The 57,115-nt window shown below is 68.4% G+C and carries 51 protein-coding genes, 2 tRNA genes and 2 pseudogenes (2 of these 55 cut by a window edge); 32 read left to right on the top strand and 23 right to left on the bottom strand.

Annotation, left to right across the window (positions count from 1 at the left end; translation table 11 throughout):
* Window positions 1-926, bottom strand: partial view of an FhaA domain-containing protein gene (locus ACWDKQ_RS00930; protein WP_450136694.1) — the 5' portion only. Its footprint begins 487 nt before the window's first position; 926 of the gene's 1,413 nt are visible here — the first part of the coding sequence; it begins with the start codon at window positions 924-926; its stop codon lies beyond the left edge, outside the window.
* Between the two features lie 210 nt (window positions 927-1,136).
* Here ACWDKQ_RS00930 and ACWDKQ_RS00925 point away from each other — a divergent pair.
* The 7 genes from ACWDKQ_RS00925 to ACWDKQ_RS00895 all read left to right on the top strand — a co-directional run bounded on the left by ACWDKQ_RS00925 (window position 1,137) and on the right by ACWDKQ_RS00895 (window position 6,310).
* A tRNA-Leu gene (locus ACWDKQ_RS00925) sits at window positions 1,137-1,219 on the top strand.
* Between the two features lie 658 nt (window positions 1,220-1,877).
* Complete coding sequence (locus ACWDKQ_RS00920) at window positions 1,878-2,219, top strand: anthrone oxygenase family protein (protein ID WP_450136693.1); 342 nt, start codon at window positions 1,878-1,880, stop codon at window positions 2,217-2,219.
* A 40-nt stretch (window positions 2,220-2,259) separates the two neighbouring features.
* Window positions 2,260-2,706, top strand: a complete 447-nt coding sequence (locus tag ACWDKQ_RS00915) for an HD domain-containing protein (protein WP_450136692.1) — start codon at window positions 2,260-2,262, stop codon at window positions 2,704-2,706.
* Between the two features lie 31 nt (window positions 2,707-2,737).
* Window positions 2,738-3,505 carry a 3-oxoadipate enol-lactonase gene (gene pcaD / locus ACWDKQ_RS00910; protein ID WP_450136691.1) on the top strand — a complete coding sequence of 256 codons (768 nt, stop codon included), beginning with the start codon at window positions 2,738-2,740 and terminating at the stop codon, window positions 3,503-3,505.
* A 228-nt stretch (window positions 3,506-3,733) separates the two neighbouring features.
* Window positions 3,734-4,522 carry an IclR family transcriptional regulator gene (locus ACWDKQ_RS00905; RefSeq protein ID WP_450136690.1) on the top strand — a complete coding sequence of 263 codons (789 nt, stop codon included), beginning with the start codon at window positions 3,734-3,736 and terminating at the stop codon, window positions 4,520-4,522.
* Between the two features lie 297 nt (window positions 4,523-4,819).
* Window positions 4,820-5,452, top strand: a complete 633-nt coding sequence (locus ACWDKQ_RS00900) for a hypothetical protein (RefSeq protein WP_450136777.1) — start codon at window positions 4,820-4,822, stop codon at window positions 5,450-5,452.
* A 201-nt stretch (window positions 5,453-5,653) separates the two neighbouring features.
* Entirely contained in the window at window positions 5,654-6,310 is a 657-nt protein-coding gene (locus tag ACWDKQ_RS00895; RefSeq protein ID WP_450136689.1) for an SDR family oxidoreductase, read from the top strand.
* A gap of 52 nt (window positions 6,311-6,362) precedes the next feature.
* Here ACWDKQ_RS00895 and ACWDKQ_RS00890 read toward each other — a convergent pair whose 3' ends face one another.
* A complete protein-coding gene (locus ACWDKQ_RS00890; RefSeq protein WP_450136688.1) occupies window positions 6,363-7,673 on the bottom strand; it encodes a D-arabinono-1,4-lactone oxidase in 1,311 nt (436 codons plus the stop codon).
* An 85-nt stretch (window positions 7,674-7,758) separates the two neighbouring features.
* Here ACWDKQ_RS00890 and ACWDKQ_RS00885 point away from each other — a divergent pair, with 85 nt between their 5' ends.
* Window positions 7,759-8,937, top strand: a complete 1,179-nt coding sequence (locus ACWDKQ_RS00885; RefSeq protein ID WP_450136687.1) for an amino acid deaminase/aldolase — start codon at window positions 7,759-7,761, stop codon at window positions 8,935-8,937.
* Here the strand turns inward: ACWDKQ_RS00885 and ACWDKQ_RS00880 are convergent.
* Window positions 8,907-9,485, bottom strand: a complete 579-nt coding sequence (locus ACWDKQ_RS00880) for a TetR family transcriptional regulator (RefSeq protein ID WP_187764803.1) — start codon at window positions 9,483-9,485, stop codon at window positions 8,907-8,909. The genes ACWDKQ_RS00885 and ACWDKQ_RS00880 overlap by 31 nt on opposite strands.
* Window positions 9,486-10,118: 633 nt before the next feature.
* On the opposite strand from ACWDKQ_RS00880, the gene ACWDKQ_RS00875 reads away from it, so the two are divergent.
* Window positions 10,119-13,496: an L-tyrosine/L-tryptophan isonitrile synthase family protein gene (locus tag ACWDKQ_RS00875; RefSeq protein WP_450136686.1), complete on the top strand. Its 3,378-nt coding sequence runs from the start codon at window positions 10,119-10,121 to the stop codon at window positions 13,494-13,496.
* An 872-nt stretch (window positions 13,497-14,368) separates the two neighbouring features.
* Here ACWDKQ_RS00875 and ACWDKQ_RS00870 read toward each other — a convergent pair.
* Both ACWDKQ_RS00870 and ACWDKQ_RS00865 read right to left on the bottom strand, forming a co-directional pair.
* A complete protein-coding gene (locus ACWDKQ_RS00870; RefSeq protein WP_450136685.1) occupies window positions 14,369-14,707 on the bottom strand; it encodes a hypothetical protein in 339 nt (112 codons plus the stop codon).
* Between the two features lie 13 nt (window positions 14,708-14,720).
* Entirely contained in the window at window positions 14,721-14,966 is a 246-nt protein-coding gene (locus ACWDKQ_RS00865) for a hypothetical protein (protein ID WP_450136684.1), read from the bottom strand.
* A gap of 282 nt (window positions 14,967-15,248) precedes the next feature.
* Between ACWDKQ_RS00865 and ACWDKQ_RS00860 the strand changes: the two genes are divergently transcribed.
* The 4 genes from ACWDKQ_RS00860 to ACWDKQ_RS00845 all read left to right on the top strand — a co-directional run bounded on the left by ACWDKQ_RS00860 (window position 15,249) and on the right by ACWDKQ_RS00845 (window position 20,980).
* Entirely contained in the window at window positions 15,249-16,559 is a 1,311-nt protein-coding gene (locus ACWDKQ_RS00860; RefSeq protein ID WP_450136683.1) for a helix-turn-helix domain-containing protein, read from the top strand.
* Window positions 16,560-16,610: 51 nt separating this feature from the next.
* Window positions 16,611-17,516, top strand: a complete 906-nt coding sequence (locus tag ACWDKQ_RS00855; RefSeq protein WP_450136682.1) for a phosphotransferase enzyme family protein — start codon at window positions 16,611-16,613, stop codon at window positions 17,514-17,516.
* A 144-nt stretch (window positions 17,517-17,660) separates the two neighbouring features.
* Complete coding sequence (locus ACWDKQ_RS00850; RefSeq protein ID WP_450136681.1) at window positions 17,661-17,963, top strand: hypothetical protein; 303 nt, start codon at window positions 17,661-17,663, stop codon at window positions 17,961-17,963.
* Between the two features lie 359 nt (window positions 17,964-18,322).
* Entirely contained in the window at window positions 18,323-20,980 is a 2,658-nt protein-coding gene (locus ACWDKQ_RS00845; protein ID WP_450136680.1) for a hypothetical protein, read from the top strand.
* A gap of 310 nt (window positions 20,981-21,290) precedes the next feature.
* Here the strand turns inward: ACWDKQ_RS00845 and ACWDKQ_RS00840 are convergent, their stop codons facing one another.
* The 3 genes from ACWDKQ_RS00840 to ACWDKQ_RS00830 form a co-directional block, all read right to left on the bottom strand.
* A complete protein-coding gene (locus ACWDKQ_RS00840) occupies window positions 21,291-21,812 on the bottom strand; it encodes a copper resistance CopC family protein (protein ID WP_450136679.1) in 522 nt (173 codons plus the stop codon).
* Window positions 21,809-22,501: a YcnI family copper-binding membrane protein gene (locus ACWDKQ_RS00835; RefSeq protein ID WP_450136678.1), complete on the bottom strand. Its 693-nt coding sequence runs from the start codon at window positions 22,499-22,501 to the stop codon at window positions 21,809-21,811. The genes ACWDKQ_RS00840 and ACWDKQ_RS00835 overlap by 4 nt, the downstream gene beginning before the upstream one ends.
* Window positions 22,502-22,596: 95 nt before the next feature.
* Window positions 22,597-23,157, bottom strand: a complete 561-nt coding sequence (locus ACWDKQ_RS00830) for a hypothetical protein (RefSeq protein WP_450136677.1) — start codon at window positions 23,155-23,157, stop codon at window positions 22,597-22,599.
* A 309-nt stretch (window positions 23,158-23,466) separates the two neighbouring features.
* Between ACWDKQ_RS00830 and ACWDKQ_RS00825 the strand changes: the two genes are divergently transcribed.
* The 5 genes from ACWDKQ_RS00825 to ACWDKQ_RS00805 are packed head-to-tail and all read left to right on the top strand — an operon-like array spanning window position 23,467 to window position 28,760.
* Window positions 23,467-25,158, top strand: coding sequence for a BCCT family transporter (locus tag ACWDKQ_RS00825; RefSeq protein WP_450136676.1), 1,692 nt, complete (start codon window positions 23,467-23,469; stop codon window positions 25,156-25,158).
* Window positions 25,159-25,164: 6 nt separating this feature from the next.
* Window positions 25,165-25,812 (top strand): ABC transporter permease, encoded by a 648-nt coding sequence (locus tag ACWDKQ_RS00820; RefSeq protein ID WP_450136675.1) that lies wholly within the window; start codon window positions 25,165-25,167, stop codon window positions 25,810-25,812.
* A complete protein-coding gene (locus ACWDKQ_RS00815; RefSeq protein ID WP_450136674.1) occupies window positions 25,805-26,989 on the top strand; it encodes an ABC transporter ATP-binding protein in 1,185 nt (394 codons plus the stop codon). Before ACWDKQ_RS00820 ends, ACWDKQ_RS00815 begins: the two co-directional genes overlap by 8 nt.
* On the top strand, window positions 26,986-27,753 hold the full coding sequence (locus ACWDKQ_RS00810; RefSeq protein WP_450136673.1) for an ABC transporter permease: 768 nt from the start codon (window positions 26,986-26,988) through the stop codon (window positions 27,751-27,753). The genes ACWDKQ_RS00815 and ACWDKQ_RS00810 overlap by 4 nt, the downstream gene beginning before the upstream one ends.
* On the top strand, window positions 27,750-28,760 hold the full coding sequence (locus ACWDKQ_RS00805; protein WP_450136672.1) for a glycine betaine ABC transporter substrate-binding protein: 1,011 nt from the start codon (window positions 27,750-27,752) through the stop codon (window positions 28,758-28,760). The genes ACWDKQ_RS00810 and ACWDKQ_RS00805 overlap by 4 nt, the downstream gene beginning before the upstream one ends.
* 273 nt (window positions 28,761-29,033) lie before the next feature.
* Here ACWDKQ_RS00805 and ACWDKQ_RS00800 read toward each other — a convergent pair whose 3' ends face one another.
* Window positions 29,034-29,633 (bottom strand): DUF6474 family protein, encoded by a 600-nt coding sequence (locus tag ACWDKQ_RS00800; protein WP_450136671.1) that lies wholly within the window; start codon window positions 29,631-29,633, stop codon window positions 29,034-29,036.
* Between the two features lie 127 nt (window positions 29,634-29,760).
* Here ACWDKQ_RS00800 and ACWDKQ_RS00795 point away from each other — a divergent pair, with 127 nt between their 5' ends.
* Together ACWDKQ_RS00795 and ACWDKQ_RS00790 are read left to right on the top strand one after the other, a co-directional pair.
* Window positions 29,761-31,389, top strand: coding sequence for a TM0106 family RecB-like putative nuclease (locus ACWDKQ_RS00795; protein ID WP_450136670.1), 1,629 nt, complete (start codon window positions 29,761-29,763; stop codon window positions 31,387-31,389).
* Between the two features lie 163 nt (window positions 31,390-31,552).
* Window positions 31,553-33,301 carry an N-acetylmuramoyl-L-alanine amidase gene (locus ACWDKQ_RS00790; RefSeq protein ID WP_450136669.1) on the top strand — a complete coding sequence of 583 codons (1,749 nt, stop codon included), beginning with the start codon at window positions 31,553-31,555 and terminating at the stop codon, window positions 33,299-33,301.
* 87 nt (window positions 33,302-33,388) lie between these two features.
* On the opposite strand, the gene ACWDKQ_RS00785 is transcribed toward ACWDKQ_RS00790, so the two are convergent.
* The 4 genes from ACWDKQ_RS00785 to ACWDKQ_RS00770 form a co-directional block, all read right to left on the bottom strand.
* Entirely contained in the window at window positions 33,389-33,736 is a 348-nt protein-coding gene (locus ACWDKQ_RS00785; RefSeq protein ID WP_450136668.1) for a hypothetical protein, read from the bottom strand.
* Between the two features lie 909 nt (window positions 33,737-34,645).
* The gene (locus tag ACWDKQ_RS00780) at window positions 34,646-35,407 is read right to left on the bottom strand and encodes an SDR family NAD(P)-dependent oxidoreductase (RefSeq protein WP_450136667.1); all 762 of its coding nucleotides are present in this window, start codon (window positions 35,405-35,407) and stop codon (window positions 34,646-34,648) included.
* A gap of 104 nt (window positions 35,408-35,511) precedes the next feature.
* Window positions 35,512-35,634 carry a hypothetical protein gene (locus ACWDKQ_RS00775; RefSeq protein WP_450136666.1) on the bottom strand — a complete coding sequence of 41 codons (123 nt, stop codon included), beginning with the start codon at window positions 35,632-35,634 and terminating at the stop codon, window positions 35,512-35,514.
* A 253-nt stretch (window positions 35,635-35,887) separates the two neighbouring features.
* Window positions 35,888-36,850 carry an aldo/keto reductase gene (locus ACWDKQ_RS00770; protein ID WP_450136665.1) on the bottom strand — a complete coding sequence of 321 codons (963 nt, stop codon included), beginning with the start codon at window positions 36,848-36,850 and terminating at the stop codon, window positions 35,888-35,890.
* Between the two features lie 141 nt (window positions 36,851-36,991).
* Between ACWDKQ_RS00770 and ACWDKQ_RS00765 the strand changes: the two genes are divergently transcribed.
* The 3 genes from ACWDKQ_RS00765 (at window position 36,992) to ACWDKQ_RS00755 (ending at window position 40,716) form a co-directional block, all read left to right on the top strand.
* A complete protein-coding gene (locus ACWDKQ_RS00765) occupies window positions 36,992-38,302 on the top strand; it encodes a UDP-glucose dehydrogenase family protein (protein ID WP_450136664.1) in 1,311 nt (436 codons plus the stop codon).
* A gap of 305 nt (window positions 38,303-38,607) precedes the next feature.
* Entirely contained in the window at window positions 38,608-40,416 is a 1,809-nt protein-coding gene (locus ACWDKQ_RS00760) for a gamma-glutamyltransferase family protein (protein ID WP_450136663.1), read from the top strand.
* Window positions 40,417-40,548: 132 nt separating this feature from the next.
* Window positions 40,549-40,716, top strand: coding sequence for a hypothetical protein (locus ACWDKQ_RS00755; RefSeq protein ID WP_450136662.1), 168 nt, complete (start codon window positions 40,549-40,551; stop codon window positions 40,714-40,716).
* A 164-nt stretch (window positions 40,717-40,880) separates the two neighbouring features.
* Here ACWDKQ_RS00755 and ACWDKQ_RS00750 read toward each other — a convergent pair whose 3' ends face one another.
* The gene (locus ACWDKQ_RS00750) at window positions 40,881-41,780 is read right to left on the bottom strand and encodes a DMT family transporter (RefSeq protein ID WP_450136661.1); all 900 of its coding nucleotides are present in this window, start codon (window positions 41,778-41,780) and stop codon (window positions 40,881-40,883) included.
* A 291-nt stretch (window positions 41,781-42,071) separates the two neighbouring features.
* On the opposite strand from ACWDKQ_RS00750, the gene ACWDKQ_RS00745 reads away from it, so the two are divergent.
* A complete protein-coding gene (locus tag ACWDKQ_RS00745) occupies window positions 42,072-43,190 on the top strand; it encodes a baeRF11 domain-containing protein (protein ID WP_450136660.1) in 1,119 nt (372 codons plus the stop codon).
* A gap of 309 nt (window positions 43,191-43,499) precedes the next feature.
* Window positions 43,500-46,742: a glycosyltransferase gene (locus ACWDKQ_RS00740; protein WP_450136659.1), complete on the top strand. Its 3,243-nt coding sequence runs from the start codon at window positions 43,500-43,502 to the stop codon at window positions 46,740-46,742.
* A 78-nt stretch (window positions 46,743-46,820) separates the two neighbouring features.
* Here ACWDKQ_RS00740 and ACWDKQ_RS00735 read toward each other — a convergent pair whose 3' ends face one another.
* Window positions 46,821-48,155 carry a hypothetical protein gene (locus ACWDKQ_RS00735; RefSeq protein ID WP_450136658.1) on the bottom strand — a complete coding sequence of 445 codons (1,335 nt, stop codon included), beginning with the start codon at window positions 48,153-48,155 and terminating at the stop codon, window positions 46,821-46,823.
* A 222-nt stretch (window positions 48,156-48,377) separates the two neighbouring features.
* Between ACWDKQ_RS00735 and ACWDKQ_RS00730 the strand changes: the two genes are divergently transcribed.
* Window positions 48,378-50,270, top strand: a complete 1,893-nt coding sequence (locus ACWDKQ_RS00730) for an acyltransferase family protein (RefSeq protein WP_450136657.1) — start codon at window positions 48,378-48,380, stop codon at window positions 50,268-50,270.
* 21 nt (window positions 50,271-50,291) lie between these two features.
* A complete protein-coding gene (gene msrA / locus ACWDKQ_RS00725; protein ID WP_450136656.1) occupies window positions 50,292-50,960 on the top strand; it encodes a peptide-methionine (S)-S-oxide reductase MsrA in 669 nt (222 codons plus the stop codon).
* A gap of 94 nt (window positions 50,961-51,054) precedes the next feature.
* Here the strand turns inward: msrA and ACWDKQ_RS00720 are convergent, their stop codons facing one another.
* A complete protein-coding gene (locus ACWDKQ_RS00720) occupies window positions 51,055-51,306 on the bottom strand; it encodes a hypothetical protein (RefSeq protein WP_450136655.1) in 252 nt (83 codons plus the stop codon).
* A gap of 262 nt (window positions 51,307-51,568) precedes the next feature.
* On the opposite strand from ACWDKQ_RS00720, the gene ACWDKQ_RS00715 reads away from it, so the two are divergent.
* Window positions 51,569-51,778 carry a dodecin gene (locus ACWDKQ_RS00715; RefSeq protein ID WP_450136654.1) on the top strand — a complete coding sequence of 70 codons (210 nt, stop codon included), beginning with the start codon at window positions 51,569-51,571 and terminating at the stop codon, window positions 51,776-51,778.
* A 215-nt stretch (window positions 51,779-51,993) separates the two neighbouring features.
* On the opposite strand, the gene ACWDKQ_RS00710 is transcribed toward ACWDKQ_RS00715, so the two are convergent.
* Both ACWDKQ_RS00710 and ACWDKQ_RS00705 read right to left on the bottom strand, forming a co-directional pair.
* Window positions 51,994-52,066, bottom strand: a tRNA-Gly gene (locus tag ACWDKQ_RS00710).
* A gap of 71 nt (window positions 52,067-52,137) precedes the next feature.
* Complete coding sequence (locus ACWDKQ_RS00705; protein WP_450136653.1) at window positions 52,138-52,548, bottom strand: PPOX class F420-dependent oxidoreductase; 411 nt, start codon at window positions 52,546-52,548, stop codon at window positions 52,138-52,140.
* A 112-nt stretch (window positions 52,549-52,660) separates the two neighbouring features.
* Here ACWDKQ_RS00705 and ACWDKQ_RS00700 point away from each other — a divergent pair, with 112 nt between their 5' ends.
* The 4 genes from ACWDKQ_RS00700 to ACWDKQ_RS00685 all read left to right on the top strand — a co-directional run bounded on the left by ACWDKQ_RS00700 (window position 52,661) and on the right by ACWDKQ_RS00685 (window position 54,716).
* Entirely contained in the window at window positions 52,661-53,251 is a 591-nt protein-coding gene (locus ACWDKQ_RS00700) for an RNA polymerase sigma factor (RefSeq protein WP_450136652.1), read from the top strand.
* Between the two features lie 186 nt (window positions 53,252-53,437).
* Window positions 53,438-53,875 (top strand): DUF983 domain-containing protein, encoded by a 438-nt coding sequence (locus ACWDKQ_RS00695; RefSeq protein WP_450136651.1) that lies wholly within the window; start codon window positions 53,438-53,440, stop codon window positions 53,873-53,875.
* A 156-nt stretch (window positions 53,876-54,031) separates the two neighbouring features.
* Entirely contained in the window at window positions 54,032-54,214 is a 183-nt protein-coding gene (locus tag ACWDKQ_RS00690; protein WP_450136650.1) for a hypothetical protein, read from the top strand.
* A 127-nt stretch (window positions 54,215-54,341) separates the two neighbouring features.
* Entirely contained in the window at window positions 54,342-54,716 is a 375-nt protein-coding gene (locus ACWDKQ_RS00685) for a hypothetical protein (RefSeq protein WP_450136649.1), read from the top strand.
* Between the two features lie 92 nt (window positions 54,717-54,808).
* Here ACWDKQ_RS00685 and ACWDKQ_RS00680 read toward each other — a convergent pair whose 3' ends face one another.
* The 5 genes and pseudogenes from ACWDKQ_RS00680 to ACWDKQ_RS00660 form a co-directional block, all read right to left on the bottom strand.
* A complete protein-coding gene (locus ACWDKQ_RS00680) occupies window positions 54,809-55,654 on the bottom strand; it encodes a sialidase family protein (RefSeq protein ID WP_450136648.1) in 846 nt (281 codons plus the stop codon).
* Between the two features lie 103 nt (window positions 55,655-55,757).
* A complete protein-coding gene (locus ACWDKQ_RS00675; protein WP_450136647.1) occupies window positions 55,758-56,108 on the bottom strand; it encodes a hypothetical protein in 351 nt (116 codons plus the stop codon).
* A 102-nt stretch (window positions 56,109-56,210) separates the two neighbouring features.
* Window positions 56,211-56,330: pseudogene (locus tag ACWDKQ_RS00670) on the bottom strand (transposase); the annotation flags it as partial.
* A gap of 381 nt (window positions 56,331-56,711) precedes the next feature.
* Window positions 56,712-56,873, bottom strand: a pseudogene (locus ACWDKQ_RS00665) (transposase); the annotation flags it as partial.
* Between the two features lie 41 nt (window positions 56,874-56,914).
* Window positions 56,915-57,115: the 3' portion of a methyltransferase domain-containing protein gene (locus tag ACWDKQ_RS00660; RefSeq protein WP_450136646.1), read on the bottom strand. It continues 870 nt past the right edge of the window; 201 of the gene's 1,071 nt are visible here — the last part of the coding sequence; its start codon lies off the right edge, out of view; it ends in the stop codon at window positions 56,915-56,917.

The following is a 57,115-nucleotide window of genomic DNA, read 5'->3' as shown; positions in this document are numbered from 1 at the left end:
TGGTCCGGGAAGCCACCGGACTGCGGATACGCCCCACCCGGCTGTTGCCCGTAGCCCTGGTCGTAACCGGCGGGCTGGCCGTAGCCGCCCTGGTCGTAACCCGGCGGCTGCTGGCCGTAGCCCTGGTCATAGCCGGGCTGCTGCTGTTGCCCGTAGCCCTGGTCGTAACCGGCGGGTTGGCCGTAGCCGCCCTGGTCGTAACCCGGCGGCTGCTGGCCGTAGCCCTGGTCATAACCTGGCGGTTGCTGGCCGTAACCGCCTTGGTCGTAACCGGCTTGCTGCGGTTGCTGACCGTAACCGCCTTGGTCGTAACCGGCTTGCTGCGGTTGCTGACCGTAACCGCCTTGGTCGTAACCGGCTTGCTGCGGTTGCTGGCCGTAACCGTAGTTGGGGTCTTGGCCTTGGCCTTGGCCTTGGCCTTGGCCTTGGCCGTAACCCTGGTCGTAGCCGTACTGCCCCTGCTGGTTGTACGGATCTCCCTGGGGGTAGTGGCCTGGTGGCTGGCTCATGGGTCGGTCTCCTGCGGTACGCGGTTGTGCCGGCCGTCGAGTCACGTCGGGGTCGACGGTCGAGCTGATTCGAAACTGTCCCGTGTGCAGCGTTTCAGAGCGCTCCAGGGAGACTACGACGTCACCATATGTGTCCCACCCCTGCTCGGTGAGATGCTCCTGAACGCAGTCGGCGAGGAGGTCGGTCACCCGGGCCTCATCGTCGGTGAGCCGATCGTGATCGGACGGGCTCAGTTGCACAACGTAGTGGTTGCAAGCGAGCAACCGTCCCCCGGCGAGTTCCCGGACCTGCAGCTCGGCTTCCCGCTGCAGAGCCTGGGCGACCTCCTGGGGGACGACCTTTCCGCCGAAAACGCGCGCAAAGCCGTTACCGACGATGCCTTCGAGTCGGCGCTCAAAGCGCTGCACGAGGCCCACGGCAAAATCCCTCCACGCGTACGACTCCTGGCGACCATCGTATCTGGGCCAACGGGCCGAGACACCGCCCTGTTCCCAACTCGTCCAACCCCCCCGCCGAACCCCCTCGTCAGCCGTGCTAATCTTCCCTCGCCAACAGGGCAGCGGACGCGAAAGCGCCCCCGGCCCCAAGGGGCGGAAGAGAGCAGGATAAGCTTCCAACCAAGCCACGGGCGAGTGGCGGAATGGCAGACGCGCACGGTTCAGGTCCGTGTGTCCGAAAGGACGTGAGGGTTCAACTCCCTCCTCGCCCACGTAAGAGGCCCCCCAACTCATTTATTGCCAGGGGGCCTCTTCCTATTTCCATTCGGGGGCCGAGCCCCGTGGACCCCCGCGGTGCGGTGGTCGCTTCTCCCGGGCTTTTTGTCTTCTTGCGCGTTCCCGGCCTGCTCACGCCAGCAGCCTCCGTTCATTCGCCCTGGTCTTGCTGGCCGGCGGCGTTGTGTGGCTGTTCCCTGGCCTGGCTGGTTATTGCTGCTGGTGGTGGCCTGCTTCCTCTGGGCTGGGCTTGTCCTTCGGTTGTGGTTTGTGTCTCTGATTTCGGGGCCGTTCTCAGACTGGGGTTCCCCTCGGAGCTCTTTGGGGGCTTGTGAGTTATGTCCCTTCGTTCCTGGGTCTTTGGTTGTGGCGAAGGTCGCCTTCGGCGTTCGGTGCCGGCCGTCCCTCGAGTTCTCTTCAGCGAACAGCGAACAGGCTTGGTTGCGGTTTGGGCGTATTTGGGGTTTTCCGTTGGATTGGTGTGGTTGGTTTCTCCTGTTTCGCGCGATTCTCGGGAGGGCTGGCTGGTGGTCGTCGATGTCTTGGTCGCCGGTGTTGTCGCCGCCGGGTTGATGGCGGGGTTGTTCGCCGGGTTCGGGTACGCCGTCATGCCCGGGCTTCGCGACGCCTGCGGACCGGGCCTTCGTCGATGTCATGCAGCGCATCAATTTGGCCATCGTCAACTGGTTGTTCTTGGCCCTGTTCCTCGGCGGGTTGGTGGTCAGCGGGTTGGGCGCCGCGCTGCTGTGGTTCGGCGGTGGGGCCGGCTTGGGGTGGGGCGCTGCCGGGTTCTTGCTCTACCTGGCGATGTTCGTCGTCACCGCTGCCGTGAGCGTGCCGTTGAACAACGAGCTCGCCGCCGGGGAAGGTGCCGACCGCTCCGCTCTGCGCGCTCGGTTCGAGGTGCGTTGGGTGCGGTGGAACCTGGTTCGGGCGTTCGCTGCCACCGGCTCCTTCGGTTGTCTCCTGGCGGCGTTGGTCGTCGAGGTGCTTTGACCCGGGGCCTCGGTAGCCGCCGGGGTTGTACGGTTTCGTCGTGGATGGTCGGGTTCTCGGGCTTGACGAGGTTGCTTCTCTTGCCGCTCGGGCTCATGGTGGGCAGGTCGACAAGGCCGGTCGGCCCTACGTCGAACACCTGGCCGCCGTTGCCGCCGGGGTGCGGGCCAGGGGCGGGAGCGAGGCCCAGGTCGCCGCTGCTTGGTTGCACGATGCCGTTGAGGACGGGGCCGTTTCCGAGGCTTGGTTGTCGGGGGCTTCACTCCCGTCGGAGACCAAGGACATCGTGCTGGCCGTGACCAAGCGGGCCGGTGAAGACCCCGCCGACTACGCCGCCCGTATCTTGGGGACGCCGGGCGCGCTGCTGGTGAAAGAGGCCGACCTCGCGCACAACGCCGACCCCGCGCGGTTGGCCGTGCTGGACGAAGCGACGAGGGAGCGGCTGACCAGGAAGTACGTGCGGATGCGCGCACTGCTGGGACTGTGAGTCGGGCGGCCGATGACGGAGGGGTTTCGGCGTGACTCGGTGGGAAGAACTCGGCTTGGAGTGGCAGGAGACCGGGCATGCCGACGCTCCGGTCCTAGTGCTGTCCAACGCCCTCGGTTGCACCTGGGAGATGTGGGAACCGCAGCTCGACGCCCTCAACGGCGTTTACCGCGTGCTCCGGTACAACCAGCGCGGGCACGGCCGATCGCCGGTGCTGCCCGGCCCGTACACCCTGGCCGACCTCGGTGCGGACGTGCTGGCGCTGCTGGATCACCTGGAGGTTCCACGGGCCTCGTTCATGGGCTCCTCGCTCGGTGGGATGATCGGATTGTGGTTGGGAGCGCATGCTGGCGAGCGAATCGAAGGGTTGACCGTCTGCTGTAGTTCCGCATGGTTGGGGCAGGAGCAGATCGAGCTCGACCGGGCCGCCGCGGCTCGCGAGCACGGGACCAACGAGTTGGTCTCGCCGACCATCGAGCGTTGGTTCACACCCCACTTCCGCGAGTGCCACGCCGAAACCGCCATCTACTCCGCGATGATCGCCAGCACCGACGACGAGGCGTACGCGCTGTGCTCGGAGCTGATCGGCCGCGTTGACCTGCGAGCCGACCTGCCCACCATCACCGCGCCGACACTGGTCGTCGCTGGGGCCGACGATCCCGTCACGCCGCCGGAGCACGGTGCCGCGATCGTCGACGGGATCGACGCCAACGCCCGGTTGGAAGTGTTGCCGCACGCCGCCCACCTGGTCAACGTCGAGCAGGCGGAGGCGTTCACCGCACTCCTAGGACTCGGCTGAGCCGGATTGCGTGATCACCATCACGCTTCGCTGTGGTATTGCGAACGGGGCTGCCGAGCCCGACAGGCCTCGATGATCGGCTTCTCGGTCTTGGCGACAGCCGCGGACTGTGCTGGGCTTGAGCCATCGTTCGGGTGAACACTGGAGTCGGTGCGGGCGGAATCGGAGTCCATTCGGGCCGGGTGGCCGGGATCCCGCGGTCTCGGACCGCGTGCACGGGAGGAAGCGATGGCGGGCAACAGCCGGGATCCTGGCCGGTCGGTCACTGCGCGAGCGCTCAGCGTCCTCACCGCCTTCGACATCGAACACGTCCGGCTCACCCTGACCGCCATCGCCCGCCGCGCGGAGATCCCGCTGGCCACCGCGCACCGGCTGGTGCGCGAGCTGGAGATGTGGGGTGCCCTGGAGCGCGACGGCGAAGGCCGCTACGCGATCGGCCTGCGGCTGTTGGAGATCGGGCTGCTGGCGCCGGTGAACAGCCGACTCCGCCAGAACGCCCTGCCGTTCATGCAGGATCTGTGCCAGAGCACCCACGACAACGTCCATCTCGCGGTGCGCGACGGTATGGAGGTCGTGTACGTCGAGAAGCTCACCACGCCGCGCGCCGTGCCGATCACCTCGCGCATCGGCGGTCGCCTGCCGCTGCACTCGACCAGCGTCGGCAAGGTGCTCCTAGCGCACGCCCCGAGCGTGGTGATGCACCAGTACTGCGAGCGCGGGCTGTCCCGGTTTACCGCGTACACCATCACCGAACCCGGTCGTCTGGGGCGCGAGTTGCAGACCGTGCGCAGTCGCGGCTTCGCGCAGGCCAACGAGGAGATGACGCTCGGGAACTGCTCCGTCGCGGTGCCGGTGCAAGACGCCAACGGAGTAGTCGTCGCGGCGCTCGGGGTAGTGGCGCACAGCGTTCGCGCCGAGGTCTCGAAGATGGTCAAGCCGCTGCTGCCTGCCGCGGAAGCGATCCGCCAGCGGCTCGTCGAGCAGGATCGGGCCGACCTCGACCTGCTGTCGCACTGACGACCGCCCGCCGCCCGGCGGGCGGTCGTTTTGCGGAGGTGGCGAAATTCGGTTCTGCTGGTTGGGAAAACCTCAACGCCATGTTCCGTACCGGTTCACCTGAATGGCCGCATCGCTGGGCTGAAGTCCCGATGTCATTCATCGACCAGTCACCGACCGATGCCCGCCGCCGGTCGCAGGGACCCTGTTGAGCAGCGCAGAACCAGCTCCGAGCTGTTTAAGTCAGCAGAGGCCCCGTTGTCGGTGGCCGCGGAGTGCAAGCGCAGTGCATGAGGGAGGCGGAACGCCGTGACCGGAATGCCGGGACGTGCCTGGACCGAGGACGAGCTCCGAGGCTGCTCGACGACGCAGCTCCGGTCCCCGCTGGGGCTCGCAGCTTCCATGGGGCGGCTGGCGCAGCGGACGGTGGACACGTTGGGTTGGGCGGGCAGCGTGCTGCCGCCCGTGAAGCTGCTCGGTCGGCAGATCATCGCGACCGCGGAGCTGCTCCCCGACGCGCACGCCGAGCGGCTGTGCTTCGGCAGCGAGCCGGTGCTGGACCGGGCCGAGATCGCCACCTGGGTGTGGCCCGAGATGGACGGGCGGGTGCCGCCGCCCGCGGCCCGGGTCACAGGTGTGCTCGCCCCGGCCCGGCATTGGCGCAGCGCGTTGACCGCCGCGGTGCCGTTCGCCCGGTTCGTCAGCTCCGCGATCGTGGTGCCGCGCAACGTCGCCGTGGCCCCCGACTTCGCCTCCACCTGCCTGATACGCGCCCGCCAGTTCGGCATCGCGGTGCTCAGCGCCAACGGCGACGATGTGCAGGCGGAGCTGGACGGGCGGTGCTTCGATGACGCACCGCCGGTGGAGCACACCGCGGTATCCCGCTGGGTGAACGAGGTCGTCTACCAGCAGCTGCTCGCGACGGAGGCCCCCGCCCCGTCTCGCAGCTGACCCACGAGCCAGTCCCTGGGGTCTGGTCGTGAGTGCGTAATCGGGCGCGCCACTCGACTACGCACTCATGACCGACGGCTTGGCCGCCGCGTCACGGGGGAACAGCAGAAGCGGCCCACCCCAGTTGTCCACAGCATGTGGCTAGTTGTCCACAGGCTGTGCGGGCGGCCTGGGAACGCGGGTTGTCCTACGTTGGATGGCATGAGAATCGTGATTGCCGGAGCCCACGGGAAGATCGCGCGACACCTGGGGGCGATGCTCGTCGAGCGCGGTGATGCCGTGCTCGGACTGATCCGGAACCCGGACCACGCCGAGGACCTCCGCGCCGACGGCGTCGAGCCGCAGTTGGCCGATCTGGAGCAGGTCGACGCTGCCCAGCTTGCCAGCCTGCTCTCCGATGTGGACGCTGCTGTGTTCGCCGCCGGAGCCGGTCCCGGAAGCGGCGCGCCTCGCAAGGACACTGTGGACCGCGCCGCCGCGGCGCTGCTTGCGGACGCGTGTGAGAGGGCGGGGATTCGTCGTTTCCTGCAAGTGAGTTCGATGGGCAGGACGCGGCCGAACCCGCCCGATGTGGACCCGGTGTTCGGCGCATACCTGGACGCCAAGCGGGCTGCGGAGGAGGACTTGCGGTCGCGGGATCTGGACTGGACGATCCTGCGGCCGGGAAGGCTGACCGACGATCCGCCTACCGGTCGCGTGACGCTGGCCAAGTCGGTCGGCCGGGCCGCGGTGACCCGCGCCGACGTCGCCGCCGTGCTGCTCGCCATCCTCGACGAGCCGGCCACGTCCCGGCAAGCCCTGGAGCTCGTCAACGGCGAAATCCCGATTCCCCAAGCTCTCCGCGTCGCGCTTGTCTGACGGCCGGGATTCCGGTGGAGAGCGACACGCCGTTTGCCACCGAAATCGTGCGTTATCCGCAGGGGCCGAGGACGCGATCGAGGTACGGGTTGCGGAAGACGCCGTCGGGATCGACCTCTGCGCGCACCCGGCGGAAGTCGTCGAAGCGCGGGTAGCGCTCGCGCAGCGATGAGGCGTCGAGGCGGTGCATCTTGCCCCAGTGCGGTCGCCCGCCCGCCGCGCCGACGATGTCTTCGAAGGCGTCGAACCAGTGCCGGTGCGGCATCCCCTGGAACTGGTGGATCGCGATGTAGGCCGACGGACGCTGGTAGGCCGTCGACAGCCACACGTCGTCGGCCGCCGCGACCCGCACCTCCACCGGGAACATCACCGGGTCGGCGAGCCGCCCGACCGCGGCGCGCAGCTCCCCGAGCACGTCGTGCAGCGCCTCTCGCGGCATGGCGTACTCGGATTCGACGAACCGGACGTTGCGCTGCGTCGTGAAGACCCGGTGCGAACGATCGCTGTAGGAACGCGCGGACCAGGTCGAGGCGCAGAGCCGGTTGAGCGGTCGTACCGACGCGGGCACCGCGCGCCCCAGCCGGCAGATCGTGCCGAACAGCCGGTTCTCCAGCACCTCGTATTCCAGGAAGTGCCGGAGCGGGTGCAGCGGCTGCGGTGATTCCGAGGCGGGGAGCCGGTTGTTCCGCTTGACCAGAGTGTTCGAGGCGTGCGGGAACCAGTAGAACTCGACGTGGTCGTTGTCTGTGGTGAGCTGGTCGAAGCGGTCCAGCACGTCATCCAGGCGGGCCGGTCGTTCGTCTGCGGCCAGTGCGAACGCGGGCACGCAGCGCAACGTCACCGTCGTGATCACCCCGAGCGCGCCGAGCCCGACGCGGGCGGCGGCGAACAGCTCCGGGTTCTGCTCGGCGGAGCAGCTCCGCTCGGTGCCGTCCGCGAGCAGCAGTTCCAGTTCCTCGACCTGCGTCGCCAGCCCGCCCAGCCCGGCGCCGGTGCCGTGGGTGCCGGTGGAGATCGCCCCGGCGATGGTCTGCCGGTCGATGTCGCCGAGGTTTGCCATCGCCAGGCCGAGCCCGTCGAGTTCGGCGTTGAGCCGACTCAGGGGAGTGCCGGCGCGCACCTTGACCAGCCCGCTGTGCGGGTCGGCCTGCACGATCCCGGACCAGTGCGAGAGGTCAAGGGCGCAGCCGGTATTCGGCGAGCCGATGCCGGAGAACGAGTGGCCGGTGCCCAGCGGGCGGACTGTGCCGCCGTCGCGCGCTGCCGCGCGGATCGCCGCAGCGGCCTCCTCGGTGTCGCGCGGCGCCACAAGGGCGCTGGGTGTGGCGGTGGCAGTGCCCGCCCAGTTGGTCCAACTCCGCATCGCCGACCCTCCTTTGGGTGCTCTCGCGGAGAAATTATGTGAATGTGATTCACATAACAAGGGTTTTTCGCCTACTGTTGTCGCCGTGCGCCGGTTCGACGAGATCACCAGGGAGCTCGACCCGCCCTTCGCAGTGGCCGACCTCGAGGCGTTCGACAGCAACGCGGCCGATCTGGCGCGCCGTGCCGCCGGGCGGCCGATCCGGGTGGCCACCAAGTCGGTGCGCTGCCGCGACCTCCTGCAACGGGTGCTGCGCGCCCCCGGCTTCGCCGGGCTGATGTGCTACACCCTGGCCGAAGCGCTCTGGCTGCACCGCGAAGGCCTCAGCGACGACATCCTCGTCGCCTACCCGGCCGCCGACCGCTCGGCGCTGCGCGAGCTCGCGGCCGACCCGGCGGCCGCCGCGTCGATCGCGCTCATGGTCGACTCCGTCGACCACCTCGACCTCATCGACGCCGCCACCGGCTCCGACCGGCCCGAGGTCCGGCTCTGCCTCGAAGTCGACGCGTCCTGGCGGCCGTTGCCCGGCCTGCACGTCGGCACCCGTCGCTCCCCGGTGCACACCGCCGCGCAGGCCCGGCGGCTCGCCGAATCCGTGGTGCTCCGCAAGGGTTTTCGCCTGGTCGGGCTGATGGCGTACGAAGGCCAGATCGCCGGGCTCGGCGACGCGCCGCCCGGTCGGCCGCTGAAGGCCGCCGCGCTGCGCTGGATGCAGCGCCGTTCGGCCGCCGAACTGGCCGAACGCCGGGCCGCGGTGGTGCGGGCGGTGTGCGCACTGGCGCCGCTGGAGTACGTCAACGGCGGTGGCACCGGCAGCCTGGAGGGCACTGCCGCGGAACGCGCCGTCACCGAGGTGGCCGCCGGCTCCGGGCTGATCGGCCCGACGCTGTTCGACGCCTACCGAGCCTTCCGCCCCCGACCGGCGGTCCTCTACGCACTTCCCGTCGTGCACCGCCCCGCCGCGCGCATCGCGACAGTGTTCGGCGGTGGCTACCTCGCTTCCGGGCCGCCCGGCGCGGACCGGGTGCCGACGCCGCACTGGCCGGCCGGCCTCCGGCTGCTCGCGACCGAGGGCACCGGCGAGGTGCAGACGCCCGTGGTCGGCGACGCGGCCCGGCTGCTCCGGCTCGGCGACCGCGTCTGGTTCCGGCACGCCAAGGCGGGCGAGCTCGCCGAGCGGTTCACCCACTACCACCTGGTGGCGGCCGACCGGCTGACCGGCACCGCGCCGACCTACCGGGGCGAGGGCAAGTCCTTCGGCTGATCCGCGGGCATCCGGTTCGACAGGTAGCCGCGCACCAGTTCCTTCGCCTCCGCGACGAGCGTGGGCTCCCCGGCCGGATCGCGCCGGAACGCCAGGTGCAGCACCGCGTCCGCCGCCTCGACCGCGACCGCCAGCGGAAGCAGCAGGTCCGCCGGGGCGAGCCCGAACTCCTCGCCGATCAGCCCGGTGAGCTTCTCGGCGATCACCGCGTTGTTGTCCTTGCTGGGGTCCAGCAGCCGCAGATCGACCACGTCGCCGAAGTGCAGCCGGCTGAACGCCGGGACTTCGCGGTGCATCGTCAGGTAGACGTCGAAGACGGCGTCCACCGCGTCCCACCAGTGCTCCAGCTCCAGCTGGTCGAATCGCGCGGACACGGTGCGCACGAAGCGGTCGAGGTTACGCAGCGTTAGTTCCTGGACTACGGCGCGCTTGTCGGGGAAGAACTGGTAGAGCGATCCGACCGCCACGCCAGCGCGCTCGGCGATGAGAGTGGTTGTTAACCCGTCATAGCCCACCTCGTCGATAAGCTCGGCACACGCCGAGAGCATCTTCTCCACACGTTGTGCACTGCGCTGCTGGACCGGTTTTCGGCGCAGCGGGGCTACTTCGGCAGGCAAGGCAACTCCTTGATCAAGTTCTAACTGACCATCTTGCCGACCACGACCATGCTTCTCTTTCAGGGGAGGAGCCCTGGGGAGAGGGTGCCGAGCTCGATTCGGCGGTCTGGTTCACCGACGTGGGGCGAGGGTTTCGCCCGGCGCCGACGATGTCCACAGTTTCCCGGCCCGCGGGCGGTGTTGCGCTCCGGACATGCCGGGGACGGTATCAGTCGATCGGGTGATTTCCCTGTCGACGCCTTGACCGAACGCCGATGTCTGGTCATTCGGGGGTTCTGAGGCGCGGCTCTGACCTGCGGCTCCGGTCGCGTTACATCGTTGTCATATGCATAGAGTCATGTTGTCAGCGCGCAAGACCGCTTCTAGTGTGATCCGAGTCGTCATTTTCAGTGACAGAAGGGTCATCGTGGGTTACTGCCCGGCCGCCCCTCGTTTTCCCGCCGCGCCTCGTGCTGTGCTTTCCAGGTGGACATCGACTGGGGGAAGAAGCGGGTGCTGTGGCGCCCGTGCCGTCGGTGCCCATGTCGGTTCGGCTGCCACGCGCGCGAAGCGCACCGCAGCCCCGTGACCGCGCGGCTGACCCCGGAGCTCGCGGCCCCGGCGGGGCCGCCCCGCACGGCCGCGGCGGCCGCCCCGCCCGCACCCGGCCTGTGGCACCCGTTGACCATCGCGGACGCGAACGCACTGCTCTCCGAGGGCGGCTACGGCCTGCGGGTCGAGCGGTCGGCGCAGGGCCCGCTGCGGCTCAGCGGCTTCGGTGCCGGTGCCGGGTTGCCGCTGGGCGCCGCACCGAACTGGTCCGATCTCTACCGCGCCCTGGTCCGGTTGCGCCGCACCCGCCGCGTGTTCGACCCGGCCTGGCTGCACCGGCTGACCCGGTCGCTGGCCTCGGACGTCGGTACCGGCGGATCGGTCCCGCTGCCCGCCGACCGCGTCGACCTGCTGACCTCCCAACGGCGGCAGCTCGCCGAGGACTGCCTCGCCGCGGTGCTCGGTCCGAACCACAGCGTGCCGTTCCCCGCGGAGCGGATCACCGTCATCGGTCCGGCGCGCACCGTTGAGCTGCGAGCCGTCGGATCGCGCGAGCGCGCCCAGCGCCAGCTCCGCGGCTGGGAACGGATTTCGTCCATTGTGGAATCCGACCCCGACCTGCGGATGCACTGCGCCACCCAGCCGGTGCCGGCCGCCGTGGTGGACACCGCCACCGGTGCGGCCGCCCTGACCCGCATCGCCGAGCCCGCTCCGGCGCATCCCACGCACCCGGGCGGCACCATCGCGGCCGACCTGGCCACACTGCTGCACCCGGCCGGCGACGGCACGCCGGGACTGCTGCGCGTGGTACTGGACAACCGCTTCGAGCGGCGCGAGGACGAACTCGACTACTTCCTGGAGCACTTCGTCCGCCCGCTGCTGCGCACCTTCCGGCTGGCCCTTGACTCGCACGGGGTCGGACTGTTCGCCCTGGGCGGGGCCGAGATCGCCTTCGAGCTCTCACCGGAACTGCAGGCCACCGGCCGGATCGTGGTGACCGACTACCTGCGGGTGAGCCACGAGCCGACCCACGCCGAGGTCGCGGCGGGAGCGCGTGCGCTGGTCGGGACCCTAGACGAGCTCGGCGCCGGGTTCAGCCGACTCGATTCCGGGCAGCGGGAGAGCCGGGTGCGGCGGGCCGTCGCCAGGGTGATCGCCGAGGAACTGCGCTTCCTGGCACCGAGCACCGCAGAACTGCTCTCCGGCGAGCAACCGCTTCAGTGCTACGCCCATACCGTGCCGGAATCCCAGGATGCGGTGCTGAAATCGGTGCTGGACCGGGTCCAGCAGCGTACCCGGCAACGCCGCTGGGACGACCGGTTGCCGCAGCCGACTGTCGTGATCGACGTGGACCTGTGCGGACTCGTGCCGTTGCAGCGGATCCTGGACGCCGCGCGGTCGGTTTCGGGCCCGCGCCCTGGTGCGCCGGACGGCATCCTGGAGCTGTCCGGTCCCGGCACGCTGCCGGTGCTGCCGACCCACGCCGCTGCTACCTGGCGGAACTTCGTGAAACTCAGCGGCCTGCGCGACCGCTACCCGTCGGTGGACTGGGACGAGGTGCGTGCCGACTTCACACGCGCCTTCCTGGCCAGGCCGCGGGAAAGGCTGCGCACCGACAATGCTAACGCCGGGCTCGCCCGGTTCGTCTGGGACGTGCAGGACGCTGGCGGGCGGGTGGTGTTCTGCACTGGGCGTCGCGAGCGGTTCCGCGAGCACACCGAGGAAGCGCTCGCCGCCGGCGGGGTGCTGGACGCGACGCTGCTGTGCCTTCCCGAGGGCGACGGGTGCCCGCGTTCTGAGCTGAAGGTGGAGAAGCTCCGAGAACTCGGAGACGTCGACATCGTGGCGGTCTTCGACGACGAGCTGGCGAACCGCATCGCCGTGACCAAGGAGTTCGGCGGGGCCATCCCGGTCGCCGTCGAGATCCCCGGCCTGGCCGCCGAACGCCTCCCGGGCCAGCCGGTGGCCGACGCTGCGGCCGTGATCGCCACCTTCGAGACCAGGCCCCGCTTCGGGGAGCGCAGCGGTCCGCGCCTGTCTAACACGCATTCGCTGGAAGAGCTGCAGATCGGCGCACTGCGCAAGAACCGCTTGGCGCAGCAATGGTCGGTGCACCTCACCGAACAGGAATCGTGGTCCATTGTGGATTCGGTGCTCGCCGACGTGGACCGGGCGGCGGCGCGGACCGGGCGCAGCGCGGTCGCGAAGTTCGGCATCCACGAGCGCAGCGAGCCGGAGCAGGTCCTGGCGGCGCTGCACCACGTGTTCACCCGCAAACAGTTCATCAAGGGATCGCGGTCCAACTACCGGCCAGCCGACCTGCGACGCGACGCCGAACCGTTCGTGCGCCGGGGCGAACCCATCGAAGTGGTGCTGCTCGGGTTCCCGGTCAAGCAGTGCCTGAACCGGTTGAAGGCGGGTGGCCCGCTGCCGGACTTCGCCGAACTCGGCGCGATGGCGCGGCTGCGGGAGCTCCAGCGGGCGGTCAGCGCGGTGCACGCACCCGGCCTGCACTTCAACATCCTCACCGACGGCAGGCACTTCCGCAGCCGACCGCACGCGATCACCGACGCCTACCAGCGGAAGCTGCGCGAGTACGTCCACCTGGTCGGCATGGGCGACCGGACTACCGTCGAGGAGATCGACGAGGTCGCGGAGCGGCGGCTGGGCCCCGGGCTCCCGGCCGTGCGCGCCACCCGTATCGCCGGTTACCGCCGGCTGCTCGCCGACTCGTTGCGGCACTTCGACATCACCGACAACCCGCTGCGGACTCTGGAGCAGGTGCACTCGCGCACCGTCACGATGGACGAGTTCGCGCCGCACGTCATCGGGCTGTTCCGGGAAATCCTGATGTCGCTGGTGTATTCGGTGCCGCTCACGGTGCCACCCGGGACGGACCGGTTGGAGTGGTCCACCGCGGTCTACGCGGACATCTACAACGTGACCGACCAGAGCGTGTCGGGCGAGGTGCGGCAAGCGCGCTGCGCGGTGCTCCGCCGGGCGTGGCACACGGTGCTCCGCTACGTGGCGACCATGCAGGCGGACGAGGAGTTCGGCTACGAGCGGATGTTCCCGAACCGCGTGCGGCTGACCCTCAGCGCAGTCCGCAAGGGCTGCCTCGGGTTCACCTACCTCGGCGGATCGGGCCTGCTGCCATGGCAGGGCACTGGCGTCCTCGACACCCGCGGCCACGTGGCGGTCGACTTCGCGATCTCGCTGCTGGACCAGGGATTCGTGCCGGTGTACTCGCCGCTGCTCGGCCCCCGCCAACCGTGGCTGATGGTGCCGGCGCAGCACACCTACCTGGCGGCGGCGGGTATCGCGGTACCGACACAAAGAGGAGCGGCAACCCCACCGGGAATCCGGCTGGACCAGGATTTCGCAACCAGAGCCCGCCTCCGCCGGAAGTAGCCCTCCCGCAGCTCAGTCCGTGAGTGCTTTTAGGTGCTGCGGGTGTGTTCGGGAACTGGTCCTGCCTGGAGGTTTCCGGTGGCAGCCCGGGGGGAGCGGTCCAGTTCTGCCTGCCAACCGGGGTGGAGCGAACGGCCTTTTCACCTCGGTAGGCGGCACGAACGGTCCATTCACTTCACGCCACGCCTTCCCAAACAGCTTCCATGGGCCCACCACTCACGGGTTCTGACCAGAAGAAACGGTGCCGCGGCTCGGTAGTCGAGCGACGACGGAGGCGCAGGCGTGTTCTCTTTCCGCACCCGCATGACCGAGCCGAGATGCTTTTGTGAGATGCGCTCGAGTGGTCGCAAGCGCTCGAGGCGCTTAGCCCACGCACGCAACCGGCACCGTTGACAACCGCCGCAGGTTCTCAGATGTCGTTTGGCGAGGACAGTCCCGATGCCGCGAATTCGGACATCCGCAAGTCGGGGATCCCGGAGTCCAGGCGACCTCTGAGGTTCCGCTACTCGAACCGCCACGCAAGGCGGCCACCTACCCCCAAAAAATGGAAAGGCCCTGGGCTCGGTCGGGGAATCGAGCTCCAGGGCCTTTCCAGACTCCGGCTCCGTCCGGGGAAACGGGTTGCCGGAGTGGTTGGAGTCCGCGGACCGGCACCGGTCGGGGGAGGGGAGTGCGTCAGCACCGGCCCGCGGAACTTGTGGCGACCGCGCTGGTGTCCAGCGGGTCCGATTTGGAGTTTTTCGCGGCGGCGGCCGGTAAACGCCGGCCGAGGTCGGGGTCACGAGCGCACCGTTCATCGGCCGCCGCCTGGCGGTTTCTCGGCAACCCGGGTCGGGGAGGAGGTAGTGCTGTCCGGGGCCGAGTCCGCCTGCTTAGGGCACCGGTGTCACCGGGCGCAGTGCGTGCGCCGGACGCAGGTGCCGTGCGGGACGGGGTGCCAAGGCTCCTGCTACCAGGTGCTCGTAGGCCGTGCGCCACACCGAGCACGGTGCTTTCTGCGGGCGCCAGCGGCTCGAGCACTCCGGGCAGTTGCCCTTCTCGTCGGCGTCGTGCGCGGTGAGTAGCGTTCGCCACCCCTCGGTCAGCCGGGGAAGTTCGGAACGCGCCACGGAGAGCAGGGAAGAAGCGTCCGCGCGGTTCGCGAGCTCGGTCAGCACATCGAGCCGCTCCCGCACCGCACTGCGCAGTACCTGTCCCAGGATCTCGTCCACCGAAACGTCACCGTCACTTTCTCGCCTGCACAGCGGCATCCCGCAGCGCGTCCGACAACTGGCCGATGCTGTTGGCCGACAACGCGGCGGAATGGCCGGGCGGTCCGACGAGCACCACCCAGTCCGGGTTTACCAGCACGTCCAGAAACCGGTGCGAGTTCGCCACGTCTCGGCAGTCCACTCGCCACCAACGGCGCCGGTCTGCAGGCGCGGTGGGGAACTCGGCCGAGTGGCCGTTCCCGCCCTTTGCTTCCCGCATCTCGTCACCGTTCCTGTTCGTGCTCGGTTTGCCTGTGCTGACTAGATTGGAACGGGACGGGTCCTCGCGCCTAGGGGTGCGGCGATAACCGGGCCAACGGCAACGACGAGCGGTCGGTGGACTTCACCGCCGCCGATCACCTCTACCGATACGCGCTTCACCGGGATGCAGCAGTGCCCTTACTCTGCGACCAACGCCCGAGCAGAGCGTCAGGGGGTCTAAATGAACATCATCGGTTCTGGCGGCCTTCCCGTTACACCCGACGTTTGGAACGAGCGGGAGATGCGGGATGCGCTGGCTCGACGGGACGTCAGCGAGATCTACCGGCAACTGCGCCGGTACGGCGTTTCGCAGCGGCAGATCGCAGCCACGACGGGGCAGTCGCAGTCCGAGGTGTCCGAGATCCTTAAGGGGCGGCAGGTCATGGCTTATGACGTGCTCGCCCGGATCGCTGACGGGCTGGGTATCCCGCGGGGCTACATGGGCCTCGCCTACGACGGGGCGACCGCTATGCGGGTCGCGCAGGCGGCCAACGCCCCTGACGCTGAGGAGGACGAGTCGGTGAAGCGCAGGAAGTTCCTGTCCCACGCCGCAGCGGTGACCATGGGCGCGGCCGTGTTCGGCACCGAGAGCAGTACCTGGTTGCCCGCCAGCGCGCAGACGCCGGCACCGGCACGCATCGGCATGACCGACGTACAGCAGATCCACGCCGCGACCAAGGCGTTGCGCGATCTCGACTACCGCTACGGCGGTGGGACCTGCCGGGACGCCGTCGTCGCCCAGCTGTCTTGGGCGCAGCAGCTGCTCGAGTCCAGCGCCAGCGATCCCGTGCGCAAGCAGCTCTTCGTGGCCCTGGCGGACATGCACAGCCTGGCCGGTTGGACCTCGTTCGACGTGGGCCTGCTCGACCCCGCCCGCGGGCACTTCGGCAAGGCGCTGGAGTTCGCGAAGCAGGCCAACGACGACGGCCTGGTGGCCAGCGTGCTGTACCGGATGGGCCGCGTCTACCTGCACTACGAGGAGCCCAACGAGGCGCTGAAGCTGTTCCAGCTGGGCCAGATCGCCGCGCAGGAGTCCGGTTCCGCGCTGACCGTGGCCGTGCTGTGCGCCAACGAAGCCTGGGCCTACGGCATGTTGAACAAGCCGGAGCAGGTGCAGAAGATGGTGGGCCGCACGAAGGACGAGTTCGCCCGCGCCCGCGCCGGTGAGGCGCCGGACTGGGTGCGCTTCTTCACCGAGAACGACCTGCACGGCATGATCGGCTCCGCGCACGACGCGCTGGCCGTCTTCGAGCCGAACAAGCACGCCTCGATCGCCGTCGCCGAGACCATCAAGTGCAACGAGGCGTACGGCGCGGACATGGCGCGCACCCACGTCTTCGGCCTGAGCCTGCAGGCCACCAACCACATCCGGGCCGGCGACCTGCAGGAAGGCGTCAAGGTCGGCCGGCGGGCGCTGGACTTCGGCGAGCGGGTCAAATCCGCGCGCGTCGCCGACCGGCTCAAGCCGTTGGAGCTGGAGGCCGGCAAGCACCGGATGAATTCCGATGTCCGCGACCTGTTCGAGGCGGTCCGGCGGTTCCGCCGGGTGTGATCGGGCCGCGTCAGGCAGCCGTGCCGGTGCCGTCGGCTTGAAACGATGAGCATGAAGACACAACCAGTGGAAGAGGGTCGGTGCGTTCCGCCTGAGCTGGATCTGGCACTGACCGAAATCTGCGCGGCCGTCGGCCTCGATTCGACCGGCGCGCGTTTGATCCGAATCGTTAACAACGGGGTTTTCCTGCTCCGCGACCAACAAGTCGTCGTCCGCTTGGTGCTTTCCCCGTCCTTCACGTATCGAGCTTTCAACGCCGTGGAAGCCGCGCGTTGGCTGGCGGTGCACGGGGTTCCCGCCGTGCGCTTGCTGCCGGGTGTCGAGCAGCCGGTCCAGGTGGGCGAACACCTGGCGACCCTCTGGCAGTACGTGCCGGAGGCTGGCCCGATGCCCAGCGGCGCGGACCTCGGCGAACTGTTGCGCCAGATGCATTCGAAGCTGGCATCACCAACTTTCCTTGACTGGCAGCCGATGGCGGACATCCGGCGCCGGTTGACCGATGCGGTCGACATCGATCCGGCCGATCACCGGTTCCTGGAGCAGCGCTGCGACGCGTTGGAAGAACGGCTGGAAACGCTGCGCTTCCCGTTATCGCGCAGCGTGATCCACGCGGATGCGCACCTGGGCAACGTGATTGGCGGGGCGGATGGTCCGCTGCTGTGCGACCTGGATTCGCTGTGCATCGGACCGCCGGAGTGGGACCTGACCCCGATCGCGGTGGGTCGGCTGCGGATGGGGCACCCGCCGTCTTGGCACGACGACCTTGCCCGGGCCTACAGCTTCGACATCACGCGCTGGGATGGCTTTCCAGTACTGCGCGAACTGCGCGAATTGAAGATCACCACCGGGGTTCTCCCGATCCTGCGCAGCAATCCCGGGGTTCGCGAGCAACTGCACCAGCGGTTGCGCACGATCAGGGACGGAGATCTCGCCACGCAATGGGTGCCGTACAGCTGATCCGGTCTGCTGCTAGGCCGAACGGGCGGTCTTGGAGAGATTACCGAGGCGGTTTGACAGTTTTTGGTGACGCACCTTCGGACGAAGGGGTAAACCATACGGGCGAACTGGTGCATCGGTGGGTTTCTACGGGACGGGCTGTCGATGAGGAACGCGAAGTTCTTGCCGCGGAAGCCGCGCTGGCGCCGGACGCGCGCGTTGCGCGCGGCGCAGGTGCTCGACGACGTGGTGGACAGCCAGGTCGCATCGTTGCCCAGGTTGCCCGAGGAACTCAAGATCCGCCACGCCGACCACTTGGCGGAGCTGGTGCTGCTCGCCCAGGCGTATCGGCATTACGCCGTCGGTTGGATCACCTGGCGCCAATTGGAGTGCCGTGGCCGGATCGCGTTGCAGCGCTTGGACGGGGACTGCTGCGCCCCGCTCGTGCAACTCGCCGACGGCGAATGACCACTCGGCGACCGGCGGGTCATCGTCGCGCCGCAGCCGTGTCTGCTTGCTGGTGCGTGTTGAGCTCGGGTTTCGACGATCGGTGGGGGGCCGTTCGGTCGGGGTGAATTCGACGTTTGCGCCGGTGGCGACCGCTGCGCGGAGAAACGGCGTCGCCGGGACCTCCGGTATTGCGGAATTCGCCGCCATATTAACGGTTTTCGCTTGCGAGGTCGTTCGATAGGACCTCGCGGTCGTTCGGGTATGCAGTTTCTGGGATTTCGAGAACTCGTCGGCTCCGATGAGCGGGCGGGTTCTGCATCGTTGCCTTTTCGGCGGATTCGTGCAGCAAGCGGCGGACAGATTGATTGGAGATGGTTTTGCGCGATCCGGATGGTCGGTCGGAGCGGCCTGGATTGCTGGACGACGACCCACTGCTGCGCCTGTATTGCGTGGTGGCGTCCTCAGCCGGCTCGCATCGGGAGCTGGGAACGCTACTGGTGGCGCGGAATGCGGTCGGCCTGGCTGATTTGGCGAGCAGCGGTTTCCCCGGTGATGTGCTGTCGTTGAAACGACTGGTGGAGCGCAGGCCGACGGACTGGGGAGCGGCGGACCACCTCGCCGAGTTCGTGGTCCGGCCGTTGCTGATCACCTTCCGCGGGCTGCTGGCGAAGGGTTGTCTTCCAGTCGGCGAGATCGGTGTCGAACTCGACTCGGAGTCGGCGGCCACCGGGCGGATCGTGCTCGCCGGGATCTGCAGCGCGCGGTCGGCGGTTCCGGGGGTGGCGGACGTGATCGTCGCGTTGGACGAGCAGTTGGACGAGTTGGCGGCGGCCTGCACGCTCGTCACCGGCGACGAGCAGGTTCGGGCTGCCTTCGATGCCGTCATCGCCCAGGAACTGCGCAATCTCTCCGAGGGGACTGCGGCCGCTTTCGCCGGTGAGCACCCGTGGCGCCGTTTCGTGCATGCCGTCGCCGCGGAGCAGCACGAGATCCTCAGCCGGGTCGTCCGGCTAGTAAGGGAACGAAGCGTGCGGTGCCGCCGCGAGCCCAGCCTGCCGCGTCCGTTGGTCGCCGTGGACCTCGACTTCTGCGCGCTGCACCCGAAGCACCGGGTTCGCGATGCGTTGCGCCGTCTGGGCGAAGCGCACGGCATCGAGGAGTTGGCCGCGCAGCTCGATGTGCTGCCGGGGCTGTACCAACCGGGCTGGCGGCCGTTCTTGGTGCGCAGCGGTTTGCTGGAGCGCTATCCCGGACTCGATTGGGACGCGCTGTACCCCGAGTACCGCCAAAACGTCGCGTGGGACTGGGAGGCGCTGCTAACCGATGGCCCGGCACCGGGACTGATCGGATTCGTCCGGGACCTGGAGCAAGCCGGTGGCCGGGTCGTCTGGTTGACCGGTCGCCGGCACCGGATGCGGGCCGCCACCGGAGAAGTCTTGGCCCGCCACGGGCTCAGCCACCTCGACCTGCGCACCACCGACGAAGGGCCGGTCGCGGACCAGAAGGTCACGGCGCTGCACGACATGCCGGGGTACGAGCTCGTCGCGGCCTTCGACGACTCGGCCGCCAATCGCCGTGCGCTGCAAGCGGCTTTCCCCGCTGCCGTCCTGGTCGCCGTGCGCCCGCCGGAGTTCACCGTGGACGGTGCGGGGCGAACCGCTGATGGCATCGCAACCTTCGAGTCGCTGCCGCATCCGATCCCGCTGGGGCGCGGGCACAGCTGCAACGCGCAGTTGTCGCATGCGACGTCGCTCGGCGGGCTGCGGATCGGGGACCTCAGCACCCGCCCCACGATCTGGTCGTGCGGCGTGGAACTGTCCGAGGAGGAGCAGGCGCGGATCGTCGCGTCGCTGGCGGACACCGCGTTGGAGAGCGGGCAGCGGCTCGGCGGTCAGGTCGGCGCCGGGATGGACCCGGGCCCGGTGGGGATCGCCCGCGCGGTGTGGCAGGTGATCACGGCGAAACCGTTCGGAGCGGCGAGGTCGGCCTATCCCCTCGCGGCGGCCGAACGGGACGTGCTCGCCTCGGTGGAGGCGGGTGACCGCATCCGGTTCATCATGGTGGGGCCGTCGCTGAAGCAGGATGGTTCGCGGCTCAAGGCGCTCGGCGGGCTGCCGGACCTCTCCGAGCTGGCGATGCTGATCCGGCTGCGGGAACTCGACGCGGCCGTCCGGCAGGTGCACCCACCGGGGATAGAGGTGCGGGCTCTCACCGATGCCAGCCACTTCAGGTTCCGCGAATCGCACCGGTACGCCGGGTATCACCAGCAGTTCGTGCAGCAGGTGGAACTCGCCGGAGCCCGGGGCGTGGTGACGGTCGAGGACTTCGACAGCGCCGCCGATGCGCACCCGCGCTGCGGCGACCGGGCGCAGCGACCGGAACTGCTGGCGAAGCACCGCGACAGGTACACCGCGGCGTTCGCAGGACTCGACATCCGCCGAAACCCGCGGTCGGTGCTGGCGGCGGCCGACGACAGAGATCCGGCCCGCCCAGGCCAACCGCGGTTCGTCGAGCTGTTCCGCTCCGTGCTGCAGGCCGTGGACGTACCCTCTTCCGGCGGCGATCCGTTCGCGTGGTCGCAGCGGATCTACGCGGACCCGTTCGACCTGACTGATCCGACGGCCCCGCCCGGGATCCGCCGCGCCCGCGGCGACCTGCTCGCGCTGGCCTGGCGCGAGACGATCACCTACCTCGCGAACAAGCACGTCGACGAGGAACTCGACTATTCGGTGCTGTGGCGGGATAACTGCGTGCGGCTGAGCCTGTCGATCCGCCCGGCCCAGGGGAGGCTGCGCTTCGTCCCTCTCGGTGGTTCGGGCGTGATGCCGTGGCATGGCACGGCGACCCTCAACGCCCAGCACGAGGTCTCGGTCGACTACGCGATCTCCCTGGCTGACCAGGGATTCCGACCGGTCCACGCTCCGGGGACCGGCGACCGCCGCCAACCGTGGTTCATGGCCCCACCTCGAGCCCTGACCCGCACCGGCCACCTTGACCCGGAGATCTTCGAACGCATCCGGCTGCGCAGCAAGTAAACGATGCCTTGAACTTACCGGGGCGCACATTCATCGGTGGCTGTGCTGCTGTCCGTGACCACCAAGGACCGCGCCGCCGGTCACTTTCACCACGACCCCCGCCCAGTGGTCGGCCTTCGTCGCCGCCATCAAGAGGCTAGTTCGACGCCTGGACGGTGAGTGAGGGGCCGCTCCCGGCCCCTCACTCACCGTCCGACCAGGCACGCTCCGGTCGAAACCCGCAATTTCCCATTGAAATCGCGGAAGAACCCACCTCATCGGGTGGTGAGCCTGGTCGGTGGTGACCTTCACCCATCGATCTATCGGGTTGTCAGGCCTTGGGCTTGCCGAGGCGGAGGGCGAGGACCAGTCCGAGGACGACCAGGACCACCGCTCCCGCGATCCACGGCCAGATCGGCATGCCGCCCGACTCCCCGGACTGCGGCTGCTGATCCGCGTTCTGCGGGGCCGGGGCCGGGGTGCCCCCGCCCGCGGTGGTCAGCGTGAAGGTGACCTTGCCCGACACCGGGTGGCCGTCGTTGGACAGCACCCGGTAGCCGACGGTGTAGGCACCGGCCGGGCCCAGCTCGCGGACCGGCGCGATGACCGAGGTGCCCTCGACCCGCACCTCCCCGTCGGCCCAGTACGTCCCGTCCGGGCCGACCACGTTGACCGTGTTGTAGCCCGCACGCACCGGCTGGTCGAAGGTCAACCGGACCTCACGGGGCCCGGTGGCGACCTGCGCGCCGTCCGGCGGATCGCTGCTGACCAGCACGTTGTGCGCCAGTGCCGTACCGGCGCCGCCGAAGAGGGCGGCCAGCGCCAGCACCGCTACAGCCGTCAACCGCTTCACGAGTCGTCCTTCCCGGAATCCTGCTTCGCCGCAGCCTGCCCGGCATTGCGGCTGCGCGCCAGGGCACCGGCCCCGACACCCAGACCGAGCGCGCCGACCACGAGTCCGGCGCCGCCCAGCCAACGGGCCGCGTTGTCACCAGAACCCGCCTCCGCCTTCTCGGCGGGCTCCTGGTGCGAGGTGCCGCCGTGGGAGTGCTCGCCCTCGGCCTCCTCGACCAGCTTCAGCGCCGGAGCGGGGTGCTCGGGTTCCTCCGCGCCCTCGGCTGGCGGCGGGGCGTCCCAGCTCACGACCTCGCCGTTGTCGTAGGTCTGCGTGGTGGGCATCACGAGTTCATCGGTGTTGGTCGGCAGGGCGCCGAGGGACACCTCGAACTCGTTGAACTCGTTCGGTCCGATCCGGTTGCCCGGCTGGGCGGTCCACGTGATGCTGCGCACCGCCTCGACGACCTGCGCGCCCGCCACTTCGACCGGCGCGATCTGGACCCGTTCGACCTGGACGTTCCAGCCCGGCATCGGCTTGGTGCGCACCGAGCTCAGCGGGTACTGCTCCGGAAGGCTCACCTTGACCTGCACGGTCCCGGCATTCGGCCGCTCGTTCGGCACCCGGAAGGCGACCTTGGCGTAACCGCCCTTGGCGGCCTCACCCGGCTGTGCGGTGACATGTGCGGACGCCGTTCCCGCTCCCATTAGTGCAACAATCCCGCAAGCAGCGGTCAGTGCCGCGGATCGAACCGCGAATCGCTTTGTCGACATGTTTGCTTGAAATCTCCTGTGCGTATGAGTTATTCGCGCGCGAAAGCGGCGAAATGACGAAAGCGCAACGACCAGGTGGCATATTCCATCTGATCGACAAGAGATTCCGGAGGCCCGCGACGGGCATGTATTCGCCGGTAGATCAACTGTGCCAGAGTACGCACCGTGACGACGGCGACGCACACCGTGCGCGGCTCCGTGACGATCGGTGACGGAGTCGACCGGCGGGGCAGGATTGACCCGAGCAGACGGGCGGCTACGAACAGTGCCCGCTCCGCGTGCGCCATCACGAGTCCGGTCAGCAGCACCACCGCGATGTGCCCGAAGGTCATTACCAGCGGTGAGAAGGGCATCCCGGGGTTCCTGGCGCCATCCTGATGACTCGCCACGACCTGCAGAAATACGTGAAGTGCCAGCTGTGTGACGCTGAAGGCCCCTAGAATGCCCCACGACCCGCGCTTGCGATCAGCGAGCGCCACACCGGCACCGGCCAGCAGGGCGGTGATCACCACGGTCGTTCCCGGATCGGGTAACGACCCGCCCGCGGTCGCGTGCGCGGCCACGGACAGTGACGCCGACGTGGTGGCCAAACCGGCACCGCGCAGGACGCGTAGTGCGCCCTGCGTAGGTGTGAGTCTGGCTGCCACAGCAGGCAAGTCTAGATGTCGGTTCGGCCACGCTGACCGCAGGTGAGCTTGCCTTGTTCACCCGATTAGGTCACGGTTTACGGGTTGCAGACGGTTTGGAGCTACCACCTGCACACATGCCGGCTCGATTAGTTCCAGATCGTCGTAACTGACGACGGAGAGGAGGGGGCGTCGCCGAAAGCGGCGTCGAAACCTGTGTCGACCGAAACAAAAATAAGTGGTGACCCCGCTGAGGGCCACCATAAAACTGCATTGAACGCAACCCCCGAGTTCCTTGGAAAGCCGAGAACGGACTGGGCCGTCTTCGGCGTTACCGCGGCCATCATGTTCGCCGTGGTCTTCTGGGGAGCCCTGGGGACGGACACGCTCAGCGCTGCCTCGTCGGCCGCGCTGAGCTGGTTGCTCACCAACACGGGCTGGGGCTTCGTGCTGGCGGCCACCGGGTTCGTGATCTTCGCCCTGTTCCTGGCCTTCAGCAAGTACGGCCGGATCCCGCTCGGGAAGGACGGCGAGCAGCCGGAGTTCCGGACGGTGTCCTGGATCGCCATGATGTTCAGCGCCGGTATGGGCATCGGTTTGATGTTCTTCGGCGTTAGCGAGCCGCTCAACCACTTCGTCTCGCCGCCGCCGGGGACGGTGCCCGGCGAGAGCGAAGAGGCCATCAAGACGGCCATGGCAACCTCGCTGTTCCACTGGACGCTGCACCCGTGGGCGATCTACGCGGTGGCGGGTCTGGCGATCGCCTACAGCGCCTTCCGCCGCGGCCGCCGCCAGACGATCAGCGGCGTTTTCATCCCGCTGATCGGCAAGAAGAACGCGGAGGGGTGGGTCGGCAAGCTGATCGACATCCTCGCGCTGTTCGCGACGCTGTTCGGGTCCGCCGCCTCGCTGGGCGTCGGCACCCTGCAGATCCGCAGCGGCTTGGAGAGCGCCGAATGGCTTCCCAAGGACTCGGCCAGCAGCGCCGTGTTGGTGGGGATCATCGCGTTCCTGACCCTCTGCTTCATCCTGTCCGCGGTGTCGGGTGTCGAGAAGGGCATCCAGTGGCTGTCCAACATCAACATGGTGCTGGCGGCCCTGCTCGCGCTCTTCGTGTTCATCCTGGGCCCGACGGTGTTCATCCTCGACCTGCTGCCCACCTCGGTGGGGTCCTACATCAGCGAGTTCGGCGAGATGGCCTCGCGGGCCGGAGCCACCGGCGGCGACGAGATGCAGAGCTGGCTGGCGAGCTGGACCGTCTTCTACTGGGCGTGGTGGATCTCGTGGACGCCGTTCGTCGGCATGTTCATCGCCCGCATCAGCCGAGGCCGCACCATCCGGCAGTTCGTCGCCGGCGTGCTGCTGGTGCCCAGCGGGGTCAGCCTGATCTGGTTCGCGATCTTCGGCGGTGCCTCGATCGACGCCCAGAAGTCGGGCGCCAACGTCTACGGCGAAGGCTCCGCGGAGGCGCAGACCTTCGACCTGCTGGGGACCATGCCGTTGGCCACCGTCACCTCGGTGCTGGTGATGATCCTGGTGGCGATCTTCTTCGTCTCCGGGGCCGACGCCGCGTCGATCGTGATGGGCACCCTGTCCCAGCGGGGCGCCATCGAGCCCAGCAAGTGGGTGGTCATCTTCTGGGGTGCCGCGACCGGCGCCGTGGCCGCGATCATGCTGGTCATCGGCACCGCCGGCGGCGATGAGGAGAAGGCGCTGGACGGCATCCAGAACCTGACCTTCATCGGGGCGCTCCCGTTCGCCATCGTCATGGTGTTCATGTGCTTGGCCCTGCTCAAGGACCTGCGCAGCGACGACATGACGTTGCGCGACGCCAAGGGCGCCGAAGTGCTGGAGCAGGCCGTCATCGCGGGCACCGAGGAGCACGACGGCGAGTTCCAGCTGGTGACCACGCCAGCGGAGGCCGAAGAGGCCACCGCGACGGCGCCCGCGGGTGGAAAAGAGTAAGCAAGCGTGAACTTCCTGGACTACGTCGCATCCAGGTGGCAATCGCTGCTGGTGAACTCGTACCAGCACGCCAGCATGGTGGTGCAATGCATCGTGCTGGCGACGATCGTCGGCGTCCTGGTTGGGGTTGCGGTCTACCGCAGCCCCGCCGGGGCGGCGATCGCCACCGCTGCATCCAGTGCGATCCTAACTATCCCGTCGTTCGCCCTGTTCGGCCTGCTCATCCCCGTGCTGGGGCTGGGCGTGGCACCGTCGGTGGTGACCCTGGTGCTCTACGCGCTGCTGCCGATCATCCGCAATACCATCGTCGGGCTGTCTACAGTCGACCAGCCGATCTTGGATGCCGCGCGCGGCATCGGCATGAGCCGCTTCGGCGTGCTCACGCGCGTCGAACTGCGGCTGGCCTGGCCCGCGATCCTCGCGGGCATGCGGGTGAGCACCCAGATGCTGATGGGCATCGCCGCCATCGCCGCCTACGCCAAGGGCCCCGGTCTGGGCAACCTGATCTTCAGTGGGCTGAACCAGCTGGGCGGCGCGAACGCGCTGAACATGGCGATCGCCGGCACCATTGGGGTGATCATCCTCGCACTGCTGCTGGACGCCGTCTTCGTGCTGATCGGGCGGTTGACGACTTCGAGAGGTATTCGTGGCTGACGACAACAAAACCCCGGCCAGCGGGCACGGCGTCGAGATCTGCCTGGAGGAGGTCTCCAAGCGCTACCCCGGGCAGAAGCTGCCCGCGGTGGAATCGGTGACCATGACCATCCCGGCCGGTGAGACCGTGGTGCTGGTCGGCCCGTCCGGCAGTGGCAAGACCACGACCATGCGGATGATCAACCGGTTGATCGAACCCACGTCCGGCAAGATCACCATCGGTGGGCAGGACGTGCTCGGCCTCGACCCCGACAAGCTACGCCGCGAGATCGGCTACTCGATCCAGCAGGCCGGCCTGTTCCCGCACATGACCGTCGGCGAGAACGTCGGAATGGTGCCTGGTCTGGTCGGCTGGGACAAGAAGCGGATCCGCGAGCGCGTCGAAGAGATGCTCGACCTGGTCAACCTGGACCCCGCCGAGTACCGCGACCGCTACCCGCGGCAGCTCTCCGGCGGCCAGCAGCAGCGCGTCGGCGTGGCGCGGGCGCTGGCGGCCAACCCGCCGGTGCTGCTGATGGACGAGCCCTTCGGCGCCGTGGACCCGATCACCCGAGGTGTGCTGCAGGACGAACTGATGCGCCTGCAGACAGACCTGGGCAAGACGATCGTGTTCGTGACGCACGACTTCGGCGAGGCGGTCAAGCTCGGCGACCGCATCGCGGTGCTGGGCGAGCGCTCCGAGATCCTGCAGTACGACACGCCGGAGGCCATCCTGGCCAACCCGGCCGACGACACCGTGGCCGGCTTCGTCGGCGCCGGTGCCGCGCTCAAGCAGCTCACCCTGCGGCGCGTCCGCGAGATCGAGGTGGGCCAGGTGCCCACCGCCACCATCGACGATTCGCCGACAGTGCTCAAGGATCGGTTGGGCACCCGCCGCGGCGCGATCGGCCTGGTGCTCGACAAGCGCAACCGCCCGCTGCGCTGGGCGACCGCCCGCGAGTCTGGCGCGGTGTCCGCTCTGGACCGGGCCGGGCGGCCGGTGGAGGACAGCGTGTCGCTGGCCTCCACGCTCCAGGACGCGCTGGAAGCGATCCTCACCGACGACGACGGCGTCGCGGTGGTCACCGGATCCCGCGGCGAGTACGTCGGCGTGGTCGACATCGACACGGTGATGAACACGATCAAGGCACTGCGCGAGGAGCACGCCGACGACGAACCGACCGGGGCTCAGTCATGAGCAGCCAGTTCGCTTCGGACTCCGGATCCCGCAGGGCGGAGCGGCTGCGGATGATGGCGCAGCCGATCGCGGTCGTTGCGCTGGTCGCCGGGGTGCTCGGCTGGGCGTTCACCCAGGACAACGACGAGGTGACCGCTCGCAGCATCAACTCGACCACGATCCTGAGCCTGACCTGGGCGCACTTTCTGCTCAGCCTCGCGGTCGCGGTGATCGTGATCCTGGTGGCCGTGCCGCTGGGCGTGGTGCTCAGCCGCAGCTGGGCGCGCAGGGCGGTGCCGCTGGTCATCGGCCTCGCCAACATCGGCCAGGCAGCGCCCTCGGTGGGCCTGCTGGTGCTGTTCTTCCTGATCACCGGCGGCTCGACCGGGTTCTGGATCGCGGTGCTGCCGATCGCCTTCTACGCGCTGCTGCCGGTGCTGCGCAACACCATCGTCGGGTTGCAGCAGGTCGACCCTTCGCTGATCGACGCTGGACGCGGGATCGGCATGTCAGCGACCGGCGTGCTGGCCCGCATCGAGCTGCCGCTGGCGGTGCCCTACATCCTGGCCGGGCTGCGCACCGCGCTGGTGCTGGCCGTCGGCACCGCCACGCTGGCGCTGTTCGTCGGAGCGGGCGGGCTCGGCGAGATGATCAACACCGGCTACAAGCTGAACGACTGGACCGTCATGGTCGTCGGCGCGGTGCTGGCGATGTCGCTGGCGCTGCTGGTGGACTGGCTGGGCGCCCTGGCCGAGACGTACCTGTCGCCGAGGGGGTTGCGATGAACCGCGAGGTGTCGCGTCGAGGCGCGCTCAAGCTGGCCTCGCTGGCGGCCACCGGCGTGCTTCTGGCCGGTTGCGGGCTGAGCTCCGGCGGCTCGGTGCCGCTGGCGGTCGCGCCCGGTGCCATCCGGCCGGTCCCCGAGCTGCAGGGCCTCACGATCACCGTCGGGTCCAAGGACTTCACCGAGCAGTTGGTGCTCGGCTACATCGCCGAGTTCGCGCTGACCGCGGCCGGTGCCGACGTCCGGGACCTGACCAGCATCGTCGGTTCGGCCAGCGCCCGGAAGGCGTTGGAGAGCGACCAGATCGACATCCTGTGGGACTACACCGGGTCGTCCTGGATCAGCTACAACGGCAATACCGACCCGATCCCGGACGCCCGCGCCCAGTACGAGGCGGTCAAGAAGCTGGACCTGCAGCGCAACGGCGTCGCCTGGACCGCGATCACCTACCACGTGGACAACACGTACGCGTTCGCGGTCAACCAGGACGCGGCGCAGCGGTTGGGCGTGGAGAAGCTCTCCGACATCCCGAAGATCATCGCGGAGAAACCGGACGAGGCCTCGTTCTGCGTGGACACCGAGTTCGCCAGCCGCAACGACGGCATGCCCGGGGTGGAGAAGGAGTACGGCTTCACCGCGGACCGGTCGAAGGTGAAGGTGCTGACGGAGGGCAGCATCTACCAGGCCACCCAGAACGGGACCTGCACCTTCGGCGAGGTGTTCACCACCGACGGGCGGATCCAGGCGCTGAACCTGAAGGTGTTGGCGGACGACCGCCAGTTCTTCCCGCGGTACAACGTCGGCATCACCACCCGCGACGAGCTGCTCAAGCGGTACCCGCAGATCACGAGCGTCTTCGAGCCGGTATCGGCGAAGCTGACGAACGCGGAGCTGCTGAAGATGAACGCCCAGGTGGACGTCGACGGCCGGGACCCGGCGGACGTCGCCCGCGAGTGGATGGTTCAGCAGGGCTTGGTGAAGCTCCCGGACGGCCAGGCCGACCGCTAGCGGGACCGCAAGGAAGAGGTGAAGGGCGCCTTCTGGCGGCTTGCGGCGTGCTCGACGACGGGCGGCGTACTCGGCTGAAGGGCCCGCCTGCGCCCACCCCGCAGCGTGCCCGCCATCCGCGCGGCAACGCAAGAAGAGGTTGGAAGACGCCCATTGACATTGCGGAAGAACCCACTGCATCGGGTGGTGAACCTGGTCGGAGGTGCCCTTCACCCACATCCAATGCCAACGGCACACCGGTGAGTGTCGGGAAACCCTGAGGTGCGGTGGGGGCTAGTGCCTGATTCGGGCGACGCCGAAGCGGGTGAGCAGGTCGTCCTCGATCCGCCCCAGCTCCGCGTCGACGGCGCGGTGCGCCGACCTCCGCCGCTGCGCGGGCATCCGCTCCGCGGCCCGCACCGCGCTGGTCAGCTGCTCCAGCCGCTTCGCGGTCCGCTCCGCGTACTGCTCCGCGACGACCGCTTCCTCGGTGCTCGCCGACTGCTCGCGCAGCTCGCTGAGCGCACCGGCGTCGCCGGCGATCCGCGCGTGCAGCGCCGCACCCCGGCCGGTGAAGGTGCCCAGCTCGTCCACCGGCACCCCCAGCCGACGCGCTCGCATCCGCTCGTAGCGTTCGCGCGCCACCGACACCGCGTGCAGCGCGAACGGTGCGACCACCGGGCCGACCACCTTGGCCACTCCGATGATCTTCTTGGCGTTGCCCGGGGTGATACGCCCGTGCTCGCCCTTCTTGATCGCATTGGCGGCCTTCTTATCCGCCTTCTTCGCCTGCTTGACCGCCTTACGGGGGCCAGTTGTGTCCTTCGCCCGGATCTTTCGCCCGGGAGTGCGTTTCCTCACTGCGGCCGACACCTCCCCATCCAGCAGTTCCACTGCGATCACCTTAAGTCCGGGCGCCGCGCGGTACGACATCTGGCGGTATTCCGACGGCCACGGTGCGTAGTCGCCGTCACCGGGGTGATGGGCGCGCCTGTCAGAGCGACGGCATACCCTTCACACCGTGAAGGACAAGGTGCTGCTCGATGCGGGCGTCGTAACACGGTGCCGTCGACGCGTGCACCTGGAGAACGACCCCGCGCAGGACGAACCGCCCGCGCAGCTGGATCTGGGCATCGAGCAGCGCATCGCCGACGCCGCGGAACACCGCAGGTACGTCGCGAAACTGCTGTCCAACACGCTCGGCGAGGACTGGGCGGAGATCCCGCGCGGCGGTGCGGCCAGCCGCGAGGAGTTGACGCTCGCCGCGATGCGCGCGGGCACGCCCTACATTTCCTCCGCGCAGCTGCCCGCCGACGTGCCTGGCGGTCGCCGCGGTTCGGTCGACCTACTGGTGCGCTGCGGCGACGGTTACGTACCGGTGCTGGTGGTGCGGCACAAGATCACCGATCCGGGGAATGGCGCCCGGGTGTCGCCGATCGATAGGCCGGCGCCGGAGGCCGCCCGGAACGACCAGGCCCGCAAGGTTCGTGCGCACCCGCGCGACCAGCTGCGTCTGGCGCACGCCGTGCGGCTGTTGCAGGCGTGCGGGATGGGCGCGGCGACGCATGTCGGTGGCGTGATCGGCGTCGAGGCCGACACGGTGCTGTGGCACGACCTGGACGTGCCGAACTGGCCCGGCGGCCGGACCGCGCTCGCCGAGTACGAGATGCGGTTCGCTGACCGGTTGGCAGTGGCCACGGCGGCCGCAGAAGGAGCCGAGCCGCTCGCGCTGCCGTCCCGGATCACCGAGTGCAGGGGCTGCCCGTGGTGGCCGACCTGCGAATCGCAGCTGCGTGAGAACCGCGACGTCAGCCTGGTGGTGCGCGGCGAGGACGCGGTCGCGCTGCGCGACGTCGGGGTGTCCACAGTGGATGAATTGGCTGCGACGCCGCTGGCGGAGGCGGAATCGCTGCCGCTGACCGGGGTCCGCAACACCGACGCGATCCTGCTCGCCAAGGCCTGGCTGCAGAACCTGCCGCTGGTGCGGCGGGTCCGCGATCTGGCGGTGCCGCGCGCGGACGTGGAAGTCGACGTGGACATGGAGAGCTACGCCGACGCCGGGGCTTACCTGTGGGGCTGCTGGCTGTCCGGAGCGGACATCGACGAGGAGCCCGGCTACCGGGCGTTCGTCAGCTGGGAGCCGCTGCCCTCCGACGACGAGGCGCGGTCCTTCGCGGGCTTCTGGACGTGGTTCGCATCGGTGCGCCGCCGCGCGTACGAGCGAGGCCTTAGCTTCCGCGCCTACTGCTACAACGAGCTCGCGGAGAACCGCTGGATGCTCGCCTCGGCCGAGCGGTTCGCCGGGAAGCCGGGGGTGCCGTCGGTGGCGGAGGTCCGCGAGTTCATAAACTCGGCTGAGTGGGTCGACCTGTTCGCCGCGGTGCGGGAGCAGTTCCTGTGCCCAAACGGCAAGGGCCTGAAAGTGATCGCGCCGAGCGCCGGGTTCGGCTGGCGGGACGCCGAGGCCAGCGGCGAGAACTCGATGCGCTGGTACCGCGACGCGGTGGGCTTGGTTGGCGGCGAGCCGGAGCTGTCCCAGCGGGAACGACTCCTCCGCTACAACGAGGATGACGTCCGGGCGACCTGGACGATCCGCGGCTGGATGACCTCCGAAGCGGCCAACGAGATCCCCTACGCCTCCGACCTCTGACATCTGTACCGCGTTGGCTTTCCGGTGCGGGCGGGCGATGATCTCCACCCGACGGACACGAAAAGTGACCATTGTGGACTAGTTTTTTCGCCCAAACTGGTTAATATCTGCGTGGTCGCTGCTTCCATTGCGACTGTCCGTGATAGCCCGGTAAGGGAGTAGCGTGATTCGTCGATGTCTTGCTGCGCTGATCGTGGTCCTGTCCGCGGGTGTCGTAGCGCCTTCCGCAACCGCCGAGCCGCCTTCGAAGAAGGCGTCCATCGAGCGCGTGCCGCTCGCCGACGCCGCGCCTGAAGTCCCCGGCAAGGGAAGGGAAATCCGCCGGTCCAAGCCGTTCGCGATGGCCGCCCTCCGGTGGAACGGCAAGAACCCGGACCTCGTCGAGGTGCAGGCGCAGCACCTCGACGGCACCTGGGGCGAGTGGGTGCGGCTGCCCGCCGTGGACGGCCAAGACCTTGGCCGAACGGGTAAGAACCAGGCGAGCGACGCAGCTTGGCTCGGCGACTCCACGGCGATCCGGGTGCGCGCCGAATCCGGCGGCGCCCCGGTCGACGCGAAAACCGCGTCCGTACTGCTGATCGACCCCGGAACCGCGCAGGCCGCGAGCACCGCCGCGAAACCCGCCGTGATCAGCCGCGCCGAATGGGGCGCCGACGAATCGCTGCGCACCCAGTGCTTCCAGCAGCAGGGCGTCGGCGTCGAGTACGGCGACACGGTCAAGGCCGCTATCGTCCACCACACCGCGGGCACCAACGACTACACCGCGGCCGACTCCGCGCGCATCGTGCGCGGCATCTATGCCTACCACGCGAGCGAACTGCAGTGGTGCGACATCGGCTACAACGTCCTGGTCGACAAGTTCGGGCAGGTCTTCGAAGGCCGCTACGGCGGCCTGGAACTCCCGGTGTGGGGCGCGCACGCGCAGGGCTTCAACAAGGACACGGTCGGCGTGTCGATGCTCGGCGAGTTCACCTCGGTGTCGCCCAGCGCGACACAGCTCGAATCTGTGGCGCAGGTCCTGGCGTGGAAGCTCGCCGGCAACTACCGCGATCCGCTCGGCAAGGTCACGATGGTGTCCGGCTTCGGGGGATCGTCCGCGAAGTATCCGCTCGGGACCGAGGTGACCCTGCCGGTGGTCCACGGTCACCGCGACGTCGGCTACACCGAGTGCCCCGGCAACCTGGCCTACCAGGAACTCCCGGCCCTGCGGCAGCGGGTGGCCGAGCTGATGGGCGACTGGACCGCAGGCGCGATCTACCAGAAGTGGCAGGCCACCGGCGCTGATGCGGGCCCGCTGGGCGGCGTCTACGAACTGGAGCGGGACGCCGCCGGCGGCGGACGCCAGGCCACCTTCGCGGACGGCGCCAAGTCCGCGTACTGGTCCCCGGCCACCGAAGCGTCGCTGATCCAAGGCATGATCCGGGACAAGTGGCGGGGGCTTGGCGCTGAGTCCGGCGTGCTGGGCTACCCGCGTACCGACGAACTGTCCACACCGGACGGATCCGGTCGCTACAACCACTTCGTCAGTGCCGACGGTTCGATCTACTGGACGCCGTGGACCGGCGCGCACGAGATCCGGGGCCTCATCAAGGCGAAGTGGGCGCAGCTCGGGTGGGAGAACGGCCCGCTGGGCTACCCGCGCACCGACGAGATGGGCACGCCCGACGGGGTGGGGCGCTACAACCACTTCGACCGCTCGAACGGCTCGGTCTACTGGACGCCGGGCACCGGCGCGCACGAGCTCCGCGGGGCGATCAAGGACCGCTGGGCGCAACTGGGCTGGGAGCGGTCGTACCTGGGTTACCCGACCAGCGACGAGTACGCGGTCGCGGGCGGCCGCCGAAGCGACTTCCAACGCGGTTACGTCGTCTGGGACGCGGCGACCGGCAACGTCACCGACCGGCCGTACTGACGCGAAACGCGCACGGGTGCCCCGAACCGAACCGGTTCGGGGCACCCGTGCCCCCGGAACGGAACCGGGGGCTTATAGCGCTGCGCGTTAGCTCCGAAGTGAGGAGTCCTTGATTGCGATCCGGGGGTAGACCCTGACATCAACCTCGCCGGACAATTCTTCAGTCTCGAACTCTGCAATGAAGTGTGTCTCTTTATTCTCCGCGCGGATGCTCAGGGCGGTTACGCACTCGCGTACGAAGTGCCAGAGAACATCATCGGCTTGACGCCAGACGAACTGAACGGACCGTTGGATAGCGTCGTAGCTCAGTTCCAGCGTGCCATTCTCGGACTCGATCTCAGTGCGCTGAATCCAAGGTTCGTCCAGGACCTCGGGAGCTTCCCCGAACTGGTCAAGGAACTCCTGTTCCTTGGGGATGCTCATCGTGTCGGTCATTTCTTCCCTCTCTTCGGGATCACCGTAGTCAACGGTAGCCCTTGGTCCGTCACGTGCCAAGTTGTTTCGAGCTGGAGGAATCCACCAGGGCCAGCTAGCAGAGAGTCCCGGACCTGATAGGTTCCCCATTCGTTCGAGAATGTCCGCTTGATGTTGTCATTCGTGCTTACCGCATCCTCAAGGTGACGTTTGAGCGTGTCATGACCTTCAGGTGTGTCGTAAATGCGGAGCCTGCTCAGCTCGTCAATGTTCTGGTTCGAACGGTTTTCGTTGTGATCGCTGGACTTGACTTTGCCGAAGAAATATTTGAACTTGTTCGAGTCAATGTCGGCCCTGTTAGCCGGCTTGTCGCTGTTGGTTTTCTGTCCTTGTGCTGGGCCAGGACTCTCCCCGCTGCCTACAATTGCCGCACGATAAGCCGGCGATCCTGTTCTTTGCCTCGGTGCAGAGCTGAGAGGCTCGTTCTATTTCTGAGGTCGAGTGCTGCCAGCTCTCGAAAACCTCCGCGACTTCAGGATCGTTGCTCTCTGCGGCGACCGCGTAAAGTGATTGGGCCGCTTCCTCCAACAAGCTTTGAACTAACTGGAGTGCCTGTATCGGAAGTTGACTGGCTCTGTCTAATCCGTTGGCTACCTCTTCAACGCTCATACGCGCCTTTACAATCTGCTTGCGTACCCTTCTGCTGCTTGCGAGCTAGGTAGTCTGTCGATCACCGAGTGCGCTTGGAAGGATCTGGGGGTCTTCAGGTGTCTCCAGGGTGGTCCAGAGGGGTGCCGCCTGATCTGGTCTCTAGCCTGATCAGCGGCAACCTACGGACACCTCTGGGCTTGCGCCGGTAACCAAACTGTTAGCGGACAACAGAAAACCCGCCGGTTATCCGGCGGGCTCTGCGTTCGTGCAGTCTCTGACTCAACGGGGGTAATTCATACGCAGGGCGCCGTCCATCCGGATGACCTCGCCGTTGAGGTAGTCGTGCTCGACGATGTCCACTGCGAGCTGCGCGAAGTCACCGGGCGTGCCCAGCCGCTTCGGGAACGGCACGCTCTCGGCCAGCCCGGTGCGGAACTCCTCGCTAATGGTGGCCAGCATCGGCGTGTCCACGATGCCCGGCGCGATGGTCATCACCCGGATGCCGGACGAGGACAGGTCGCGTGCGGCCGGCAGCGTCAGGCTCGCCACGCCGCCCTTGGACGCGGCGTACGCGGCCTGCCCGATCTGCCCGTCGAAGGCGGCGACCGAGGCGGTGTTGATCATCACGCCGCGTTGGCCCTGCTGGTCGGGTTCCGTCTGGCCGATGGCGACCGCGGCCAGCCGCAGCACGTTGAAGGTGCCGATCAGGTTGATCTCGATGACCTTGCGGAACAGGTCGAAGTCGTGTGGGCCCTTGCGCCCGACGATCCGCGCCGACGGCGCGATGCCCGCGCAGTTCACCACGATCCGCAGCGGGTATTCGGCGCCGGCGGCCTGCTCGACGGCGGTCTGCACCTGGTCCGCGTCGGTGACGTCGGCGGCCGTGTAGGTGACGCCGTCAACGACCGGCGCCTTGGCTACCGCGTCCGGCAGGTCAACCGCGAACACGTGCGCGCCGCGCGACGCTAGTGCTCGGGCGGTGGCCGCGCCAAGGCCGGAAGCCCCGCCGGTGACGATCGCCGCGGTGTCGGTGATCAGCATCTGCTCGTTCCTTTGCGTCCGTTGCTGGTGTCCCGGCATGTTTAACACCTCGCAACGGTCGCAACCAGCACCGGACGCGGAACGGGCAGGCGGCGAAACGGCGGTCAGCGATGGCGGTGCACCTGTCGCTGCGAGGTCGCCTCGACGAACGCCAGCAGCGCGACCAGCGGCAGCGCGGCCAGCAACGCGAGGCCGACGAACATTGCGGCGATCCCGATCAGCTCCATGTCAAGAGCCTGGTCCGCGTGCCCGGCCCGGCGCGTCTGCCACCGGTGGCATTTTGCGGTCCGTCCGAGCGAAACCGCGATCACCGACCGTCGCCGCAACGCCCGCAATGCCTTGCTGGAAGCGTCATCCGTCTCGGTGCCGGATGACGGGAGATTCCCACGTAATCCAACTGCCACCTGCGGGAATGCGGGTGCGGAGGATTCGCCGTCGCCATCCGGGGATGGCGCAATTCCGTGCCGAACCGACCGCTTGCTAACGCTGCGTGGGCGGGCAGATCGCGTCGATGGCGTCCAGATCGGCCTGGGAAGGCCGCCACTGGCCGGCCGCGGCGTTCGCCCGGACCTGCTCCGGGGTGGTCGCGCCGCTGATCACCGAACCGACCACCTCCTGCGCCGCCAGCCACCCGACCGCCACCGCCGTCATCGGGAGATCCCGCTGTCCAGCGAAGGAGCGCAGCTGCTCGATGTGCTCCCACGGTGCGTCCGCCAGCATCTGGTTCCGGTTCGCCAACCGGCTGCCCGCGGGCGGCTCCTGGTCCTGCCGGTACTTGCCGGTGAGCAGCCCGTTGGCCAGCGGGAAGTACGGGATGATCCCGACGCCGAACCGTTTGCAGGCCGGGATTACCTCGCGCTCGGCATCCCGCGCCAGCAGCGAATAGTGGTTCTGCGCCGACACCGGCGTGGTCAGTCCGGCCGAGGACGCCGTCCACGACGCGTCGGCGAGCTCCCAACCCGCGAGGTTGCAGTGCCCGAGGTAGCGGATCTTGCCCTCGCGGATCAGGTCGTCGAGCACCGAGAGGGTTTCCTCCATCGGCGTCAACCGGTCCGGCCGGTGCAGCTGGTAGAGGTCGATCCAGTCGGTGCCCAGTCGCCGCAGCGACGACTCGACGGCGCGCCGCACGTAGCGCCGGGAACCGCGCGCGGTGAAGTCGGGGCCATTGCCGCCCTGCATGTCCATGCCGAACTTGGTGGCGATGATCGCGTGTTCGCGCCAGCCGGACAGCGCCTGCCCGAGCAGTTCCTCGCTGCGCCCGCGCGGCGAGCCGTACACGTCTGCCACGTCGAAGAAGGTGATCCCGGCGTCGAGCGCGGCGTCCACCACGGCCCGCACGCCGGCCAGGGACTCGGTGGCCGTTCCGGGGCGGCCGAGGTTGTTGCAACCGAGACCGACCGCGCTTACCACCAGACCGGATTCGCCCAGGCGTCGCTGTTCCACGGCTGGTGAGCCTAAACGCCGGATCACCGGCTCGTCACGCAGGACGTACGGCGCGTGAACGTTTGGCGAAGCAGGTTCCGCTGAGCGGGCGATGTGCCACGATTCGTGTTGCGGGGGGTCGTGCGAAGGGGTGTGGGGTTGGTGTTCGCCCGTCGAATCGTCGTAGTTGGCACCGGGTATGTCGGGTTGACGACCGGGGCGTGCCTGGCGTCGCTGGGGCACCGCGTGGTGTGCAGCGACGTCAACGCCACCAAAGTCGAGCAGCTTTCCCGTGGTGAGGTGCGGATCCACGAGCCCGGCCTGGCTGAACTGGTGCAGGAGGGGATCGCGGCCGGCCGGCTGGAGTTCGTGGTCGGTTCGGCCGGTGCCGTCGCCGAGGCAGAGGTCGTCTTCCTGTGCGTGCCGACCCCGATGGGGGCCGGGGGCGAGGCGGACCTGGCCGTAGTGGAGGCGGTGGCGCACGAGGTGCGCGAGCTGCTGCCCGCGGGATGCGTGCTGGTCACGAAGTCGACGGTGCCGGTGGGCACTTCGGCGCGGCTGCGCGATCTTCTCGGCCGCGAGGACGTCCCGGTGGTCAGCAACCCGGAGTTCCTGCGCGAAGGCTCGGCGGTGCACGACTTCCTGAACCCGGACCGGATCGTGGTCGGCTCGGACAGCCAGGATGCGGCGGAACGGGTCGCCGCTTTGTACGCGCGGCTCGGTGCGCCGACGGTGCTCACGGACGCGGCGAGCGCGGAGATGGTGAAGTACGCGGCGAACTGCTTCCTGGCGACCAAGCTCTCCTACGTCAACGCGATCGCGGAGCTCTGCGAGCGGTTGGGCGCCGACATCGCCGACGTGACGGAGGGGATGGGCTACGACCGCCGGATCGGTCAGTCGTTCCTGCAGCCGGGTCCGGGCTGGGGCGGCTCCTGCCTACCCAAGGACACCGCGGCGCTGCTGCAGGTGGCGGAGGCGGTGGACTTCGACTTCCCGCTGCTGCAGGCGACGATCTCGTCCAACGCGCAGCAGCGCGAGCGGATGGTGGCGAAGGTCGTCGAGGCTTGCGACGGTTCCCTCGACGGGGTGCGGCTCGGGCTGCTGGGCTTGACCTTCAAGGCGGGCACCGACGACCTGCGTGATTCGCCCGCGCTGGAGGTGGCGCGGCTGCTGGCAGCGCGTGGCGCGGAGCTGGTCGCCTACGACCCGGGGCTGCGCGGCGACGAGCTCGCGCTGCCGCCCGAGGTGGAGCTGGTGGACGACCCGTACCAGGCGGCGAAGGAAGCCGCGGTGCTGGTGCTGCTGACGGAGTGGCAGGAATTCCGGACGCTGGACTGGAACCGGGTGGCCGAGGTCCTGCAGGGCCCGGTGGTGGTCGACACCCGGAACCACCTGGACCCGGACGTCTTGCGCCGAGCGGGCCTGTCCTGGCGAGGTGTCGGCCGAACCCCGGTCGCGGGCGGGCCTGTCTGATTGCCAGGTTTGTCGAACTCGTTCTGCCCAGCGGTGCGGGTAGCGGCTCCCCTCCGGGAGTTGTTCGCACTCTCCGGCGTGTCGTGGCGCGCGACACGCCGGAGGGCCGCAACTTCCACTGAAATTGCGGCGGTGCGCGCCGTCGGGGACTGCCCTCGCCGATAGCCGCCTTGGGCCGCGCTGAAGCAGGCGAAATCGGAATCCCTTCCCACCGGGAGCGCCTTCGGACGGCTTGGGCCGGGCGCGGCAGATGCCTTCGCTTCAGGCGTCGTTCGTGAGGGTGGCGGCGGCCTAAGGTAGTTGACGTGTTTACGACTCGCCCGGAACTCGCCGGCACGCGCGGGATGGTCGCTTCCACACACTGGCTCGCCTCCGCGGCGGGAATGGCGGTGCTGGAGGACGACGGGAACGCCTTCGACGCCGCGGTCGCCGCCGGGTTCGTCCTGCAGGTCGTCGAACCACACCTCAACGGCCCGGGCGGCGAGGTCCCCGCCCTGTTCACCACCGCCGACGACCCGCGTCCCCGCGCGCTCTGCGGTCAGGGCCCGGCGCCCGCCGCCGCGACCATCCGCCATTACCGCGACGAGCTGCGCCTCGATCTAGTGCCCGGCACTGGATTCCTGGCCACCACCGTGCCGGGCGCCTGGGACGGCTGGCTGCTCTTGCTGCGCGATCACGGCACGAAGACGCTGCGCGAGGTCCTGGAACACGCGATCGGATACGCCCGCGGCGGCTTCCCGATCGTGGACCGGATCAGCACCACCATCGGCACGGTCCGCGACATGTTCGCCGAGCATTGGCCCACCTCCGCCCAGCTCTGGCTGACCGGCGGCGCCGCGCCGAAGCCGGGCAGCGTGCTCAAGAACCCGGCGCTGGCCGACACCTGGGAGCGGCTGCTGGCCGAGGGCGAGGCGGCAGGCCCCGGTCGCGAGGCGCAGATCGACGCGGCCCGCCATGCCTGGTCGCACGGTTTCGTCGCCGAAGCGGTCGAGAAGTTCGTGCGTACGCCGCACCGGGACAACTCCGGGCGGGACCACGCGGGCGTCATCACCGCGCAGGACATGGCCGAATTCGAGGCGGGCTACGAGACGCCGCTGACCGTCGACCTGCCCGGCGGCTGGACCCTTGCGAAGTTCGGCATCTGGTCCCAGGGGCCCGTGCTGGCGCAGCAGCTGCGCATCCTGGAGGGCCTGGCCGACCGGATCAACTACGTCGACGGCGTCGCCGACGCGGGCACCGTGCACGTCGCGGTCGAGGCGGCCAAGCTCGCCTTCGCCGACCGCGAAGCCTGGTACGGCGACTCCGCCGATCCCGGTGTTCTCGACGACCTGGTGTCCCGCGACTACGCCGCCGCCCGCCGAGCGCTGATCGGCGACCGCGCCTCGCTGGAGCTGCACCCCGGCTCGCCGGGTGGTCGCAACCCGATCCTGGCCGCGCACGTCGCCGAAGGTCGCGGGGTGGACGGCCTGACGGATCCCAGCGGCGTCGGCATAGGCGAGCCCACGGTGTCGCCGATCGGGGAGAGCCGTGGCGACACGGTACACGTTGATGTGGTCGACCGGTGGGGGAACCTGATCTCGGCGACGCCGTCCGGTGGTTGGCTGCAATCCTCGCCGACCATCCCCGAGCTGGGTTTCTGCCTCGGCAGCCGAGCCCAGATGTTCTGGCTGGACCGGGACCTGCCGAACTCCCTGGCCCCGGGCAAGCGGCCCCGGATCACGCTGAGCCCGTCGCTGGCGCTGCGCGGCGGCGTCCCGACCATGGCGTTCGGCACGCCGGGCGGCGACCAGCAGGACCAGTGGCAGCTGTGCTTCTGGCTGGCGCACGTCCACTGTGGACTGAACCTGCAGGAGGCGATCGACGCACCCGCCTGGCACACCGCAGCGTTCCCGGGGTCCTTCTACCCGCGGGCCTGGGAACCCGGCCGGGTCGTCGCGGAGTCCCGGCTCGGCGCGGCGACCCTCGCCGAGCTGGGACGCAGGGGCCACGACGTGCTCGACGCGGGCCCCTGGGCCCTCGGCCGCCTGTCAGCGGTCTCCCGGGACCCGGACACGGGTCTGCTGCGAGCTGCGGCCAACGCCCGAGGAGCCCAGGGCTACGCCGCCGGCCGCTGATCGCTTAGAACCCGCGGCGGTTCACACTGCGAGGGTGGGCCAAGGCGGCTACGCCGCCTGCGGCAGCCTCGTGGGACTTCCAGCGTCGCGGCTGCGGAACATCGCCACCGGTTTGGCCGAGGACGGCAGCGGGTGGCAGAAGCCCGCGGCTGCGGTCGAGGCGAAGGCAAGCGCGACCGGCCGCGAGCGCGGCTGGACACGCGGATCGTGCGCACCGGACTGGTCGCGTGGTCGGTGCGGACCCGTTCCGCGGCGTCCTGGTGGCCGTTCATGGTGTCCACGATCTATCTCGCTGCTTGAGCGGTGCGCAAACCGTCCATGAGAAGCATTTCACCTTTGGGGACGCAGTTGTCCACAGCTTGTGGACAACTGCGTCAACGGCGGTTTCATCTGCGGAAACACCTGTTTGTGTGACTAGTTGTGCACAGCTGTGGAGAAAGTTGTCCACAGCTGTGTACAAGTCCTCAGCGGCGGGTGCTGACCAGCACCAGCCCGACGCCGATGAGTCCGACACCGCACCACGACGCGACGCCCAGCCGTTCCCCGACGACGAGCACGCTCAACAGCGCCGCCACCACCGGCTCCAAAAGACTCAGCGTCGTCGCGACGCTGGTCGAGGTGTGGCGCAGCCCCGCGCCGAACAGCACATACGCCAAGCCCATCGGGATCACCGCGAGGTAGGCCCCGACCACCAGCCCGGACGCGGAACCGAACAGCGGGCCGCCGGTGAACGCGAGAACCGGCAGCAGCACCACAGCGCCGGTGCCGAACACCGCGCCCATCACCGCGCGCGACCCGTGTCCGCCGCGCATCTTCCGAGCGGCCGCCCACGAGTACACGACGTACGCGGCGCCGCCGAGCAAGCCGAGCAGTGCACCGAGCACGGCATCAGTGCCAACACCGGTCTCGCCGCCGCCCGTGATCAACAGCAGGCCGAGCACCGAAACCGCCGCGGCCAGCGCCCATCGGCGGTCCAGCCGGACACCATCGACGACGCGTTCCAGGATCGCGGCGAACACCGGCGCTGAGCCGAGCGTGACGACGGTGCCGATGGCGACCCCGGCGAGCGCCATCGAGGAGTAGAACGCCAGCGGGTAGACCGCCACCGCCAGGGCACCCACGACTAGCAGCCCGGTCCGCCCGGACCGCAGCACGGGCAGCGCGGACCGTCCCGCGACGGCGAGCAGCAGGATGCCGCCGATGCCCATGGTGGCGGCCCCGATCGACAGCGGACTCGCGTCGGCAGGGGCGAAGCTGGCGGCCGTTCCGGTGGTGCCCCACAGGACGGCCGCGAGCAGCACCGGCAGCGGGCCGGAGAGGAAGCTGCGAACAGGAGCGGGTGCGGTGAGCAATTGATCGGACACAGTGAACTCTTCCGTTCGCGAAACCAGCAGGACTCGTCGAACGGGCGCGCGTCAAAGGACCCCTGGCAGTTTCAATTGAAACTGCGGTTCCGTCGGGGTGCTGGAGGTTCGCCGCCCGTCAGCGGGACGGCGGCGGCAGAACGCGGTGCCAGTGCGAGTTCACAGCGCCCACCCTAACCGCAGGGACGGTCCCGCCGAAACGGGCGACCACGGGTGAGCTCCGTCGCCCTGCCGGTACCCCGAGCTCTCGGTAACGTCGCTGGCCCGGACGTTTCTCCTGGGAGGACCCCGATGGCGATCCTGCACACCGACATCCCGATGCGGGCGCAGGTCGACGCGCTGCTGACCGCCCGCGAGCCCGTCAGCGTCTCGCTGTACGTGCCGACCGGCCCGGCATCCAGCGGCGATGCCGAGCGCATCGAGCTGAAGAACCTCGCCGGGCATGCGATCGAGCAGCTCCGGCAGGCGGGCACCGCCAAGGAGGACATCGCGGGAGTCACCGAACACCTGGCCGACCTGGCCGAGGACGAGGAGTTCTGGCGCTTCCAGGCCCGCAGCCTGGCGCTGTTCGCCACCCCGAAAGCACTGACCACCTTCCGGCTGCCGAACCACCTAAACGCTGCAGTCGAGGTGTCCGACCGGTTCCACCTCAAGCCGCTGCTGCGCTCGGTCACCTTCCCGCAGACCGCGCTGCTGCTGGCGCTCGCGCAGAACTCGGTGCGGCTGCTGGAGGTCGTGCCCGAGATGGACCCGGTGATCGTCGACGTGCCCGGGATGCCGGCGGACGTGGTCAGCGCGGTGGGCAAGGAGTCGCTCACCGACCGCTTGCCGCGCCGCCGGTTCCAGGGCAGCGAGGGGCAGAAACTCCGGATGCGCCAGTTCGCTCGCCAGGTCGACCGCGCGATGCGGCCGGTGCTGCGCGGCGATGTGCCGCTGATCCTGGCCGCGACCGAGCCGCTGCAGAGCATCTTCCGGTCGGTCAGCACCGCTTCGGAGCTCGCCCCGGTCGGCCTGACTGGCAATCCGGAGGAGAGCAGCGACCGCGAGCTGGCGTCGGCGGCCCGCGACGTCCTCGACGACCTGCACGCCGACCGGCTGCGCGAGCTGCACGGGCTGTTCGAGCAGCGCACCGGGCAGGGCCGGGCGGTCACCGACATAGCCGACGTGGCCCGGCACGCGACCATGGGCGCGGTCGACACGGTCTTCGTCGACATCGACGACGTGGTGCCGGGCTACATTGACGAAGCGGGTGCGGTGACGTTCGAGGAAGCCGACGACGCCGTGTCCTACGGCGTGGTGGACGAGATCGCCCGCCGGGTCTGGCTCACCGGCGGCCGGGTCCTGGCGGTGCGCCGCGACGACATCCCGGGCGGCGGAGAAACGGCTGCGATCCTCCGCTACCGTCCCTGACCAGCACCGTTCACCGGCCGGGCGGGGGCAGGGTCCGCCCCGTGCACCAAGCGGTGGTGGTCGTGTCGATGATGTCGTCGAGCCTGCCCCGGGGATGCTCACCAGATCGCTGATCTGCCGGTTGATGCGGTCGCGCTCGACCATCACATGAGGAGTTTCATCTTCTCGCCGGCGAGATCCCAAGTTCCAATTGAAACTGCGGGCGAGCCGTCCACGGCCGCGCCGCGCCACAAAAGGCCGAACCGGCGGCGAGTCACCCGATCGGGGCGCTAGCCTGCTGTGGGATTTTCCTACGCGGTGAGGAACCGGATGGACAAGCGGCTGATCGACTGGACCGGCGAGCGCTGCGTGCCGTGGACCGACGACGTACAGGTCGTCTACGAGCACTACCACCGCTACGCCCTCGCAGCCCGCTTCGTGCGCGGCAAGCGGGTGCTCGATCTCGCCTGCGGCGAGGGCTACGGCGCGGCGCTGCTGGCCGCCGAAGGCGCCGAGGTGGTCGGCGTGGACATCGACCCGACCACGGTCGAACACGCCCGGCACAACTACGGCAGCCGCGACGTCAGCTTCCGGGTCGGCTCGATCACCGACCCCGAACTGCTCGCCGACGCCAAGCCCTTCGACGTGATCGTGTGCTTCGAAGCGATCGAGCACGTCAAGGACCACGACGCCGTTGTGAGCCTGGTCAAGTCCCGGCTCGTCCAAGGTGGACTGTTTCTGAGCAGCACCCCGGACATGGCCGTCTACTCGCACGAGCACGGCAACGACAACCCGTACCACGTCAAGGAACTCACCGCGAAGCAGTACGAAACGCTGCTGGAGGGCGCGTTCCGGCACGTGGCCGTGCTGAAGCAGAACGTCACCGTCGGATCGCTGCTCACCCCCGCCGACCACGGCGACCCGGACACCGCGATCGAAGGCGTCCGGCTGCAGACCATCGAAGGCCGCGACGGCGAATGGGCCGTCCGGCAAGGCGTCCCGCACACCTACCTGTTGGGCATCGCCTCCGACAAGCACCTGCCGAACCTGCCCGCCGCCGCGTTGCTGACCGACGCCGACCTCACGCTCATCCGCCGCGGCGGCGACGTCACGCCGATAATCGAACAACGCGACGCCGCGGTCGCGGACGTGGCCAAACTCCACGAGCTCTATCAGCGCAGCCGCGTCGAATCCGAAGAGCTCAAGAGCGCCATCAGCCGGCTCGAAGAACTGCGCAAAGACGAAGAGCACCGCGCCGACCAGAGCGTCCGCGAGCAGGCGAAGCTGCGAGCCGAACTGGACCGCGTCGGCGGCGAGCTGCACGAGAGCCAGCGCAGCGCGCAGCGCGACGCCGCGCGCATCGAGTGGCTGCGCGACACAGTCGCGCGGCTCGAAGGACGCGTAGCGGACGCCGAGCGGCAAGCGGTGGAGCTCGGCGCGGCGAACGCGGAGCTGGCGGCGCAGAACTCCGCGCTGGTGCAGCGCGCGGTGGCGAAGTACCGGAAGGTCGTCGAGCGCGTAGCGCCGCGCGGCACCGCGCGGCGCGATGCGTACGAGATCGCGCTCGGGCGCAAGCCCGGCGTGCCGCAGGCCGAAGAGGCGGTCGAGACCGGTCCGCTTCCCGTGCCGCACAGCGACAAACCGCTGGTCAGCGTGATCGTGCCGGTGCACGGCAAATGGCCCTACACCCGGCAGTGCCTGCGGTTCCTCGGCGGGCACGTGGTGTCCGTGCCGTTCGAGGTGATCGTCGTCGACGACGCCTCGCCGGACGACAGCGCCGAGAAGCTCGCCGCATGCGAAGGTGTCCGGCTGGTCCGCGCCGAACGCAACCTCGGGTTCATCGGCGCCTGCAACCTCGGCGCCGAGCATGCGCGCGGCGAATACCTGTTCTTCCTGAACAACGACGCCGAGGTCACTGAGTCCTGGCTGGACATCCTGATGGACACGATCCGCGGCGACGAACGCATCGGGCTCGTCGGCGCCAAGCTGGTCTACCCGGACGGCCGGTTGCAGGAGTGCGGCGGCATCGTGTGGTCCGACGGCAACGGCTGGAACTACGGCCGCAACACCGAGCCCGGCGGCGCCGAGTTCAATGTGGTGCGCGACGTCGACTACTGCTCCGGCGCGGCGATCCTGGTCCGCACCAACGTCTTCCGGCAGGCCGGCGGCTTCGACACTCGGTACGCGCCCGCCTACTACGAGGACACCGACCTGGCGTTCGCGGTGCGCGCGGCCGGCTACCGGACCCTGGTGCAGCCCAAGGCCGTCGTCGTGCACCACGAAGGCGTGTCCAACGGCACCGACCTCAGCACCGGGGTGAAGAAGCACCAGGAGCTAAACCGCAAGGTGTTCGTGGAGAAGTGGGCCGACACGCTGGCCGCCGAACACCTGCCAGAAGCCTCGCCGCGCAACCTCTGGCTCGCGCGGCAACGCGGCACCCGCGGGCACCACGGGCCGATCGTGCTGGTGAAGGACCACCAGGTGCCGCGCCCGGACTTCGACTCCGGTTCCGTGCGGATCCGCCGCGTGCTGGAGCAATTCGTTCAGCTCGGCTGCCGGGTGGTGTTCTTCCCCGGCAACCACGCGCGCCTGGAGCCCTACACGACGCAACTGCAGCAGCTCGGCGTCACGGTGCTGCCCGAACCCGAACTGCAGCAGGCGTTCCTGCACGAGGCGGGCTCGGAGATCTCGCTGGCACTGCTGTCCCGCCCGCAGGTCGCGTGGAGCCTGGTCGAGGAACTGCGCACCTGCGCGCCGCAGGCGGTCATCGCCTACGACACCGTCGACGTGCACTTCCTCCGGCTGGAGCGGCAGGCCGAGGTCGCCGAGCAGCAGGGCGACCCGGTGCGGGCGGAAGCGCTGCGGCGCAAGGCCTTCGCGTCGCGGCAAATGGAGCTCGGGCTTACCCGTTCCTGCGATGTCACGCTTGTGGTGTCCGAGGCCGAGCAGGTGCTGCTTCGCGAGCTGGTCCCGGACGCCGACGTGCGGGTGCTGTCCAACGTGCACGAGGTCGACTGGAGCCCGGCGAAGCCGGACGGGCGCAAGGACTTGCTGTTCGTCGGCAGCTTCGACCACCCGCCGAACGTCGATGCCGTGCGCTGGGCGGTGCGAGAGATCATGCCGCTGGTGCGGGAGAAATGCCCGGACGCGGTGCTGCACGTCGTCGGCAGCAACCCGACCGACGAGGTCCGGGAGCTGGCCGGGCGAGGCGTGCAGGTGCACGGCTGGGTCGCCGAACTGGAGCCGCAGTACGCGGCGAGCCGTGTGACCCTCGCGCCGCTGCGGTTCGGCGCCGGCGTCAAGGGCAAGGTCGGCGAAAGCCTCAGCCTCGGGGTGCCGGTGGTCGGCACGACGGTGGCGATCGAGGGCATGCACCTGGTGAACGGCGCGCACGTGCTGGCCGCCGACGATGCGGAGGGACTGGCGGAGGCGGCGGTCCGGCTGCTCACCGACGACGACGCCTGGAAGCGGCTGGCGGAGGCGGGCAAGGCTGGCATCGCGGCCCAGTTCGGGCCGGACGTCTCCCGAGCTGCCCTCCGTGACCTCCTCGCCACCACCGACTACGAGGCCTGACGCACCCGGTCCCCCGCAATTTCAATTGGAAATCGGACCTTCGATTTACATTGAAATTGCGGGGAACGCACGTTCGAGTCAGTCGCGGACCGTCGGCGGCAGGTGGTTGACCTGCTTGTCGAGGACCGCCTTGAACGCCTTCTGATCCGACGAGCCGCTGACGTCGATGATGATCGCCCAGTTGTGCGCGACGTAGGCGGTGCGGAACGTTCCGCCGGTGTTGACCACCTTCACACCCTGGAAAGACAGCTTGTCCATTTCGGACAGACCCTGCTGGGCGGCGAGGTACTTGTCGACCACGCCCTTGGCGGCGTCGGAGTTGGGCATCTGCAGCGCGAGCAGCGTCGTCTTCGGGGTCGTGCCCTCGGTGCCGTTAAACCAGCCGTCGACCAATCCGCCCTGGATCGCGGAGTCGAGCACACTCTTCGGCTGCAGAAGGCCGCCCTTGGCGCCCTTCAGGCTCGGCAGATCCAGCGCCCCGCTCCACGGGTGCGCCGGGCCGGACACCGTGACCAGAGTCTCCTGCGAGCTGGCCGGCGGGTTCGCCCTCGGAGGCGGCGGCGCGGGCAACTCCTGGGTCTGCACCGGGGGCGGCGGTGGCGCGGCGGTCGGCTCGGTCGGCGTGTTGCTGCTGGAGGTGAAGTAGAGGATCCCGGCGACGATCACGCCGACCAGCAGCACGCCGCCGATGGACAGCCCGGCGATCAGCTTGCCCTTGCCGGATTTGCTCGCGGACTCGAACACCTCGGGGCCTTGTCGCATCCACGACGCGTCGCCGCGGTCCGGCGTCCCCGGCAGGTCGTCGCCCCAGGGAGTGCCGGTGCTTTCGACGGCGCCCCAACCCTGCTGTGGCCCCCACTGCGGCTGCTGCACCTGGCCCCACTGCGGCTGCTGGCGGAGGTTGACGACCTGGGTGCTGTCGGAGTCGCTCGGCGGCTGGGCCTGCTGCTGCTGCACAAGCGGGTTGAGCACGACCCGCGTGGCTTCTTCGGCCGCACGACCTTGTTGTTGCGGCTGCTGCTGTGGGGTGGTCTGAGAGGCAGCGTCTCCCCAGCTGAACGCCGCCGGGAACGGGTTGGGCTGCTGCGGTGCCTGCTGCTGGGGGAATCCGCCGGAGGGCGGGCCTGCTTGCGGTTGCTGCTGCGGGAATCCGCTGGAGGAAGGACCCACCTGCGGTTGTTGCTGCGGGAATCCACCGGGCGGCGAGCCTGCATGCGGTTGCTGCTGCGGGAACTCGCCGGATGGCGTGTTCGCTTGCGGCTGCTGCTGCGGGAATCCGCCCGAAGAAGGCCCGTTCTGTCCGTTCTGGGCCCGAGCGAGCACGGCGTCTCGCCGCTGGCGGTACTCCTCAGCGGAAATCCGCCCCGCCGCGAGTTCGGCGTCGAGATTCTGCAGCTCGTCTTGCCAGGTCACCGATGCGCCCTTCTCAGTTTTGCGAACGCCCCCAATTGCGATCGACCGCCATTCTGGCACCCGCAAGGGGGAACGGGGGGCACCGGCCGGATAACGATCCGACTCGGAGTCTGGCCGCAGCGGGCTACGAGAAGGTATTAGGTCCACAACCTTCATGTCCCGAGCTAGGCTACCCAGCGTTGACTTCTCCGGCCGGGGACACGACTTGATGGGGTGATCTGGGTGGGTGACGCGCGGGTCGTCCACACTCACCCGGAGTCGTTCGCCGAGCCGAACCACGGATTCGCCTGGATTCGCATGATCGGCGCGCTCGCGGTCATCTACGGACACAGTTCGCCGCTGGCCGGAACGGGCGACCTGTTCCCGGCGGACTGGCCTGTGCAGCCAGACGAGGGCGTCCTGATGGGCTTCTTCGCGATGAGCGGCTTCCAGATCACGGAGAGCTGGATCCGAGATCCCCATCCGGGCAGGTTCGCCGCGAAGCGCATTCTGCGGCTGTGGCCGCCGATGCTCACTGTTTCGCTGACGCTGGCGCTGATCATCGGCCCGATGGTCACGACTTTGTCCGTCGGCGACTACTTCGCGGCCAACGGCACCTGGGGCTACGTCGTCAACAACGCCGGTCTGCTCACGCTCAAGCACGAGCTGCCGGGCGTGTTCGTGGACAACCCGTGGCCGAACGCGGTGAACGGGTCGTTGTGGACGCTGCCGATGGAGCTGCTGGCCTACGCCGCGCTCTACGCGCTGTTGCTGCTCGGCGCCGGGAAGCACAGGTACCGCTGGCTGGCGGTCGTGGCGCTGATCGGGATCATCACGTGGGACCGGTACCTGGAGGAGCTGCCGGGCGCGGAGTCGGCGGGATCGTTGCTCAGCGTGCCGGTCGAGTCGCTGGTGGCGTTCCTGGTCGCCTTCGCCTTCGGCGTGGTCCTCAACCTGTACCGGATCCCGCTTTCGCCGCTGGCGGCCAGCGGCGGCCTGGTGTTGCTGGTACTGATGCCCAACAGCATCACCGGGTCGTTCTGGATGACCTTCGCGGTCAGCTACGCGGTGGTCGTGACCGGGCACTTCTGGCCCTCGCGGCTGACGGTGCCGGGGGTGTGGGTCAACGGCAGTTACGGCGTGTACGTGTGGGGTTTCCCGATCCAGCAGCTGCTGGCGATGGCCGGGATCCGCAACCAGTGGTTGATGCTGATCTGCGCCGCCCCGCTGACCTACTGCGTCGGCACGCTGTCGTGGAAGTTCATCGAAGAACCGACGATGAAGCTGCGCCACTACCTCACCCCTGCCCAGAAGAAGAAGGAACCGGAGCGGTCGGAGGACGACCTCGGCGAGCCCGAAGACCTCGACGATTCCGAGGATCCGGACGACTTCGAACACCCGGAAACGGACGACTGGGACCAACGGGACGACAACCGGGCGGCGCGCTTCGACGATCCGGACGAGCCCCGAACGGCTCGCGAGGCGCCGACCATGCGCCGACCGCTGCCCCGCCCACCGCGACCTAACCGCGACGGCGCTGCCCCGGAACCCCCGACCAAGCTGACCCCGGCCCGCCCCGGGGCGGACCGGGCCCGCCCGGCACGTCCGCTCCGCCGCGCGAGCACCCCGTCGGAGCGCACTCAACGCCCCACCGCTGCGCCGAACGGCGCTGCGCACGGGGGAAGCTCCCGAATGGGGGCGTCGAATGACGCCCCGAGCATCGGCATCCCGCCAAACGGCACTCCGCGCGCGCTGAACGATGCGCCGCGCCCCACCACCCCGCCGAAGGGCACACCGGTCAACCACGACCGCGCTAACGGCGCGCCTCGGCACGGCAGCGCTGACGGCCCGAACGCGGTCCGGCTCAACGGGCTTCCCATGAACGGCACGGAGCCGCCGCTCGGTCGGCCATCCGCTCGAACCCGCCGCTGGGCCGAGGGCCCGCCCGCTGTGCCCTCGGAGGACTCGGTGCTGTCCAAGCGGCTGTCCGGGGACTTGGACTTGGACTCCGGCCAGACCTCCGTGGACCGCCCGGCCGTTCGCGGCACCGGTGGTCGGCGCGCCCGCCCGGAACCACCGCCGGCGCCGGAAGAGGAGACCCGGCCGGTCCGTACCAAGCGGCAGGACTGCCCGTAGCGCACGCGTACCCTCGGGTGTATGGCGCTTTTCGGTGACAAGACCAGGTTGATCGACCCGGCCGAGGCCCTGCCGGGTCGCTCCACCCCGCTCCCGGTGGCGGAGTCGCACGCGGTGTTCCCGGACCGGCGCATCCTGCCGCCGTTCCCGGAGGGCTACGCCACCGCGGTGGTCGGCATGGGCTGCTTCTGGGGATCAGAGCGAACTTTCTGGTGCACCGAGGGCGTGTGGTCGACGGCAGTGGGCTACGCCGGCGGCTTCACCGCGAACCCGACGTACGAAGAGGTGTGCTCGGGCTTGACCGGCCACACCGAGGCCGTCCTGGTGGTCTTCGACCCGGCCGCGATCAGCTACCAGCAGGTCTTGAAGGTCTTCTGGGAGAACCACGACCCGACCCAGGGCATGCGCCAGGGCAACGACATCGGCACCCAGTACCGCTCGGCGATCTACTACGCGGATGACCAGCAGAAAGCCGAAGCGGAAGCGAGCGCGCAAGCGTTCCAGAAGGCTCTGACCGAAGCGGGCCTGGGCCAGATCACGACGGAGATCGCACCGCTGAAGACCTTCTACTACGCGGAGACGTACCACCAGCAGTACCTGTCGGAGGCCAAGAACCCGAACGGCTACTGCGGTCTCGGTGGCACCGGGGTCTCCTGCCCGGTCGGCCTGGGTGTCCCGGGCGAGGGCTGAGCACGGTCGGCTCGATGGACGAGGACGGGGCCCGTGCCGGTTGGTCGGCACGGGCCCGTCGTGATTTCACGAATAGCCGCTCCGGGCGTGCCGTTCAGCCGTCCTGGCCTTGAGAGTCCTGGCCCTGGGCGTGGGCTTGCGCGGGGCTGCCGTCTTCGGAGTGCGCCACCGAGGATGCCGAGGCGCCCTGCTCGGAGGTCCCGTTCTGCCCGGATGTGGCGTTCTGGCTGGTCATCTGCTGCAGGAGCGAGGCGGGATCGAAGGGCGCTTGTTCGGCCGCGGCGATTCCGGCGCAACCCAATCCGCACAACCCCGTAAACAGCACCCCGACGATGAAACGACGCATGGAACTACCTCCGTGAACGAAGTGGACGATGCCGCACAGGAGAAGATCACATTGGCCGTAAACCCGCTTCTCTCATCACCTCAAAGAAGCCAGCGGTTCCCAATTTCGAGGGAAGCCGGAACAAGAACCCCACCTGATCAAGCGACCGGTCTCAAAACCCGGCCACAAGCTTGGCCAAAACCCGATCAAACCGGACCAAATGCCACTTGATCAGCGGCGACACCAACTTGCAAGACCCCGGTAAAACAAGAACCATCAACCCATGACGGACCACGTGTATCGCGTGACAGAAGTAGTGGGCACATCAACGAAAGGAGTGGACGACGCAATAAAAAAGGCGATCGGCAGAGCCTCCCAAACCCTAAGGAACATAGACTGGTTCGAGGTCGGAAACGTAAGGGGTCACGTGGAGGACAACGAACTGGCCCACTACCAAGTAACCCTGAAAATAGGCTTCCGCCTGGAATCCTAAAAGCCCAAACCAACCGACAGCCGAAGGCTGGAGGCCAGCGCCACTCAAGCGGCTGGGCGGGCTACTGGGGTCGCTGAGCGGCCCGGGAAACGCTCCCCAGCAGGGAGCCAACGAAACCGCAGCAACCGCTGCGCGGGGTTTGGGGGAGTCACTCCCCGGTGGAAATGGCTAAGGAGCCAAGGTCGAACGAAGTCGACACGAGGCTCCCAGCTTTGAGCGGATGACGGGACTCGAACCCGCGACCCTCACCTTGGCAAGGTGATGCGCTACCAGCTGCGCTACATCCGCGTATTCAGCGCCCTGTTGGGCTGTTGTTGACTACTTTAGCCCATCGTTGCGGTCCCGTTCACCGGGGGGACCTATCGGGTTGGGGAGGAGACCGCCCGGGTCGGGGTGATGCGCAGCAGGACGCGGTGTTCTTCCTGCATGGCCTGGCGATATGCGGCCCAGTCCTCGTGTTCGCCGGAGATGCTGCGGTAGTACTCCTCCAGGAGGGGGAGTGCGGCGGGGAGCTCGACGATCTCGACGGTGCCTTCGACCTGGATCCAGCGGCCGAAGAACTGGTCTGGCAGGACGCAAAGCCATGCGCGGGGGTCGCGGCGCAGGTTGCGCACCTTGGCTGCGCCAGCGACAGTGCTGACAGTGACGTGTCCGGCGCTGTCCGTGGTGGTCAGCACCGGTGTCATCTGGGGTGTGCCGTCGGCGCGGAGCGTGCTGAGCACGGCGCGGTGCTGGTTGCCGATCACTTCGCGGGCGTCGTCGAGATCCACTGCGACCTCCGTGCGATGACTGGTGACAGCCGTGGTCCGGGGGGTCCACGGTAGCGATTGCGCTGGTCGCGCGGAATTCGCCGCGGCTGGTCGTTGGGGGGAGTTCATGGGGATGGGTGAGGACGTCGCTGGGGGGCCGTTGCCGCACGACCGGGTGCTGCTGGCGCGGTTGCGGGCGGGGGATGATCTCGCTTATGGCGATCTGTACCTGCGGCACGCGCCTGCGGTGCGGCGGTTCGCGTTGAGCATGCCGCAACCCGGTATCGACGTAGACGACGTGGTCGCCGAGGTGTTCTTGCGCACATTGCGTGCGGTTCGCGCCGGGTACGGGCCGCGCGATGCGATCCGCACCTACTTGTCGACGGTGGTGCGGCGGGTGCTGTGGGAGTGGGCGGCGGCTCGCCGGGCCGAGCTGATGAACGCCGATGAGCTGGGCGAGCACGCGCCACGGCAGCGCGATCACCAGTCCGTGCAGGCTGAGGGGGAGTTGCTGGCCCGCGCGTTCCACCGGCTGCCCGCGCGTTGGCGGGAGGTCCTGTGGTGGACCGAGGTGGAGGGGCATCGGCCGGCCAGCCTCGCCGGTCAGCTGGGGCTGACCCCGAACGCGACGGCGGTGTTGGCGCATCGGGCGCGCCGCGGGTTGCGGGAGGCTTACCAGCATGCGGCGGAGTTGCCGGCCGCGGGCTGCTTGCGCCGCGCTTGATGGGGCGGCGGGTTCGGGGTTGGCTGGACGCCGCTCATGATCGACAATGGGAACGTTCGGGGCTCGACTATCACCCGTCGGGCCCATGACGCACGCGGTACCGTTGCTCCACGCTCGGTGACCGATGGGTTCGAGTGGCGAGACGATGTTCCGAAGCGACCAGCCCGGGTGGGCGGGGAGGCGACGATGAACCGGGTGGTGCGGGGTTCCGACGGCCGGCAGTGGACGATCAAGGCGAGCCTTGAATGGTCCAACCCGATCGCGGCGGACGAGTTCGAGCACGACGTCAACGGGGGTTCGGCGCCGGCGATCCTGATGGGCGCGCTGTTCCTGTTCCTGGTCGTGATGTTCGTGGTTTGGACGCCGACCGAGGTGTACGTGCCGAGATGGTTGATCTTGCTGCTGATCGCGGGCGTGCTGTTCTTCCCGGTCCGCTGGGTGCTGCGGCGCCCGTGGACGGTCACTGCGGCCACCCCGGGCGACCACGACGAGAACCCGCCGGAGACCTGGGTGGGTGTGGTGCGCGGTTTCTTCGACGTGCGCCAGGAAATCTCCTCGGTGGCCCGGCACATCGAGTTGTACGCGGAGCCGGACATGAACGGCGGCCTCCAGCCGGTGGAGTAGCGATTTCACCGAGCGTTTCAGCCTCGATGGGAACCGGCATGCCGGTTCCCATCGAGGTTTTTTATCCTGATCTTGGCTGGTCAGGGGGTGTGGACACCGGTGGTGGGGGTGTGGGTCGGCTGGTCAGGACCATGATCATTGAGCCAGGACGGCGGCGTGACGATCACGCTCAACCAGATGTACGGAGAATTGCAGGCGATGCACGGAGAAGTCCGTGAAATGCGAACCGAGCTGCGCGCCGGGCCGCAAACCGTTTCCGACCACGAAACCCGGCTGCGCACCCTTGAGTGCAAGGTGTGGGCCGCTGCCGGCGCGGCCGGGACCTCGGAGCGATCCTGACCGCCCTATTGGCCGCTTACACCAAGAATTTTGGGATGTGATCACATGGCCTGGCGCGTCGCACGCAGTCTGGAAACCCTGGGCGAGCAGTTCAACGCCGCGTACCCGAATCGAAGGAAAACGAGCGATGGCGGTATCGGCGATGCCGCGCACGCCTCCGATCGTCCGATCACACCCGTGGTACATCGTCGACGGCATCTGCGTTGCCACCGCCCGCGATTTCACTCACGACCCGGCCGCCGGGCTGGACATCGACCGGATCACCGACGAGCTCGCCGCGAGCCGCGACCCGCGAATCAAGTACCGGGAACGGTACTTCTGGTGGCGCTGCTGGGGCATGACCACCTCGCTGGCGAACCACAATGGTTCGAGACCGCGGAAGAAGTCAGGCCCGGCGCACTCCGGACCGGCACGTCGACGCCTCCATCGACCAGGCCCGCCTGAAAGCGGCATCCTGAAACTTGACACAGACATCAAGAAGCCCGCGACCAAAGATCGCTAGGCGGCTGACCGAGCGGCCGGTGTCCCATCCGGACCCACCGAATGGGACGCCGCGGTGTCATCTGCGATGCCACCTACCGCTCCTCCGCGGGTCTATTCGCCGCGGTAGACGCAGTACAGTTGGTTGTTGAATACCGCGAGCGCCGGTCCGGCGGCTGATTTGTAGTAGTTGGTGACGGGGTTGTCGGTGCTCCATTGAGTGCCGTCGAAGGACGAATACCAGAGGGTATCGTCGTTGCCGCCCCGGTGGACGCAGTACAGCGAGTTGTTGAACACCGCGAGGGCCGGTTGTGCCACGGTTTGGTGGTTGGGGAACTTGGTTTCGCTGCTCCAGGATTTGCCGTCGAAGACGATGTATCTGAGGCTGATGTCGGTGTTGTCGCCGCGGTAGACGCAGTACAGTTGGTTGTTGAATACCGCCAGCGCCGGTCCGGTGGCTGATTTGTAGTAGTTGGTGACGGGGTTGTCGGTGCTCCATTGAGTGCCGTCGAAGGACGAATACCAGAGGGTATCGTCGTTGCCGCCCCGGTGGACGCAGTACAGCGAGTTGTTGAACACCGCGAGGGCCGGTTGTGTCACGGTTTGGTGGTTGGGGAACTTGGTTTCGCTGCTCCAGGATTTGCCGTCGAAGACGATGTATCTGAGGCTGATGTCGGTGTTGTCGCCGCGGTAGACGCAGTACAGTTGGTTGTTGAATACCGCGAGCGCCGGTCCGGCGGCCGAGTGGTAGTTGGAGATGGTGGTGTCGGTGCTCCATTGGGTGCCGTCGAAGGACGAATACCAGAGGCTATCGTCGTTGCCGCCCCGGTGGACGCAGTAGAGGGTGCTGTCGAATACGGCAAGAGCCGGCTCGTTGGCGGTTTGGTGGTTGGGGAACTTGGTTTCCGCGCGCCAGTTATTGCCGTCCAAGCTGATCCATCGAATGGCATAGTCGGACATGACTGTTGACCCTTCTTCTAATGGAAACGGTGCGTCAATGCCGGGTAGACGGCGGGGATCGCACCCGCTAATTCCCTGCAAATCCGGACGTAACCCTCTCTGCTTATCCGGCTCGTTCAGTAGTCAGGTCGTGTAGCGCAGCGCCCAGCGCGAACAGGTTGGGCGATCGTTGCAGGGCACCCTTCAACCGCCCTCTCGTCCGGGCTTCGCTGCGTACGAGCCGTTTGTTCTTCCGTCTCGCCCAGCGCATCAGATGGCGATAAACCAAGGTTCCGTCGGGCATCTGCATCGGCGCCTTCAGCCAGCGCTCCACATATAACATGACCCACCGCCGGGTCGTGTGACGCGCCACCGCCTTGAGTATCAGATCCCACGACACGGAGTCCAAGAAGGCCTTGACATCGAAATCGACGACCCAGTTCTTCTTGAAGCACTGCTGCCGACATACCCGCACGCGTCCACCGGTGACCGTCCAGGGCAGTAGTCGTAGGAGTCGTCGTTGAATACCTTCTCCACGTCCGGCTCCAACATCAGCACGGCCGCAGTCTGCGCCACCTTCTTCCTGGGTATGCAAGGACAAGTCTGTGCCTTTCGGGAAATACTGGCGAAGCAGTCCGTTAGTGTTCTCTTTGCTGCCGCGTTGCCACGGCGAGTGGGGGTCACAGAAGCAGAGCGAGTCTAAATCCGCGCCACGTGGGACAGGAAGCGTCCAATCAGGTTCTGCTACGGCCGATCTGGCAGCAGTGCGGAAATCGTTGGTTGTAGTGTCTCGTCAGTCATCAATGAGGACGACCAGGGTCAATTCGTCAGGAGCCGCCCATTCGCCCCATGCCGAGGTATGCCGGCGAGACCTACCAGTCATACACCGTTCGCACTCACGAAGAGCTGGCCCGCCCGGGTTTTTGGGGCCTGATCATCTGTCTCGTCGGGCCGGAACGGGCGTAGATTTCGGGAGAAGATCCGTGGGATTTGCGGATTGGAATATTCCGGCTCGCCTGCTGGTCGGGGTGTCGGGGGTGTTGCTTATCGCGCGGAGATCGCTAATCGGCCCTTGATAGGTGTCATCCAGCACCCACGCATCCGGTGCCACCACATCGACCGCCCGCTTGGCCAACCGCCGCCGCACCGCCACGTAATCCCACGTCGAAGAAGTGATGAACTGCTGCAACCGCTAGTGATCAACACCCACACGCTCGGCCATCGGCTGCATCGATTTCCGGACTTCCGGCGACCGTCCAGTATCGTCGTTTCCGGGGGCAGTCAGGTGGTCAGGCTCCATTGATGCTTGCCGTGTGGTTCGTCGATCCACACCCACTGCTCGCCGGCCTCGACGGTCAGGCCGAGGCGTGACCATTCCGGCTCGCCCGCCGCGCGCCACAGATGGTGTGCTTCCTCGACCGCCGACCACAGCGGCGTCGGTCCGGACTCGGTCACCGACCATGTCCCGTCGGGTGTCGGCTC

Source organism: Saccharopolyspora sp. NPDC000995 (assembly GCF_053599315.1).
The sequence above is the reverse complement of the archived record's forward strand: the minus strand, read 5'-3'. Positions and strand labels throughout refer to the sequence as shown.

Excerpts from the sequence above, each read along its gene's own strand:
- ACWDKQ_RS00745 (WP_450136660.1), top strand. The coding sequence starts at position 42,072 with ATGGCGATCCTGCACACCGACATCCCGATGCGGGCGCAGGTCGACGCG.
- ACWDKQ_RS00810 (WP_450136673.1), top strand. The coding sequence starts at position 26,986 with ATGAGCAGCCAGTTCGCTTCGGACTCCGGATCCCGCAGGGCGGAGCGG.
- ACWDKQ_RS00920 (WP_450136693.1), top strand. The coding sequence starts at position 1,878 with ATGCAGCGCATCAATTTGGCCATCGTCAACTGGTTGTTCTTGGCCCTG.
- ACWDKQ_RS00890 (WP_450136688.1), bottom strand. The coding sequence starts at position 7,673 with ATGCGGAGTTGGACCAACTGGGCGGGCACTGCCACCGCCACACCCAGC.
- ACWDKQ_RS00695 (WP_450136651.1), top strand. The coding sequence starts at position 53,438 with ATGAACCGGGTGGTGCGGGGTTCCGACGGCCGGCAGTGGACGATCAAG.
- ACWDKQ_RS00905 (WP_450136690.1), top strand. The coding sequence starts at position 3,734 with ATGGCGGGCAACAGCCGGGATCCTGGCCGGTCGGTCACTGCGCGAGCG.
- ACWDKQ_RS00785 (WP_450136668.1), bottom strand. The coding sequence starts at position 33,736 with ATGACCGACACGATGAGCATCCCCAAGGAACAGGAGTTCCTTGACCAG.
- ACWDKQ_RS00700 (WP_450136652.1), top strand. The coding sequence starts at position 52,661 with ATGGGTGAGGACGTCGCTGGGGGGCCGTTGCCGCACGACCGGGTGCTG.
- ACWDKQ_RS00680 (WP_450136648.1), bottom strand. The coding sequence starts at position 55,654 with ATGTCCGACTATGCCATTCGATGGATCAGCTTGGACGGCAATAACTGG.
- ACWDKQ_RS00685 (WP_450136649.1), top strand. The coding sequence starts at position 54,342 with ATGGCGGTATCGGCGATGCCGCGCACGCCTCCGATCGTCCGATCACAC.
- ACWDKQ_RS00775 (WP_450136666.1), bottom strand. The coding sequence starts at position 35,634 with ATGGAGCTGATCGGGATCGCCGCAATGTTCGTCGGCCTCGCGTTGCTG.
- ACWDKQ_RS00895 (WP_450136689.1), top strand. The coding sequence starts at position 5,654 with ATGAGAATCGTGATTGCCGGAGCCCACGGGAAGATCGCGCGACACCTG.
- ACWDKQ_RS00740 (WP_450136659.1), top strand. The coding sequence starts at position 43,500 with ATGGACAAGCGGCTGATCGACTGGACCGGCGAGCGCTGCGTGCCGTGG.
- ACWDKQ_RS00860 (WP_450136683.1), top strand. The coding sequence starts at position 15,249 with ATGCGGGATGCGCTGGCTCGACGGGACGTCAGCGAGATCTACCGGCAA.
- msrA (WP_450136656.1), top strand. The coding sequence starts at position 50,292 with ATGGCGCTTTTCGGTGACAAGACCAGGTTGATCGACCCGGCCGAGGCC.
- ACWDKQ_RS00865 (WP_450136684.1), bottom strand. The coding sequence starts at position 14,966 with ATGCGGGAAGCAAAGGGCGGGAACGGCCACTCGGCCGAGTTCCCCACC.
- ACWDKQ_RS00880 (WP_187764803.1), bottom strand. The coding sequence starts at position 9,485 with ATGCTCTCGGCGTGTGCCGAGCTTATCGACGAGGTGGGCTATGACGGG.
- ACWDKQ_RS00715 (WP_450136654.1), top strand. The coding sequence starts at position 51,569 with ATGACGGACCACGTGTATCGCGTGACAGAAGTAGTGGGCACATCAACG.
- ACWDKQ_RS00900 (WP_450136777.1), top strand. The coding sequence starts at position 4,820 with ATGCCGGGACGTGCCTGGACCGAGGACGAGCTCCGAGGCTGCTCGACG.
- ACWDKQ_RS00855 (WP_450136682.1), top strand. The coding sequence starts at position 16,611 with ATGAAGACACAACCAGTGGAAGAGGGTCGGTGCGTTCCGCCTGAGCTG.
- ACWDKQ_RS00835 (WP_450136678.1), bottom strand. The coding sequence starts at position 22,501 with ATGGGAGCGGGAACGGCGTCCGCACATGTCACCGCACAGCCGGGTGAG.
- ACWDKQ_RS00720 (WP_450136655.1), bottom strand. The coding sequence starts at position 51,306 with ATGCGTCGTTTCATCGTCGGGGTGCTGTTTACGGGGTTGTGCGGATTG.
- ACWDKQ_RS00780 (WP_450136667.1), bottom strand. The coding sequence starts at position 35,407 with ATGCTGATCACCGACACCGCGGCGATCGTCACCGGCGGGGCTTCCGGC.
- ACWDKQ_RS00805 (WP_450136672.1), top strand. The coding sequence starts at position 27,750 with ATGAACCGCGAGGTGTCGCGTCGAGGCGCGCTCAAGCTGGCCTCGCTG.
- ACWDKQ_RS00850 (WP_450136681.1), top strand. The coding sequence starts at position 17,661 with ATGAGGAACGCGAAGTTCTTGCCGCGGAAGCCGCGCTGGCGCCGGACG.